At 64.5% G+C, this 55,123-nt stretch carries 55 protein-coding genes and 1 riboswitch (2 of these 56 only partly in view); of the genes, 19 read left to right on the top strand and 36 right to left on the bottom strand.

Annotated elements, in window-relative coordinates:
* Positions 1-530 carry the 5' portion of a protein-disulfide reductase DsbD domain-containing protein gene (locus ILT44_RS01850; RefSeq protein ID WP_204237850.1) on the bottom strand. It extends 298 nt beyond the left edge of the window, so the window shows 530 of its 828 coding nt (coding positions 1-530); it begins with the start codon at positions 528-530; its stop codon lies off the left edge, out of view.
* A 106-nt stretch (positions 531-636) separates the two neighbouring features.
* Between ILT44_RS01850 and ILT44_RS01845 the strand changes: the two genes are divergently transcribed.
* Positions 637-1,248, top strand: coding sequence for a YqgE/AlgH family protein (locus tag ILT44_RS01845; protein ID WP_204237849.1), 612 nt, complete (start codon positions 637-639; stop codon positions 1,246-1,248).
* Here ILT44_RS01845 and ILT44_RS01840 read toward each other — a convergent pair whose 3' ends face one another.
* The 4 genes from ILT44_RS01840 to ILT44_RS01825 form a co-directional block, all read right to left on the bottom strand.
* Entirely contained in the window at positions 1,249-4,128 is a 2,880-nt protein-coding gene (locus ILT44_RS01840) for an EAL domain-containing protein (protein WP_204237848.1), read from the bottom strand. It lies immediately after the preceding gene.
* Positions 4,129-4,438: 310 nt separating this feature from the next.
* The gene (locus ILT44_RS01835) at positions 4,439-5,722 is read right to left on the bottom strand and encodes a M16 family metallopeptidase (protein ID WP_204237847.1); all 1,284 of its coding nucleotides are present in this window, start codon (positions 5,720-5,722) and stop codon (positions 4,439-4,441) included.
* A complete protein-coding gene (gene thrC / locus ILT44_RS01830; protein WP_204237846.1) occupies positions 5,719-7,134 on the bottom strand; it encodes a threonine synthase in 1,416 nt (471 codons plus the stop codon). Before thrC ends, ILT44_RS01835 begins: the two co-directional genes overlap by 4 nt.
* A 76-nt stretch (positions 7,135-7,210) precedes the next feature.
* Complete coding sequence (locus tag ILT44_RS01825) at positions 7,211-7,747, bottom strand: GNAT family N-acetyltransferase (RefSeq protein WP_204237845.1); 537 nt, start codon at positions 7,745-7,747, stop codon at positions 7,211-7,213.
* A gap of 372 nt (positions 7,748-8,119) precedes the next feature.
* Between ILT44_RS01825 and ILT44_RS01820 the strand changes: the two genes are divergently transcribed.
* Entirely contained in the window at positions 8,120-8,476 is a 357-nt protein-coding gene (locus ILT44_RS01820; protein ID WP_204237844.1) for a hypothetical protein, read from the top strand.
* Here ILT44_RS01820 and ILT44_RS01815 read toward each other — a convergent pair.
* The 8 genes from ILT44_RS01815 to coxB form a co-directional block, all read right to left on the bottom strand.
* The gene (locus ILT44_RS01815) at positions 8,464-9,225 is read right to left on the bottom strand and encodes an SURF1 family protein (RefSeq protein WP_204237843.1); all 762 of its coding nucleotides are present in this window, start codon (positions 9,223-9,225) and stop codon (positions 8,464-8,466) included. The genes ILT44_RS01820 and ILT44_RS01815 overlap by 13 nt on opposite strands.
* Positions 9,222-9,593 (bottom strand): DUF983 domain-containing protein, encoded by a 372-nt coding sequence (locus ILT44_RS01810; protein WP_204237842.1) that lies wholly within the window; start codon positions 9,591-9,593, stop codon positions 9,222-9,224. Before ILT44_RS01810 ends, ILT44_RS01815 begins: the two co-directional genes overlap by 4 nt.
* Before the next feature lie 112 nt (positions 9,594-9,705).
* Positions 9,706-10,569 carry a cytochrome c oxidase subunit 3 gene (locus ILT44_RS01805; RefSeq protein WP_204237841.1) on the bottom strand — a complete coding sequence of 288 codons (864 nt, stop codon included), beginning with the start codon at positions 10,567-10,569 and terminating at the stop codon, positions 9,706-9,708.
* Positions 10,570-10,637: 68 nt separating this feature from the next.
* The gene (locus tag ILT44_RS01800) at positions 10,638-11,228 is read right to left on the bottom strand and encodes a cytochrome c oxidase assembly protein (protein WP_204237840.1); all 591 of its coding nucleotides are present in this window, start codon (positions 11,226-11,228) and stop codon (positions 10,638-10,640) included.
* Between the two features lie 9 nt (positions 11,229-11,237).
* Positions 11,238-11,399: a cytochrome c oxidase system small membrane protein gene (locus tag ILT44_RS01795; RefSeq protein ID WP_204237839.1), complete on the bottom strand. Its 162-nt coding sequence runs from the start codon at positions 11,397-11,399 to the stop codon at positions 11,238-11,240.
* 4 nt (positions 11,400-11,403) lie between these two features.
* Complete coding sequence (locus ILT44_RS01790; protein WP_239467851.1) at positions 11,404-12,360, bottom strand: heme o synthase; 957 nt, start codon at positions 12,358-12,360, stop codon at positions 11,404-11,406.
* A 128-nt stretch (positions 12,361-12,488) separates the two neighbouring features.
* Positions 12,489-14,108, bottom strand: a complete 1,620-nt coding sequence (gene ctaD / locus ILT44_RS01785) for a cytochrome c oxidase subunit I (protein ID WP_204237837.1) — start codon at positions 14,106-14,108, stop codon at positions 12,489-12,491.
* Positions 14,109-14,137: 29 nt separating this feature from the next.
* The gene (coxB, locus tag ILT44_RS01780; protein ID WP_239467850.1) at positions 14,138-14,995 is read right to left on the bottom strand and encodes a cytochrome c oxidase subunit II; all 858 of its coding nucleotides are present in this window, start codon (positions 14,993-14,995) and stop codon (positions 14,138-14,140) included.
* A 312-nt stretch (positions 14,996-15,307) separates the two neighbouring features.
* On the opposite strand from coxB, the gene ILT44_RS01775 reads away from it, so the two are divergent.
* Positions 15,308-15,820: an invasion associated locus B family protein gene (locus ILT44_RS01775; RefSeq protein WP_204237835.1), complete on the top strand. Its 513-nt coding sequence runs from the start codon at positions 15,308-15,310 to the stop codon at positions 15,818-15,820.
* A gap of 21 nt (positions 15,821-15,841) precedes the next feature.
* Positions 15,842-16,420: a hypothetical protein gene (locus ILT44_RS01770; RefSeq protein WP_204237834.1), complete on the top strand. Its 579-nt coding sequence runs from the start codon at positions 15,842-15,844 to the stop codon at positions 16,418-16,420.
* Positions 16,421-16,423: 3 nt separating this feature from the next.
* Here the strand turns inward: ILT44_RS01770 and ILT44_RS01765 are convergent, their stop codons facing one another.
* Entirely contained in the window at positions 16,424-17,728 is a 1,305-nt protein-coding gene (locus ILT44_RS01765; protein WP_204237833.1) for a hemolysin family protein, read from the bottom strand.
* Positions 17,729-17,873: 145 nt separating this feature from the next.
* A complete protein-coding gene (locus tag ILT44_RS01760; protein WP_204237832.1) occupies positions 17,874-18,176 on the bottom strand; it encodes a hypothetical protein in 303 nt (100 codons plus the stop codon).
* A gap of 186 nt (positions 18,177-18,362) precedes the next feature.
* Positions 18,363-18,454, top strand: a riboswitch (glycine riboswitch).
* A 159-nt stretch (positions 18,455-18,613) separates the two neighbouring features.
* Between ILT44_RS01760 and gcvT the strand changes: the two genes are divergently transcribed.
* From gcvT to gcvPB, 5 genes are read left to right on the top strand one after another with little or no spacing between them, the layout of a single operon-like run.
* A complete protein-coding gene (gene gcvT / locus ILT44_RS01755; RefSeq protein WP_204237831.1) occupies positions 18,614-19,762 on the top strand; it encodes a glycine cleavage system aminomethyltransferase GcvT in 1,149 nt (382 codons plus the stop codon).
* 25 nt (positions 19,763-19,787) lie between these two features.
* Positions 19,788-20,162, top strand: a complete 375-nt coding sequence (gene gcvH / locus ILT44_RS01750; RefSeq protein WP_204237830.1) for a glycine cleavage system protein GcvH — start codon at positions 19,788-19,790, stop codon at positions 20,160-20,162.
* Between the two features lie 15 nt (positions 20,163-20,177).
* The gene (locus ILT44_RS01745) at positions 20,178-20,654 is read left to right on the top strand and encodes an OsmC family protein (RefSeq protein WP_204237829.1); all 477 of its coding nucleotides are present in this window, start codon (positions 20,178-20,180) and stop codon (positions 20,652-20,654) included.
* Between the two features lie 22 nt (positions 20,655-20,676).
* Positions 20,677-22,017 carry an aminomethyl-transferring glycine dehydrogenase subunit GcvPA gene (gene gcvPA, locus ILT44_RS01740; protein WP_204237828.1) on the top strand — a complete coding sequence of 447 codons (1,341 nt, stop codon included), beginning with the start codon at positions 20,677-20,679 and terminating at the stop codon, positions 22,015-22,017.
* Positions 22,017-23,585: an aminomethyl-transferring glycine dehydrogenase subunit GcvPB gene (gene gcvPB, locus ILT44_RS01735; RefSeq protein ID WP_204237827.1), complete on the top strand. Its 1,569-nt coding sequence runs from the start codon at positions 22,017-22,019 to the stop codon at positions 23,583-23,585. The genes gcvPA and gcvPB overlap by 1 nt, the downstream gene beginning before the upstream one ends.
* A gap of 144 nt (positions 23,586-23,729) precedes the next feature.
* Here gcvPB and ILT44_RS01730 read toward each other — a convergent pair whose 3' ends face one another.
* The 9 genes from ILT44_RS01730 to ILT44_RS01690 all read right to left on the bottom strand — a co-directional run bounded on the left by ILT44_RS01730 (position 23,730) and on the right by ILT44_RS01690 (position 32,143).
* A complete protein-coding gene (locus tag ILT44_RS01730) occupies positions 23,730-24,386 on the bottom strand; it encodes an HAD family hydrolase (protein WP_204237826.1) in 657 nt (218 codons plus the stop codon).
* A 66-nt stretch (positions 24,387-24,452) separates the two neighbouring features.
* Positions 24,453-24,938, bottom strand: coding sequence for a F0F1 ATP synthase subunit B family protein (locus tag ILT44_RS01725; RefSeq protein WP_204237825.1), 486 nt, complete (start codon positions 24,936-24,938; stop codon positions 24,453-24,455).
* A gap of 13 nt (positions 24,939-24,951) precedes the next feature.
* Positions 24,952-25,500 (bottom strand): F0F1 ATP synthase subunit B family protein, encoded by a 549-nt coding sequence (locus ILT44_RS01720; RefSeq protein WP_204237824.1) that lies wholly within the window; start codon positions 25,498-25,500, stop codon positions 24,952-24,954.
* A 115-nt stretch (positions 25,501-25,615) separates the two neighbouring features.
* Positions 25,616-25,840 carry a F0F1 ATP synthase subunit C gene (locus tag ILT44_RS01715; protein WP_009764739.1) on the bottom strand — a complete coding sequence of 75 codons (225 nt, stop codon included), beginning with the start codon at positions 25,838-25,840 and terminating at the stop codon, positions 25,616-25,618.
* 55 nt (positions 25,841-25,895) lie between these two features.
* Positions 25,896-26,624 (bottom strand): F0F1 ATP synthase subunit A, encoded by a 729-nt coding sequence (locus ILT44_RS01710; protein WP_239467838.1) that lies wholly within the window; start codon positions 26,622-26,624, stop codon positions 25,896-25,898.
* Between the two features lie 59 nt (positions 26,625-26,683).
* Positions 26,684-27,055 carry an AtpZ/AtpI family protein gene (locus ILT44_RS01705; RefSeq protein WP_204237823.1) on the bottom strand — a complete coding sequence of 124 codons (372 nt, stop codon included), beginning with the start codon at positions 27,053-27,055 and terminating at the stop codon, positions 26,684-26,686.
* A 364-nt stretch (positions 27,056-27,419) separates the two neighbouring features.
* Complete coding sequence (gene smc / locus ILT44_RS01700; protein ID WP_204237822.1) at positions 27,420-30,878, bottom strand: chromosome segregation protein SMC; 3,459 nt, start codon at positions 30,876-30,878, stop codon at positions 27,420-27,422.
* A gap of 45 nt (positions 30,879-30,923) precedes the next feature.
* Positions 30,924-31,562 (bottom strand): DsbA family protein, encoded by a 639-nt coding sequence (locus tag ILT44_RS01695; RefSeq protein WP_204237821.1) that lies wholly within the window; start codon positions 31,560-31,562, stop codon positions 30,924-30,926.
* A gap of 71 nt (positions 31,563-31,633) precedes the next feature.
* Positions 31,634-32,143, bottom strand: a complete 510-nt coding sequence (locus ILT44_RS01690) for a DUF721 domain-containing protein (RefSeq protein WP_204237820.1) — start codon at positions 32,141-32,143, stop codon at positions 31,634-31,636.
* Positions 32,144-32,200: 57 nt separating this feature from the next.
* On the opposite strand from ILT44_RS01690, the gene mutY reads away from it, so the two are divergent.
* On the top strand, positions 32,201-33,319 hold the full coding sequence (gene mutY, locus ILT44_RS01685; protein ID WP_204237819.1) for an A/G-specific adenine glycosylase: 1,119 nt from the start codon (positions 32,201-32,203) through the stop codon (positions 33,317-33,319).
* A gap of 62 nt (positions 33,320-33,381) precedes the next feature.
* Here mutY and ILT44_RS01680 read toward each other — a convergent pair whose 3' ends face one another.
* Positions 33,382-34,278, bottom strand: coding sequence for a LysR family transcriptional regulator (locus ILT44_RS01680; RefSeq protein WP_204237818.1), 897 nt, complete (start codon positions 34,276-34,278; stop codon positions 33,382-33,384).
* A gap of 272 nt (positions 34,279-34,550) precedes the next feature.
* On the opposite strand from ILT44_RS01680, the gene ILT44_RS01675 reads away from it, so the two are divergent.
* Positions 34,551-35,282, top strand: a complete 732-nt coding sequence (locus ILT44_RS01675; protein ID WP_204237817.1) for an aspartate/glutamate racemase family protein — start codon at positions 34,551-34,553, stop codon at positions 35,280-35,282.
* Positions 35,283-35,477: 195 nt separating this feature from the next.
* On the opposite strand, the gene ILT44_RS01670 is transcribed toward ILT44_RS01675, so the two are convergent.
* The 5 genes from ILT44_RS01670 to ILT44_RS01650 form a co-directional block, all read right to left on the bottom strand.
* Complete coding sequence (locus ILT44_RS01670; protein ID WP_204237816.1) at positions 35,478-37,289, bottom strand: ABC transporter permease; 1,812 nt, start codon at positions 37,287-37,289, stop codon at positions 35,478-35,480.
* Complete coding sequence (locus tag ILT44_RS01665) at positions 37,286-38,263, bottom strand: ABC transporter substrate-binding protein (RefSeq protein WP_204237815.1); 978 nt, start codon at positions 38,261-38,263, stop codon at positions 37,286-37,288. The genes ILT44_RS01670 and ILT44_RS01665 overlap by 4 nt, the downstream gene beginning before the upstream one ends.
* Positions 38,264-38,413: 150 nt before the next feature.
* Positions 38,414-39,610, bottom strand: a complete 1,197-nt coding sequence (locus tag ILT44_RS01660; protein ID WP_204237814.1) for a site-specific DNA-methyltransferase — start codon at positions 39,608-39,610, stop codon at positions 38,414-38,416.
* 159 nt (positions 39,611-39,769) lie between these two features.
* On the bottom strand, positions 39,770-40,411 hold the full coding sequence (gene rnhB / locus ILT44_RS01655) for a ribonuclease HII (RefSeq protein WP_204237813.1): 642 nt from the start codon (positions 40,409-40,411) through the stop codon (positions 39,770-39,772).
* 123 nt (positions 40,412-40,534) lie between these two features.
* A complete protein-coding gene (locus tag ILT44_RS01650) occupies positions 40,535-41,620 on the bottom strand; it encodes a PA0069 family radical SAM protein (protein WP_239467848.1) in 1,086 nt (361 codons plus the stop codon).
* Positions 41,621-41,883: 263 nt separating this feature from the next.
* On the opposite strand from ILT44_RS01650, the gene ILT44_RS01645 reads away from it, so the two are divergent.
* Positions 41,884-42,375 (top strand): glycosyltransferase family 2 protein, encoded by a 492-nt coding sequence (locus tag ILT44_RS01645; protein ID WP_204237811.1) that lies wholly within the window; start codon positions 41,884-41,886, stop codon positions 42,373-42,375.
* A gap of 7 nt (positions 42,376-42,382) precedes the next feature.
* The gene (locus ILT44_RS01640) at positions 42,383-43,144 is read left to right on the top strand and encodes a hypothetical protein (RefSeq protein ID WP_204237810.1); all 762 of its coding nucleotides are present in this window, start codon (positions 42,383-42,385) and stop codon (positions 43,142-43,144) included.
* Positions 43,145-43,162: 18 nt separating this feature from the next.
* On the opposite strand, the gene moaB is transcribed toward ILT44_RS01640, so the two are convergent.
* A complete protein-coding gene (gene moaB, locus ILT44_RS01635) occupies positions 43,163-43,717 on the bottom strand; it encodes a molybdenum cofactor biosynthesis protein B (protein ID WP_204237809.1) in 555 nt (184 codons plus the stop codon).
* 291 nt (positions 43,718-44,008) lie between these two features.
* Here moaB and ILT44_RS01630 point away from each other — a divergent pair, with 291 nt between their 5' ends.
* Positions 44,009-44,602 carry a cupin domain-containing protein gene (locus tag ILT44_RS01630; protein ID WP_204237808.1) on the top strand — a complete coding sequence of 198 codons (594 nt, stop codon included), beginning with the start codon at positions 44,009-44,011 and terminating at the stop codon, positions 44,600-44,602.
* 93 nt (positions 44,603-44,695) lie between these two features.
* Here ILT44_RS01630 and ypfJ read toward each other — a convergent pair whose 3' ends face one another.
* From ypfJ to ILT44_RS01615, 3 genes are all read right to left on the bottom strand, one after another.
* A complete protein-coding gene (ypfJ, locus tag ILT44_RS01625) occupies positions 44,696-45,562 on the bottom strand; it encodes a KPN_02809 family neutral zinc metallopeptidase (RefSeq protein ID WP_204237807.1) in 867 nt (288 codons plus the stop codon).
* Between the two features lie 88 nt (positions 45,563-45,650).
* On the bottom strand, positions 45,651-46,475 hold the full coding sequence (locus tag ILT44_RS01620) for a uracil-DNA glycosylase (RefSeq protein WP_204237806.1): 825 nt from the start codon (positions 46,473-46,475) through the stop codon (positions 45,651-45,653).
* A gap of 69 nt (positions 46,476-46,544) precedes the next feature.
* Positions 46,545-47,111, bottom strand: a complete 567-nt coding sequence (locus tag ILT44_RS01615; RefSeq protein ID WP_204237805.1) for a methylated-DNA--[protein]-cysteine S-methyltransferase — start codon at positions 47,109-47,111, stop codon at positions 46,545-46,547.
* 376 nt (positions 47,112-47,487) lie between these two features.
* Here ILT44_RS01615 and ILT44_RS01610 point away from each other — a divergent pair, with 376 nt between their 5' ends.
* The 3 genes from ILT44_RS01610 to ILT44_RS01600 all read left to right on the top strand — a co-directional run bounded on the left by ILT44_RS01610 (position 47,488) and on the right by ILT44_RS01600 (position 52,435).
* Positions 47,488-49,152 carry an electron transfer flavoprotein-ubiquinone oxidoreductase gene (locus tag ILT44_RS01610; protein WP_204237804.1) on the top strand — a complete coding sequence of 555 codons (1,665 nt, stop codon included), beginning with the start codon at positions 47,488-47,490 and terminating at the stop codon, positions 49,150-49,152.
* A gap of 362 nt (positions 49,153-49,514) precedes the next feature.
* Complete coding sequence (locus ILT44_RS01605) at positions 49,515-51,302, top strand: tetratricopeptide repeat protein (RefSeq protein WP_204237803.1); 1,788 nt, start codon at positions 49,515-49,517, stop codon at positions 51,300-51,302.
* Positions 51,303-51,562: 260 nt separating this feature from the next.
* Positions 51,563-52,435, top strand: coding sequence for a 4-(cytidine 5'-diphospho)-2-C-methyl-D-erythritol kinase (locus ILT44_RS01600; protein ID WP_204237802.1), 873 nt, complete (start codon positions 51,563-51,565; stop codon positions 52,433-52,435).
* A 125-nt stretch (positions 52,436-52,560) separates the two neighbouring features.
* Here the strand turns inward: ILT44_RS01600 and ILT44_RS01595 are convergent, their stop codons facing one another.
* Positions 52,561-53,367, bottom strand: coding sequence for a MetQ/NlpA family ABC transporter substrate-binding protein (locus tag ILT44_RS01595; protein ID WP_204237801.1), 807 nt, complete (start codon positions 53,365-53,367; stop codon positions 52,561-52,563).
* Between the two features lie 358 nt (positions 53,368-53,725).
* Positions 53,726-54,745 carry a polyprenyl synthetase family protein gene (locus ILT44_RS01590; RefSeq protein ID WP_204237800.1) on the bottom strand — a complete coding sequence of 340 codons (1,020 nt, stop codon included), beginning with the start codon at positions 54,743-54,745 and terminating at the stop codon, positions 53,726-53,728.
* Between the two features lie 109 nt (positions 54,746-54,854).
* Here ILT44_RS01590 and ILT44_RS01585 point away from each other — a divergent pair, with 109 nt between their 5' ends.
* Positions 54,855-55,079: a putative signal transducing protein gene (locus tag ILT44_RS01585; RefSeq protein ID WP_204237799.1), complete on the top strand. Its 225-nt coding sequence runs from the start codon at positions 54,855-54,857 to the stop codon at positions 55,077-55,079.
* Positions 55,072-55,123, top strand: the beginning of a protein-coding gene (locus ILT44_RS01580; protein WP_204237798.1) for a tRNA1(Val) (adenine(37)-N6)-methyltransferase. The gene runs 689 nt beyond the window's last position; the window shows 52 of its 741 coding nt (coding positions 1-52); it begins with the start codon at positions 55,072-55,074; the stop codon falls past the right edge of the window. The genes ILT44_RS01585 and ILT44_RS01580 overlap by 8 nt, the downstream gene beginning before the upstream one ends.

Here is a 55,123-nt window from a genome sequence, read left to right as displayed (position 1 = left end):
GCCTGAGGAGCGGGAACCTTGGCCAGGGCTGCCTCGATGGCCTTGCGCTCGGAGGCAGCACCGGTCAGGTCCAGGGTAAGATCCGCATGGGCCGGGATGCAGATATCCTTGCAGACCCCGTATTCCAGCACCAGGACCAGCCTGATAGGCTTCGCCGGATCCTTGGCCTTCACGATAACCGGAAGCACGGCCTTTTTGCCGTAGACATAGGCAACCCCTGCCGCATCCTCATGCCGCTTGGGCGCCGGCCAGCGGATCTCGGCGCCGGCCACGTTCTCCGACCCGGACCAGTCGAACCGGGGCGGCAAACCGGAATCGCCCGGGGTGCGCCAGTAGGTTTTGAAGCCCTGGTCGAGGGTGATCTCGATCCCGGCGAGCCAATGCTCCCCCTGCTCGCCGCCGGCGATCAGGCGGGCTCGGGAATAGAATCCTTGATTCGAGGCGGATGGCTTGATGGGTTGCGCGACGGCGGCGGCAAAGGACAAAATCAAAAAAAATGCGACCGAAGCGGCGCGGAACATGGATGCCATGGAACTGACGCCTCCCTGAGGCACTTCCCTTATGCGTTTATTCTCGGGTCTGCCATCCACGATCCTGTGATCGGGCGGGTAAGCCCGGCAAGGCAGAATGTAGAATATGGGCTCTCAGCTTTCACCGTACGGCACCGAATCTCCTTACCTGGATGGTCAGATCCTTGTGGCCATGCCGGGGATGATGGACGAACGTTTCGCACGCTCGGTCATCTATATCTGCGCCCATTCGGCGGAAGGGGCGATGGGAATCGTCCTCAACCGGCCAGCCGCCAACGTGAACATGCTCGATCTGCTCGTGCAGCTCGAAATCGTTCCGGAACTTGAGCGCATCCGCCTGCCGCAGAAGGTGGGGAACATGCAGGTTTTGATAGGCGGGCCCGTGGAGACGAGTCGCGGCTTCGTTCTCCACTCGCCGGATTTCCACCTCGCTCAATCGACGCTGCCCATCGACGACAGCATCTGCCTGACGGCGACCATCGACATCCTGCGCGCCATCGCGGCCGGCCATGGGCCGGAGAATGCGGTGCTGGCGCTCGGCTATGCCGGCTGGGGCGCCGGCCAGCTGGAGCTGGAGATGCAGGCCAATGGCTGGCTCAACACGCCGGCCGATGCGGAGCTCGTCTTCAACACCGCCGCCGACCTGCGCTACGAGATGGCCCTGCGCAGCATCGGCATCGAGCCGGCCATGCTGTCCATGGAAGCCGGCCACGCCTGATCAGGCGGCAGCGGGGGCAGCACCGACCAGCTGACGCGCCTGCAGCGTCGACATCGGCTCGCCGAAGACGGGGCCCTGGGCGTATTCGCAGCCAAGCTGGTAGAGCTCGATAGCCTCCGATTCGCTTTCCGCTCCCTCCGCGACGATCTCCATGCCGAGTTCGTGCGCCATCTTGACGATGGAGCGCAGGATCACCGGCTTGCCGGCCGCCATCTGGCGCACGAAGGACTCGTCGACCTTGATCGTGTCGAAGGGGAAGCGCTGGAGATAGGAGAGGGCGGAATAGCCCGTTCCGAAATCGTCGAGTGACAGCCCGGCGCCTAGATCGCGCAGCCGGGAGAGCATCTGGGCCGAGTATTCCGGATTCTCCATCACGAGACTTTCCGTCATCTCGATCTTGAGCGAGCCGGGAATGACGCCGCTGCGGGCGATGACCGTCTTCACGTCCTGCAGCAGGTCATGCCGCAGCAGGTGCTGGCTCGACATGTTGACGCTGGCGAAGATCGGCGGCTCGACTTCGAGCGCGTTCTGCCAAGCGGCGAGTTCGCGGCCCGTCTGCTCAAGGAGAAACACGCTCAGCTTGACGATCAGGCCCGTATCCTCGGCGATCGACATGAAGTCCTCGGGGCCGATGCGGCCGAGCCTCGGATGATCCCAGCGCAGCATGGACTCGAAGCCCGCGATGGTCCGGTCCTCAAGCCGCACGATGGGCTTGAACAGCACCTTCATCTCGCCGCGGTCGAGGGCATGGCGGAGATCGGTTTCCATCGTGAAGTGGTCGCTCCGGTCCGAGCGCATAGTCGGGCGGAAGACCTCGATCCGGTCGCCGCCATGGCGGCGCGCATGGGCCATGGCGATCTCGGCGTTCCGGAGCACCTCGCCGCGGCGGGCTGCGATCTGCGGATCATAGAGCGCGATGCCGATGGAGGCGGTGAGGAAGAACTCCCGCTCGGCGTAAGTGAACGGCGTCGTGACCACGCGCCGGATCATGTCGGCGAAGGAGATGATGCGATCCGTCTCCCGCTCGGAGAGAAGGATGATCGCGAACTCGTCGCCTGAAATGCGCGCCAGCGTATCCTGGGGCTTGAGCAGGCGGCTGAGGCGGCGGGACAGGGTGAGCAGGATCGAGTCGCCGGCAGCGTAGCCGGATGCGGCATTGACGTCCTTCAGCTTGTCGAGGTCGATGACGACGACGGTGGGGCGTAAGGCGTCGCCCTGGCCTGCGAAAGTGAGGGCCGCCTCCAGCCTGTCGTAGAAGAGCTGCCGGTTCGGCAGGCTCGTGAGGTTGTCATGCACGGCATCGTGCAGCAGGCGCTCTTCCGCCGTCTTGCTTTCCATGACGTCGGAGAGCGTTCCGACAATGCGCAGAACCTCGCCGTCGGAGCCGATCACCGGACGCGCCTTCAGGCGGAACCAATGATGGGCGCCGGAGGACGAGCGCAGGCGGAAATCCTGGGTCAGGCGGCCGCGACGGTGCTCGATGACCGCATCGAGAGCCAGCTTGTAGCGGTCCTTGTCGAAGGGGTGGATGAGATCGAGCCAGGCCGAGGCCGGACCCTCGAGCGAGCCGCGCTTGAGACCGAGCTGGTGCTCGACCTCCGGGCTGACGAAGATGTTGTCGGAGACCACATCCCAGTCGAACACGATGTCGCCGGCGCCCGTAAGCGCCAGAGCCCTGCGCTCCATGTCGTTCACGAAGCCGCGCGCGAAGGCGCCGCCGGCGAAGGCATGCTGCATGACCGTAAAGCCGATGAGCATGACCACCAGAACGAGGCCACCGACGAGGGCAGGGGGAACGAGATCCGACGTGAGCTGGCCCACGATCGTGAAGCTCGCCGCCGTGACCCAGGCGACCAGGAGAAGCCAGGTGGGAACGAGCATCACGGCGCGGTCGTAGCCGTGCGTCGCCAGATGGATCACAAGGACGAAGCCGATGCCGGCGACCGCCGCAATCGACATGCGCGCCACGCCCGATGCCACCGGCGGGTCGACGATGGCGAGCGCTATCAAGGCCCCGAGGAACAGGAGCCAGAACGCCGTGACGTGGCTGTAGCGCACGTGCCAGCGGTTGAGGTTGAGATAGGCGAAGAGGAAGACGAGCAAGGTTGCCGCGAGCACCGCTTCCGCACCGGCACGATAGATCTGCTCCGTTCCTTCGGTAATCGGAAAGACGCGCTGGAAGAAGCCGAAATCGATGCAGGCATAGGCCAGCACCGCCCAGGCGAGTGCCGCCGCTGCTGGGAAGATCAGGGCACCCTTCACCACGAAGACGATGGTGAGGAACAGGGCAAGCAGGCCCGCGATGCCAATGATGATGCCCTTGTAGAGCGTCAGCCCGTTGATCCGGTCCTTGTAGGCATCTCCATCCCACAGGTGGAGCTGGGGAATGTTCTCGGAGCGCAGCTCCGCCACGAAGGTGACGGTCGTGCCGGGATCGAGGGTGATGAGGAAGATGTCGGCATCGGCACTGTCGTCGCGCTCGGGCCTGATGCCCTGGCTCGCGGTAATCGCCGCGATGCGCGTGGCACCGAGGTCCGGCCAGAGAACGCCCGATCCGGTGAGATGGAAATGGGGGGCAACCAGAAGGCGCTCGATCTGCTCGTCGGTGTCGTTGGTGAGCGCGAAGACCATCCAGTCGGGCCGGGTGCCGGCCTCGCGGGCCTTCACGGCGATACGGCGGACGATCCCGTCGCGCCCGGGCGCGGTCGAGATCCGGATCTCGTCCCCATCCGAGTTGTAGCGCTCGATGGCCGGGGTGAGGTCAATCGCCTTCATCTTGGGGTCGACGCGCACGGATTCCACGGCCCAGCCGGAGGTCGGCCAGGCGAGCCCCAGGAAAGTCGCCAAGAGAAGGGTTATGGCGAAAGATACGATCCGCAATGCTTCGGTCTTTCGTCCGGTACTAAAACAATGGAACAGGATTGGTACCGGTCAGGAGGCTTGAGAGCAAGGTGGAGCCGCAAGAGGCTCCCACTTGTCCGCAGGACTCGGTTGTTATCGTTATCACGCGCCATGCGGCCCGTTTGCGGCGGGATTGAGGAGAATTCGCCATGCCCATGGGGCAGACGCGGCGGAAAAACAGGGCATCGGACCCAAAAGTGGACTTGCACTTTTGGGATCCATCCGATGCTCTTCTTTGAAGAGCGCATCGTTGGAGCGGAAAACCGGGGCCACTTTTCCGCACAATGCGCTACCCGCGCAGTCCCGAAGCGATGCTCTCCAGCGACGGCAGGTCCTTGATGGGTCCGATGGCCGCGAGCGTCGGCGTGCCCTGGAGAAGACGCTGTCCGGCCTCGCGCACATGCTCCACCTCGAGCGCATCGACCTTTCGGACGATCTCCTCGCTGGCGACGATCCGTCCCCAGGACAGGAGCTGGCGGGCCACGCGCTCGATGCGGCCGCCCGGGGTTTCCAGGGCCGTGAGCAGGGCCACCTTCATCTGCGCCTTGGCGCGGATCAGCTCGATCTCGCTGATGTCCTGCGTCGCCTGGCCCATGCAGGCGAGCGTCACGTCCATCAGCTCCCGCACGTCAGAGCCTGCCGTTCCGGCACCGATTCCGAAAAGACCGCAATCGGAGAAAGGCCAGTGGAAGGAATCAATGGAATAGGCGAGGCCGCGGGTCTCGCGCACCTCGTGCCAGAGCCGCGAGGTCAGGCCGCCGCCGAGCATGTGGGCGAAGAGGTGCGCGGCATAGTAGTTCGGGTCCTTGAACGAGAGCCCCGGCAGACCGAGCACGAGATTCGCCTGTTCGAGCTTGCGGGAAATCCGTCGTTCGCCGCCGGTATAGCGCCCGGATTCAGGCTGCCGCGCTTCGACGGAAGGCATGGCGCCGAACAGGCGATCGGCCAGATCGACGATCCGGGCGTGCTCCACGTCGCCGGCCGCGGCCAGCACCATCTTGCCGGGCGTGTATTCCCGAGCCAGGAAAGCCCGGATCGTTGCCTCGTCGAAGCTCTTGATGGTGTCGGGCGTGCCGAGGATCGGGCGGCCGACGGCCTGGCCGGCGAAGGCCGTTTCCATGAAGGCGTCGTAGATGAGATCGTCCGGCGTGTCCTCGACAGCGGCGTATTCCTGCAGGATCACGCCCTTCTCGCGGGCGAGCTCGCCCGCATCGAAGGCCGAGTGGATGAGGATGTCGCCGAGCACGTCGAGGGCGACGTCCACGTTCTCGCCGAGCACGCGCGCCGTGTAGCTTGTATACTCGACGCTAGTCGCGGCATTGATGTCGCCGCCCACATTCTCGATGTCCTCGGCGATCTGGCGGGCCGAGCGCCGCGCCGTGCCCTTGAACGCCATGTGCTCGATCAGATGCGACAGCCCATGCTCATGCGGCTGCTCGTGGCGTGAGCCGGTGCCGACCCAGACGCCGAGCGTTGCGGTCGCGATCTCGGGCATGCGTTCGGTGGCGACCATCAGCCCGTTCGGCAGGGTGGTGATGTCGATCCGCTTCTCGCGGACGAAATGCTGGTTCATGCGGCAGCGCCTTTGACCGCCCGCGCGCGCTCGCGGATGAAGCGCTCGACCGCAGCTTGGTCGTTGGGAAGAACCGTGAAGCTCTCCCTGCGCTCCATCAGATCACCCATGTGCGGCGGAAGTGCGGGGCGAACGCCCGTCGCACGCTCGACCGCATCCGGGAATTTCGCAGGATGCGCGGTGGAGAGAGCCACCACGGGCACTTCCGGGTTTTGCTTCAGGAGGGCGCGTCCGGCGCGGGTGCCGACGGCGCTGTGCGGATCGAGCACGTATCCGGTCTTGCGATAGGTCTCGGCCATCTCCTCCACGACATTGTCCTCATTCACGGCCTGGGCCGAGAATTCCTCGCGGATGCGGGCCAGCGGCTCGGCCTCGATCAGGAAGGCGCGGGACTGGTGGAGGCTTGCCATGAGGCGGCGGATCGCCTCGCCATTGCGGCCGTAGGCTTCGAACAGCAGGCGCTCGAAATTGGACGAGATCTGGATGTCCATGGAGGGCGAAGTCGTGGGGTGCACGCCCTTGATCTCGTAGGCGCCGGAGCCCAGCGTGCGGGCGAGAATGTCGTTGGCATTGGTGCCGATCATCAGCCGGTCGATGGGAAGGCCCATGCGCTTGGCGGCCCAGCCGGCGAGGATGTCGCCGAAATTGCCCGTGGGCACCGAGAACGAGACGGGGCGGTGAGGGGAGCCAAGCGCTACGGCGGCGGTGAAGTAATAGACGGCCTGTGCGGCGACGCGCGCCCAGTTGATGGAGTTGACCCCTGAGAGCTGCAGCTCGTCGCGGAAGCGGGCATGGTTGAACATGCCCTTCACCATGGTCTGGCAATCGTCGAAGGTGCCTTCCACGGCGAGCGCATGGACATTGGGCGAGGCGACCGTCGTCATCTGCCGGCGCTGCACGTCGGAGACGCGGCCATGCGGGTAGAGGATGAAGATGTCGACCTGATCGAGCCCCTTGAAGGCCTCGACCGCAGCGCTCCCCGTGTCGCCCGAGGTCGCGCCGACGATGGTGGCCCGCGTCCCGCGGGCCTTGAGCACATGGTCCATCAGGCGGCCGAGCAGCTGCATGGCCACGTCCTTGAAGGCAAGGGTGGGGCCATGGAAGAGCTCGAGCACGAAGAGGTTGTCGCCAAGCTGGGTCAGGGGGCAGACGGCCTCATGGCGGAACGATGCATAAGAGGCATCGATCATGCGCCCAAGCTCGGCCGCGGGGATGTCGCCGTCGACCAGCGGTCCGAGCACGGCTTTCGCCACCTCCGCATAGGGCTGCCCGGCAAAGCCCCGGATCGTGTCCGCAGCCAAGGTCGGCCAGCTTGCCGGCAGGTAGAGGCCGCCATCCCGGGCAAGACCGGTCAGCAAGGCATCGGCGAAACCGAGCGCGGGGGCTTCCCCCCGGGTCGAGACATGGAGCACAGTCGATCTCCTGGAAAATTCGGCCGGACATTATGGTTATGGACCGGACACGGCAAGCCGCATCCGGTCGCAGAGTTCATGGTTTTATCCGCGCCATGGCATAGGCATCGGCGAAGGCGCCGCCCCGAAAGGCGAAATCCCGGTGGGTACCCTCGATCTCGAAGCCGTTGCGCTTGTAGAGGGCGATCGCCGGCTTGTTGTCCACATAGACGGTCAGTTCGATCCGCCTCAGGTTCAGCCAGTCGTCGGCGATCATGATGAGCTCGCGCATCAGCCGCGAGCCGATGCCCCGGCCGTGAAAATCGTCGTGCAGGCCCATGCCGAGATAGGCGACGTGAGCGCGTCGGCCTTGCTGGCGCTCGAAGCCGCCGTTGCCGATGATCCGGCCGGAATGCTCGACCACGAGGCTGATGTTGTTGGCTGGATCGATGCTCTCAAGCCATTTCCGGATCGCTTCGGGTGTCCGATAGGGCAGGCGCAAGGTGCCCCATCGGTAACCCGGGTTGTCACCGAGCGCTGCGATGCCTTCGCAGTCGCATGGCCGCGCCGCGCGGATGACGATCTCGTCGGCCGCCGCGGAATTGGGTGGATCGGATGCTGATTGCAGGTTCATGTCGCTCTCCTCTGGATGAGGCGGAGGCGAACGGAACTGCGAAGAAGCCCTGCTCGTCTCCGCAGGGCTTGCCGGGAATGCTCGACGCTTGTTCTAGACGCGCAAAGCCTCTCCCGTGCGCCCTGCAAGGCGCATCGTGAGATGGGTTACGGTCATGAGAAGCGTGAACATGGAAGGCATGGTACAATAGATAGGATTACAAGCCAAGCTCGCCTTCCACTAGAGCATCGGACCTAAAAGTGGACTTGCACTTTTAGGATCCATCTGATGCTCCCTTTTTGGATGAGCGCATCGTTCGGGCGGAAAACCGGGTCCACTTTTCACTGACGTGGCCCTCTGGGTCCGCAGGACGCGCTAAAGAGGACCGGGTTCATGCGCATGAGACGGATCGACTGGATCCTGCTCCCCGTCCTGGTGGGCGTGCTGGCAGGGGTTGCGGTGGGATCGTTCCTGCTCGCGGGCTTCATCGGCCTGGGTGTTCTCGGTCTCATCATCGGCGTCATGGCCCAGCGCATCGAGCTGGAGAAGGACGGCGCCGTGGGCCACACCATGACGACCTCGCTCTACGCTGAGCAGTTCAAGGCACAGGCGAACATGACTCGCGCCGAGAGGGCGGAGCGAAAGGCGGAGAATGAGTCGCTCCTGAAATATCTGTTCGTCGCCAAGGTCGTCAGCGCGGGCCTGATCATCCTCGGCTTCGGTCTATTCTTCCAGTTTCAGCTCGGCTGAGCCGGCTCCTTCAGCCGACGCCAGGCAAAGGTCGCGAAGACCCCGATAAGCGTCAGCGCGATGCCGTACCAGGTGATCGCGTATTGCAGGTGATTGTTCGGCAGGGTCAGCGGCGTCTGCCCGCCGCGGGGCCAGCCGCCGGGATTGGGGCTCGCATCGGCATCGATCAGGAAGGGCGCGACGCGCTCCAGGTTATGGGCTGCCGCGATTGCTTGAGGATCGCGGGCGAACCATTGATTGCGGGCCGGATCGTCATTGGGAGTGAAGGAGTTGCGGACTTCGGGCGCCCGCACGAGGCCGGTGACCGTGACACCGCCTGCGGGCTGGCTTTCGGAGCGGCGGGCCGGATCGCGCAGGTCGGTCGGCACGAAACCGCGGTTGACCATCACGATGGCGCCGCTCGCCAGTTTCAGCGGCGTGATCAGATAATAGCCCTGGATCGGCGCGCCCTGCCGCTCGCCGCGGGCAAGGCCGTAGACCGGGGCTTCGAACTCATGAAGGAAGGCGCCCGACACCCGCACCTTCCTGAACTCGTCCTGGTCGGCGCGCCAGGTGGGCCAATCCGCTTCCGGCAGGATGGCGCCGGGCTCGGCATAGGCGCGGGTCTCGATCTGTGAGATCAGGTCTTCCTTCCAGGCCTTGCGCTGGAGCTGCCAGGTGCCGAGGCCGATCAGGATGGCAAGGGCGATCAGGGTCGCGAGTCCCGGGAGGACGAGGGAGCGCCCCTTGTGCAGGCCGGAGGCGGTCACTTCTCGAAGCGCCCTTCCTCGGCCTTGTGGTGGTATTGCAGGTTCATCAGAACGCCCTTGAGCGGCCGCACCAGGAGGAGGCTCAGGGCAATGCTCAGAACCGTCCACATGACGAGATGGAGCCAGATCGGCGGCTCGTAGGTGAACTCGGTCCAGAGGGCGAGAGCCACCACCACGATACCGACGAACGACATGACGAAGAAGGCAGGGCCATCGCCCGTGTCGGTAAAGGCGAGATCGAGGCCGCAGACCTCGCATTTCGGCCGAACCTTGAGGAAGCCGTCGAACACATGTCCCTTGCCGCAGCGGGGGCATAGGCCCTTGAGGCCGGTGGTGATGGGCGAGGGCGCGGAAGGATCGTGAGCCACGGCTTTTCTCCAGAATGGGGCGGCGGGGCTGACCGACACATGGTGACGGTCTCCCGAAAAGCGAAGGGCGGCCTTGAAGCCGCCCTTGCCGGATTTTTCGCGATGGGCGCGGTCAGTGACCGCCGCCGGCCACCGGTCCGCCGTAGCCCCACACGTAGATGGCGGCGAAGAGGAAGAGCCACACCACGTCGACGAAGTGCCAGTACCAGGCGGCGAACTCGAAGCCGAGATGCTGCTTGGGCGTGAAGTCGCCGCGATAGGCGCGCAGCAGGCAGATGGCCAGGAAGATCGTGCCGATGATCACGTGCGCGCCGTGGAAGCCCGTCGCCATGAAGAAGGTGGCGCCGTAGATGTTGCCGCTGAACCCGAAGGCCGCATGGCTGTACTCGTAGGCCTGAACGCAGGTGAAGATGAACCCTAGGAGCACCGTGAGCCACAGGCCCATCTTGAGGCCCTGGCGGTCGTTCTCCAGGAGCGCGTGGTGCGCCCAGGTGACCGTGGTGCCCGAGGTGAGCAGGATCAGGGTGTTGAGAAGCGGCAGGTGCCAGGGGTTGAAGGTCTCGATCCCCTTCGGAGGCCACACGCCGCCGAGCGTCTCGACACGCGAGTAGAGCTGCGGGTCGCCGGCATAGAGAGCCGCATCGAAATAGGCCCAGAACCAGGCAGCGAAGAACATCACCTCGGAGGCGATGAACATGATCATGCCGTAGCGGTGATGAAGCTGGACCACGCGGGTGTGAGAGCCGGTATTTGCCTCCTTCACCACGTCGGTCCACCAGGACAGCATGGTATAGAGAACGCCGATGATGCCCGCGCCGAAGATGAAGGGACCGAGATCCATCCCGGCGATGTGGATATCCTTCCACCACGTCACGAACCCTGATGTCAGCAGGAAGGCGCTGACTGCGCCGATCAGCGGCCACGGGCTCGGTTCAAGGATGTGGTAGTCGTGGTTCTTGGCGTGGGCCTCGGCCATTTCGTGTCGTCTCCGTGCCTCGAATGTGAACTCGCTTTAAGACGTTTCCGCTTAAGTTGTCACGTCCCTTATTGAGCGATGGGTTTGGTGGATGATGTCACTTCCGCCACCGGCTTGCCCCCTTTGGAGGGGAAGTAGGTGTAGGAGAGGGTGATGGATGTGAGGTCCTTCACGTCGCGATCCTGCACGAGACGGGGATCGACGTAGAACACGACCGCGGATTCCAGGGTTTCGCCCGGCTGCAGGGTCTGCTCGGTGAAGCAGAAGCATTCGAGCTTCGAAAAATAGGTGCCCGCGAGGTCGGGCTGCACGTTGTAGGTGGCAATGCCCGTGCTCGGCCTGTCGCCCTTGTTGGTGACCTTGTAGAGGACCGTCGTGGTCTCGCCGAGCTTGACCTTGACCTCGGGCGTCTCCGGAGCGAAGCGCCAGTTCAGGCCGGGCGCGACATTGGAGTCGAAGCGGACGGAGATGGTCCTGTCCATCACCTGCGAACCGTTGCTGTCGACAGCGACCGGCATGCCGCCAAACCCGGTGACCTTGCAGAAAAGGTCGTAGAGGGGCACGGAGGCGTAAGCCAAGCCGACCATACCCACGACGATGCCGACGCAGGCGAAAGCCGTGCGGTGCATCTTGCGTTGGATGTGCGGGTTCTCAGCCATGTCAAAACCTCACATGGGGCGCTGCAGGACGCCCGGTCCGAGCTTTGCGATCGTGACCACATAGAACAGCAGCACGAGGGCGCCGAGGGTGAGCGCCAGGGCCAGCGAACGCTTGCGGCGGCGCTTCTGTTCCTCGGGCGTCAGGCTCTGGGGCGGTTTGCGGTCCAGCATCAGATCACCTGAATACCGGCCGGAAGAAGCCGAAGCCGTGCTCCACAAGCAGGGTCGCGAAGAGCAGGAAGAGATAGAGAATCGAGAAGCCGAACAATTGCTGAGCCACCCGCATGGCAGGCTCGCCCTGTCGCAAGCGGTAGACCTGAACGGCGAGCGCCAGCATGCCGAAGCCGCCGATCAGCGCCATGATGGCGTAGGCCAGGCCGCCGAAGCCGAGGGCCACCGGGGCCAGCCCCAAGGGAGCCAGGAGAATCGTGTAGGCGAGGATCTGGAAGCGGGTGGAGTCGGGGCCGGCCACGTTCGGCATCATGGGGATGCCGGCGCGCTCGTAATCGCTCGACTTCACGAGGGCCAGAGCCCAGAAATGGGGCGGCGTCCACATGAAGATGATAGCGAAGAGAACGACGCTGTCCCAGGCCACATGCCCGGTCACGGCCGCCTGCGCCACGATCGGGGGGAGGGCGCCTGCCGCACCGCCGATGACGATGTTCTGCGGCGTCGAGCGCTTCAGCCACATGGAATAGATGACCACGTAGAAGAAGATCGTGAAGGCGAGCAGGCCGGCGGCGAGCCAGTTGCTGGCGAGTCCCAGGATGATGACGGAGCCGAAGGCGAGCGTCACGCCGAAAGCTAGGGCCTCGCCGGGCTGGATCTTGCCGGCCGGGATCGGGCGCTTGCGGGTGCGGGTCATGACCGCGTCGATATCCGCGTCCCACCACATGTTCAGGGCGCCGGAGGCGCCTCCGCCGACGGCGATCATCAGGAGCGAGACAAAGGCCACGACCGGGTGAACGTCCGGATGGCTCACGACCATGCCGACGAGCGCTGTGAAGACCACGAGAAACATCACGCGGGGCTTCAGCAGCGCGAAGAAGTCGGACACGTCTCCCTGCGACAGTCCCGCCGTGGCAAGGCTCTCGACCTGGGGTTCGACCAAACTGTTCGACATGGGGCTCATCACAAACTTCCGAAATGCCGGGACGAGGCCAGAAGGCCTCAGGAGTGTCGGCTCCTCGCCGGAAGGCTTGGGCATCCCAAGCCTTCCGGGGAGGAGCGGGCGGCGAAAGCCGCCCGGCTCGCTAATTTTTAGTGGCCCGTGTCGATGACGCGGGGCAGGGTCTCGAACTGGTGGTACGGAGGCGGAGAGGACAGGGTCCACTCTAGGGTCGTTGCACCTTCACCCCACGGATTGTCGGCAGCCCGTTCCTTGCGGATGAAGGCATAGACCACGCCGAACATGAAGATGAAGAGACCGGCGAAGAAGATGTAGGCGCCGATCGACGACACCATGTTCCAGCCTGCGAAGGCATCCGGATAATCGGCGTAGCGGCGCGGCATGCCGGAGAGGCCGAGGAAGTGCATCGGGAAGAACAGGATGTTGGAGCCGATGAAGGCGACCCAGAAGTGCAGCTTGCCGATCCACTCGGGCATCACGTAGCCGGTGATCTTCGGGAACCAGTAGTACATGCCGGCGAAGATCACGAACACCGCGCCGAGCGACAGCACGTAGTGGAAGTGGGCTACCACGTAGTAGGTGTCGTGCATGTAGCGGTCGACGGGAGCGTTCGCCAGCACGACGCCGGTCACGCCGCCGACCGTGAACAGGAACACGAAGCCCACCGCCCATTGCATGGCCGCCGTGAAGCGGATGGAGCCGCCCCACATGGTGGCGATCCAGGAGAAGATCTTCACGCCGGTCGGAACCGCGATCACCATGGTGGCGAACACGAAGTAGGCCTGGGTCTGGAGCGAGAGGCCGACAGTGTACATGTGGTGCGCCCACACGACGAAGCCGACCACGCCGATCGCCACCATGGCGTAGGCCATGCCGAGATAGCCGAAGATGGGCTTCTTGGAGAAGGTGGAGATGATGTGGCTGACGATGCCGAAGGCCGGCAGGATCATGATGTACACTTCGGGATGGCCGAAGAACCAGAACAGGTGCTGGTAGAGCACCGGATCGCCACCGCCCGACGGATCGAAGAAGGTCGTGCCGAAGTTGCGGTCGGTGAGCAGCATCGTGATCGCGCCTGCGAGTACCGGCAGCGACAGGAGCAGCAGGAATGCGGTCACCAGCATCGACCAGGCAAACAGCGGCATCTTGTGCAGCGTCATGCCCGGAGCGCGCATGTTGAGGATCGTGGTGATGAAGTTGATCGCGCCCAGGATCGAGGCCGCACCGGCCAGGTGCAGGGCGAAGATGCCGAAGTCGAGCGCAGGGCCGGGATGGCCCACGGTCGAGAGCGGCGGATAGACGGTCCAGCCGCCGCCGAAGCCGAGCGAGCCCGGAGCGCCCTCGACGAAGAGCGAGCAGAGCATCAGGGCGAAGGCCGCGACGGTGAGCCAATACGAGATGTTGTTCATCCGCGGGAAGGCCATGTCGGGCGCGCCGATCATGAGCGGGATGAACCAGTTGCCGAAGCCGCCGATGAGGGTGGGCATCACCATGAAGAACACCATGATGAGGCCGTGGCCGGTCACGAAGACGTTGAAGGCTTGCGGATTCGAGAAGAACTGCAGGCCGGGCTCCTGGAGCTCGAGACGCATCCCGATGGAGAGCAGGCCACCGACGATGCCCGCCGTGAAGCCGAAAATCATGTAGAGCGTGCCGATGTCCTTGTGGTTCGTGGAATAGAACCACCGACGCCAGAAGCTCGGAAGGTGATCGTGGTGATCCGCGTGAGCGGCATCAGCTGCATGTGCCATGATGAGACCTCTATGGTCCTTCTTTCAGATTACTGAGCGGTCGCGAACTTGGTCGGAGCCGGGCTGTCCGTTGAAGCATAACGCTGCTTCGCCTCGGTCAGCCAAGCGGCATATTGCTGCTCGCTGACGACGCGGATTTCGATCGGCATGTAGGGATGGCCGTTGCCGCAGAGCTCCGAGCACTGGCCGAAATACACGCCCTCTTTCTCGGCCTTGAACCAGGTCTCGTTCAGGCGGCCGGGGGTGGCGTCGATCTTGATGTAGAAGGACGGCATAGCGAAGGCATGCAGCACGTCGGCGGAGGTGACCTGAACGCGAACCACCTTGCCCACCGGTACCACCATCGCGTTGTCGGCGCCGAGCAGGCGAGGCTGATCCGGCTTGCGGGCGCTGTCCTCGGTGATCATGTTCGAGTCGAACTTGAAGCCGCCGCCCTGATCGGCCGGGTATTCGTAGCCCCAGTACCAGGAATAGCCGGTCACCTTCACCACCAGGTCAGCCTGCGGCGGCACGAGCTGCTCGCGCAGGAGGCGGAAGGACGGGATGGCGATCGCCACGAGGATCAGGACCGGGACGATGGTCCAGGCCACTTCGAGCAGGGTGTTGTGAGTGGTCTTCGAGGGGGTCGGGTTCTTGGTCTCGTTGAACCGGGCGATGATCACCAGGATCAAAGCCAGCACGAAGAGGCAGATCGCCGTGATCAGCCAGACCAGGTAGGTGTGGAAGCTGGACACGCTCTGTCCCAGCTCGGTCACCATTTCCTGCATGCCGGTTTCCCAGGGGGAGGGCTGCCCGGCGGCGGCCGACGCCACATTGATGCCCAACACAAGTGCGACCGCTGCCGTGGAGAGGGCGGTCACCGATCGACGTGCATTCTCGATCCGCATCGGTGTTCCAAAGCTCCTAAAGATGTGATGGCCCAGGGCCATGAAAGCATCGGGGAAGGCGCGGGCGTGCGAATAGCGGCGCCCAGCTTGCGCCATCACCTTTGATCTGCGTCAAAGACCACAGGATTGCCCCAAGCGCAACGGTGCAGTCGTCGCAATTTATGCGTCATAACCGCCAAAAACCGTTTCAGGTCCCCAAATCGCCGCTCTCGCTTGACATTGCGCCCCCTGCCATGGTCCCAACGGGCCAAAGATGGATCGCAGCGGCGGTACGCCGCGACCCTTCATGAGGGTTAACGAATGGAGACACCGATGGGCGCATCGCAGTGGGTTCGCCATGGCGCGGCCGCATTCCTGGGGCTGTCGGCCCTGTTCGGGGCCATCGGCGCCGATGCTCAGGGAATGGTCAGAAACACCTTCGGCGACTGGCAGATGCGCTGTGAGACGCCGGCGGGGGCAACGGCCGAGCAATGCGCCCTGGTGCAGAACGTCGTTGCAGAGGACCGCCCCAACGTCACCCTCGTGATTATCATGTTGAAAACCGCCGACGGCAAAAGCCGCCTCCTTCGCGTCGTGGCGCCCCTGGGTATTCTGCTGCCCTCGGGTCTCGGTCTCAAGATCGACCAGACGGATATCGGCCGGGCGGGATTCGTCCGCTGCCTGGCTTCCGGCTGCGTCGCGGAGGTCGTGATGGAGGACAGTCTGATCAGCCAGATGAAGACAGGCCAGCAGGCCACCTTCATCGTGTTCCAGACGCCGGAGGAAGGCATCGGAATTCCCGTATCCCTGAATGGGTTCGCGACCGGGTTCGATGCTCTTCCATAAACGATGAAGAAGGTGGGGGACATGATGACCAAGGGATTGAACGGCAGAGCCGCGCGGGCGCTCGCGGTGCTCGGCGTGACGGCGCTGGCCGGCTGCGGCGCGCCGGGCGAGGGCGGCTTCGGCGTGGGCGACATGCTGCTCACGGCGGGAACCACGCAGCCCCCGGCCCAATCCACTGCCATCGAGGACGTCTACTGCCCGACCGTCGACGTCACCGATGGCGGCGCGGCGCTTCAGGTTCGCGGCGGCGGCGAGGCCGGCTCCGTCCGCAGTCAGATTACGCTAGGTGAGGTCGCCCGCGAATGCATCGGCCAGCCGGACGGCTCGACCCTGGTCAAGATCGGGGTCGAAGCCCGGGCGCTCCTGGGCGTCGGCGGATCGTCCGGCCGCTATGACATCCCGGTCCAGATCGTGGTGAAGGACGGCTCGACCGTGTTCGCCAACCGCTCCCGCCGCGTGGCGGCCGCGATCCCGGCGGGTCAGACCCAGACGAACGTGTCCATCATCGAGGACGGCATCGTGGTTCCGGCGGCCTATGCCAACAGCTTCGAGATCGAAGTCGGGCTGGGCAGCCGCGCGCCCGCGGGGCGTCGCGGCTAAAATTCAATAGAGAGCGGCAGCGCCCGCTCTCTGGTTGAGGGGGGCGGCCAGGACCTTGTCGATCCGGCGCTCGTCGAGATCGATGACCTCGAAGCGCCAGCCGAAGGTCTCCACATGCTCGCCCGTGGTCGGCAGATGCTGCAGCTCGCTGATCACGAGGCCGCCGACCGTATGATAGCTGCGGCTCTCCGGCAGGGTGACGCCCAGGATCTCGGCCATCTCGTCCACGGGCATGGAGCCCGCGAGCAGCCAGGAGCCGTCCTCGCGCCGGACGGCGTCGGGTTCCGGCGCCTCGCCGTCGGAGCGGAAGGCGCCGACGATGGCCTCCAGGGCATCGGCCGGGGTCACGACTCCTTCGAAATGGCCGTACTCGTCGTGAACGAGGGCCATCGGCACCTCCGAGTCGCGCAGGATCGCCAGCGCGTCCAGGGCATAGAGCGTGTCCGGAATGACCGGCGCGGGCTGCATGTGCTTGCGGATGTCGAGGGGCTGGCCGGACAGCATGGCCGCCAGGATCTCGCGCGACTGAACGACGCCGATCACGTTGTCGGGTGTTTTCTCGCTGACCGGCAGGCGCGAATGCGGCGTCGCGATCAGCAGCTGGCGGATCGCCTCCTCGTCATCGTCGAGGTCGATCCAGTCCACGTCCGTGCGCGGCGTCATGAGACCGCGAACCGTCCGGTCCCCGAGGCGCAGCACGCCCGAGATCATGCGGCGCTCCTCCTCCTCGATCACGCCGGCGCTCTCGGCCTCGCCGACGAGCATCTTGATCTCCTCTTCGGTGACGGTCGCGCTGTCGTCGGATTTGGTCCCGAGCAGGCTGAAGATCAGGGTGGTGGAGGCGTTCAGAAGCCAGACCGCGGGGGCCGCGACCTTCGAGACGATCAGCATCATCGGCGCCATGGCGCAGGCGATGCCTTCGGGATGGCGCAGGGCGAGCTGCTTGGGCACGAGCTCGCCGATGACGATGGACAGGTAGGTGATGAGGCCGATGACGATGCCGTAGCCGAGAGGCTCGGCCGCGCCCGCGGGCATGCCCTGGGCCAGGAAGATGTCCCTCAGCTTGCCGCCCAGCGCCGCGCCCGAGAAGGCGCCGGCCAGGATACCGACCAGGGTGATGCCGATCTGGACCGTGGACAGGAAGCGGCCCGAATCCTCCATGAGGGTCAGGGCCGTGTTGGCCCCCGAGCGGCCCTGCTCGGCCATGGCCTTGAGACGGGGCCGCCGGGCGGAGACGATGGCAAGTTCGGAGAGGGCAAAGATGCCGTTGAGGGCGACGAGAGCGAGAGCGATGATCAGTTCGAGCAACGATGCATGGAGCTGCTGACCGGATCAGGCCGCGCTTCTCCCCTTCTGTGACAGATGCGCCTAAAATGGAGCGTGGCGGGGCCGCCGTCAATTAAAGGGTGAGATTGTGCGTGGGAGTTCTTCAACCTCCACGCACAATAAATCCTCAGAGCTTTTTTACGAACGGGAGCAGTTTGAACAAGTCGTTATCAACTACTGGTCCTCTTACGCGACCCGATTTCACATCGGCGTCGAGGACCAAATATCGGTCCTTAGTAGCGTTAAACAGGCTTTTTGTATAGATCCTGCTACAAAACGCATCGATGTCCTCTGTTGTTTCTACTACAACGTATGAGGTGTTTTCTGCCCACCAAGGCGTGGTTTTCTTTATTTGCTCCATAAAGCTATCATACCGCTTGCGGTATTCGTCATCATACTTGAGTTCAAAGCTTACCGTATAGACAGCCATACTTACCCTCATTGAAGTAGCAGTACGTTATATCTATACTACTATAAGGTGTGGAATTGCAATATGATCGCGCACAGGTGGTGGAAGGTCCATGAATTGTGCGAGTTGCGTAAACAAGCAGCTGTGCTCCATGGACCTGCTTTGTTGACAGGATCGCAATTCCTCTTCAGAGCTAAATCCCAGCCGATGATCCCCGCGGAAGAGACCGGACCTCAGCGTCCGGCGCCGAAGGCGCAACCGCCCCGGAAACGCTCAGGCCAAAGGACCGCGCGGGAGCTGGCACTCTGGAAAGCGGCGACGTTTTTGCAAACGTCGTCCACCGACGGGCGTAACCTGGGGCTTCGGCGCCAAGGGAAATCTCTCAGGTCTCGGGACAGAGGGGGCGCAGAGCAACGGGCCGCAAGGCTCGATGGAACGCGCACCTTTGAGGGACACCGATGGCCGAGCCAGCGCATAGCGACGAGCCGCTCCTGAAAACCCCGCTTCATGCCGAGCATGTGGCCGTCGGTGCCCGCATGGTGCCCTTCGCCGGCTACGACATGCCGGTGCAGTATCCCACGGGCATCCTGACCGAGCACAACTGGACCCGCGAGCATGCGGGCCTGTTCGACGTCTCCCACATGGGCCAGGCCTTCCTCGTCGCCGAGGACAAGAGCCACGAGACCGTGGCGAGAGCCCTCGAGGCCCTGATCCCCGCCGACGTGCTGAACCTGAAGCCGAACCAGCAGCGCTATTCGCAGCTTCTGGCGGATGACGGCGGCATCCTCGACGACCTCATGGTCACGCGCGTCGGAGCCCCCGGCCATGAAGGCTGGCTTTATCTGGTGGTGAACGCCTCCATGAAAGATGCCGACTACGCCCATATCGAGGCTCGCCTGCCCAAGGGCGTTTCCCTCAACCGCAAGGACGGCCTGGCGCTCATGGCCCTGCAGGGGCCTTCGGCTGCCGCGGTTCTCGCCAAGCTCGCGCCAGAGACGGCCGATCTGCCGTTCATGATGTCCGCGGACGTGCAGATCGACGGCATCTGGAGCCATGTGTCGCGCTCCGGCTATACCGGCGAGGACGGCTTCGAGATCTCCTGCCACGCCGGGGATGCGGCCAAGCTCTGGACCACGCTGCTCGCCGATCCGGAGGTGAAGCCCATCGGCCTCGGCGCGCGCGATTCGCTGCGGCTCGAGGCGGGCCTGTGCCTCTATGGCCACGACATCGATACCACGACGTCACCCATCGAGGCGGGCCTGATCTGGTCGATCCAGAAGCGCCGCCGCGAAGAGGGGGGCTTTCCGGGCGCCGAGCGCGTTCAGCGCGAGATCAAGGACGGTGCTGCGCGCGTTCGCGTCGGCATCAAGCCGGAGGGCCGCGCTCCCGCCCGCGAGGGCAGCGTCATCACCACACCCGACGGACGCGAGATCGGTATCGTGACCTCCGGCGGCTTCGGCCCCACCGTCAACGGCCCGGTCGCCATGGGCTACGTTTCGAAGGACGCGTCCGCTGTCGGAACCGACCTTCATCTCATCGTTCGCGGCAAGCCGCTGCCGGCCAAGGTCGCGGCCATGCCGTTCGCTCCCCATCGCTACAAGCGCTGACATCACTATCAAGAGGGAATTCATCATGACCACGCGCTACACCAAGGATCACGAATACATCCGCGTCGAGGGCGATGCCGGCATCGTCGGCATTTCCGACTACGCCCAAGGCCAGCTCGGCGATGTCGTGTTCGTGGAGCTGCCCAGCGTCGGCAAGACCCTGTCGAAGGGTGACGAGGCGGCTGTCGTCGAGAGCGTGAAGGCGGCAAGCGAAGTCTATGCGCCGGTCTCCGGCGAGGTGGTCGAGGTCAACAGCGAGCTCGAGTCTTCCCCGGGCACGGTGAACGAGGATGCCGCTGGTCGCGGATGGTTCATGAAGATCCGCCTCACGGACCAGAGCGAGCTCGACGGCCTCATGACCGAAGAGCAATACCAGGAATTCGTGAAGTCGATCTCGTAAGCGAGAGAACACGGCATGGCGCACGAATACAGAGCGACGATCCGCTGGACGCGGGGAGAGGGCGAAAGCTTCTCCGACAACCGTTACAGCCGCGGCCATATCTGGGCTTTCGACGGCGGCGTCGAAGTGCCGGGCTCCGCGTCACCTTCCGTCGTGCCATTGCCTCAATCGCGGGAGGACGCGGTCGATCCGGAAGAGGCGTTCGTGGCGGCTTTGTCGAGCTGCCATATGCTCACCTTCCTGTCGATCGCCGCCAAGAAGCGTTTCGTCGTCGATGCTTACGAGGACAAGGCGCTTGGGATCATGACGAAAAACGGGAACGGCAAGCTCTTCGTCTCCAAGGTCACCCTGGATCCTGCCATCGAATTCTCAGGCGACAAGCTCCCGACGCCTGAGCAGATCGCCGACATGCATCACCTCGCCCACAAGGAATGCTTCATCGCCAACTCTGTCCTGACGGAGATCGTGGTGGCAGGCATCCCCTCGCACTAACTGAACCAAGGTCTTTTCGCCGATGCGCTATTTGCCTTTGTCCGACACCGACCGGAGCGAGATGCTCGCGCGGATCGGCGTCAATCACGTCGATGAGCTGTTCGCCGATGTGCCGAAAAACCTGCTCCTGAAGGAGCCGGTCGACCTGCCGCGCCGCAAGGGCGAATGGGAAGTGGAGCGCATCCTCTCCCGCATGTCCGCGAAGAACATCTCGGCTTCGTCCGTGCCGTTCTTCGTCGGCGCGGGCGCCTACAAGCACCATGTGCCGGCGACCGTCGATCACCTGATCCAGCGCTCCGAGTTCCTGACGAGCTACACGCCGTACCAGCCGGAGATCGCGCAAGGGACGCTGCAATATCTCTTCGAGTTCCAGACCCAGGTGGCGGCGCTCACCGGCATGGAGGTGGCGAACGCCTCCATGTATGACGGCTCCACGGGCACGGGCGAGGCGGTGCTGATGGCGCACCGCGTCACCAAGCGCCGCAAGGCCGTGCTCTCGGGCGGTCTGCATCCGCATTACGCCGATGTGGTGAGGACCCTGTCCGAGATGTCGAGCGACGACGTCGTCACCATGGCGCCCGACGTGGGCGGCACGGAAGACATCCTGTCCCAGATCGACGACAGCGTGTCCTGTGTCGTGGTGCAGTCGCCGGATGTGTTCGGCAACCTGCGCGATCTGAAGCCTATCGCCGAGAAAGCTCACAAGCACGGTGCGCTACTGATTGCCGTGTTCACCGAAGCGGTGTCGCTCGGCCTCGTGGCTTCGCCAGGGAGCCAGGGCGCCGACATCGTGGTGGGTGAGGGGCAGTCGATCGGCAACGCGTTGAACTTCGGCGGGCCCTATGTGGGCCTCTTCGCCACGCAGTCGAAATACATCCGTCAGATGCCGGGCCGCCTTTGCGGCGAGACGGTGGATGCGGACGGCAACCGTGGCTTCGTGCTGACGCTCTCCACCCGCGAGCAGCATATCCGCCGCGACAAGGCGACCTCGAACATCTGCACCAATTCAGGGCTTTGCTCGCTCGCCTTCACCATTCACATGACGCTGCTCGGCGAGGCGGGCCTCTCGCGGCTTGCGCGCATCAACCATGCCAATGCTGTGAAGCTGGCGGATCGGCTCAGCGCCGTGAAGGGCGTCGAGGTGCTCAACAAGACGTTCTTCAATGAATTCACCCTGAAGCTCGCAAAGCCTGCGGCCGAAGTGGTGGAGCGTCTTGCCGAAAACGGCGTGCTCGCCGGCGTGCCCGTGTCGCGCCTCCTGCCCGGCGCCGGCCTCGACAACCTGCTGCTCGTCGCCTCCACCGAAGTGAACACCGATGATGACCGCGCGGCCTTTGTCGCCGCCTTGAAGGAGGTTCTGTGATGTTGAACCGCCAGGGACGCCCCTCTTCCGCCGGCGAGGCCGGCACCACCGCGCATCCGACCTTCACCGGCAACAAGGCGCTGGCGCAGGTCGAGCCGCTGCTGTTCGAGATCGGGCGCTATGACACCACCGGCGTGGATCTCGACGAGCCGGAGGATTTCAAGCCGCGCCTCGGCGGGCTTGGGCGCAAGGAGCCTATCGGCCTGCCGGGCCTCTCCGAGCCCGAGACCATGCGCCATTACGTGCGCCTCAGCCAGCAGAACTACGGCATCGACACGGGCCTCTTCCCGCTCGGCTCCTGCACCATGAAGCACAATGCGCGGCTCAACGAGCGCATGGCGCGCTTAGCCGGCTTCTCCGACGTGCACCCGCTGCAGCCGGTCTCCACCGTGCAGGGCGCGCTGGAGCTGATGAACGAGCTCGGCCGCTATCTCATCACGCTTACCAACATGACGGCTGTGGCACTCTCGCCGAAGGCCGGTGCCCATGGCGAGCTCTGCGGCATGATGGCGATCAAGGCCGCCATCGAGGCAAAGGGCGAGGACGCGACCCGCAACGTGGTTCTGGTGCCCGATTCCGCCCATGGAACGAATCCGGCGACCGCCGCTCTCATCGGCTTCAAGGTGAAGCCGGTGCCGGCGCGCGATGACGGCTGGGTGCACGTCGAGGACGTGAAGGAGCGCCTCGGCCCCGATGTGGCGGCGATCATGCTCACGAACCCGAACACCTGCGGCCTGTTCGAGCCGCAGGTGGCGGAGATCGCCAAGGCGATCCACGATGCAGGCGCCTACTTCTACTGCGACGGCGCCAACTTCAACGCCATCGTCGGCAAGGCGAAGCCGGGCGACCTCGGCGTCGATGCCATGCACATCAACCTGCACAAGACCTTCTCGACGCCGCATGGCGGCGGCGGTCCGGGCTCCGGCCCGGTGGTGCTCTCCGCACGCCTCGCGCCCTTCGCGCCGGTGCCGTTCGTGCGGGCTGGCCAGGACGGCTTCGAGCTGGTGGAGCAGGAAAGCGATGCGGCGGAAAAGCCCTTCGGCCGCATGACCGCGTTCCATGGCCAGATGGGCATGTATGTGCGCGCCCTGTCCTACATGCTCTCGCATGGTTCGGACGGCATGAAGCAGGCCTCCGAGGATGCGGTGCTCAATGCCAACTACATCCGTGCGGGTCTCGCCGACCTGATGTCGCTGCCCTTCGGCAACAAGCCCTGCATGCACGAGGTGCTGTTCGACGATGCGTGGCTCAAGGACACGGGCGTGACCACGCTGGACGTGGCCAAGGCCATGATCGACGAGGGCTACCACCCGATGACCATGTACTTCCCGCTGGTGGTGCATGGCGCCATGCTGATCGAGCCGACGGAATCCGAATCGAAGGCGTCGCTCGATCTCTTCATCGCGATGCTGCGCGACCTCGCCATGGCTGCGAAGAACGGCGACAAGGAGCGCTTTATCGGCGCGCCTTATCACGCTCCGCGCCGCCGCCTCGACGAGACCCGTGCCGCTCGCAACCCGGTCCTCAAGTGGACGCCGCCGGCGCCGGTGGCGGAAGCGGCGGAGTAGAGCGCCTAACCCTCTCCCCTTCGCGGGAGAGGGTGGCTTGCGACAGCAAGCCGGGAGAGGGGAAGCCTTGGAGAGTCATGAATGGTCTGGCAGCGCTGCTTTTTTGTGCCGTACACAGCCCCTCTCCCGCTAAAGTGGAAAGGGTTAGGCGCACATCATGCTTCGAACGGCGCCGGTCAGTTCTTCCATCCGCAGAAGAATCAGCGGCGCTCCTGCCTGCCTCAGCTTCTCCGCATGCTCCGGTCCGCAATGACCGCCGCCGACGAAGCCGATGACGCGCATGCCGGCAGCAAGCGCCGCCTGAACGCCAGCCGCGGAATCCTCGATCACCAGGCAATCCTCAGGGCTTGCTTTCATGTGCGCGGCCGCATGGAGGAACAAATCCGGTGCCGGCTTGCCGCGTGCGACCTGCGTCGCGCTGAAGACATGGTCGAACAGGTCCGACAATCCCGTGATGCGCAATGACAGGGCGATGCGATCGAGCGTGGATGAGGATGCGACGCAGCGCGGATGGGGGAGGGAGAGAATCGCCTCGCGGACACCCGCGATCGGCTTCAGATCCGTCTCGAAGCTGGCGAAGAGATCGCTGTCGATCTGCGAGCCGAAATCGGCGGGAAGGGTGCAGGCATGCTCCGCCTCGAGGCGCGCCACCATGTCCTTGAAGCTGACCCCGACGAACTTTCGCGCAATGTCCTGGGCCGAGTAGGGCAGGCCTATGCGTGTGAGAATCCGGGCATCGATCTCGCAGGCGAGCACCTCGGAATCGACCAGTACACCGTCACAATCGAAGATCAGCAGCATATCTCTCTCCAGCAAAAAGGCCGCCTCGGAGGGCGGCCTTTGCTATCTTTCAGCTTGTGAAGGCTCTTACTGCATCTTGGTGCGCACGTCGTTGAGGCTCGACGTCACGAGGGACGCGGCGGCGGGGCCTGTGATCTCGTCGCGCAGCACGCGCTCGGACGCCTTGATCGCGGCGTCGATGGCGGCGGCGCGGACTTCAGCCGAAGCCTGGACCTCCGCCTGGGCGATCTTCGCCTCGGCCGTCGCGGTGCGGCGCTTCACGAAGTCGGCCATCTTCTCCTGGGCCTCGCGAGCCAGGCGCTCGGCCTCCTCGCGGGCGTTGGAGACGATCTCGGCGGCCTCGCGTTCGGCGGCGGAGCGCTTGGCCTCGAATTCCTTGAGGAGCCTTTCGGCATCCTGGCGCAGGCGCTTGGCCTCGGCCAGTTCATCGGCGATGCGCTTGCCGCGGGAGTCGAGCTGGTTGAGGATCTTCCCGGGGACGCCGTTATAGAACAGGATGCCCCAGAAGATGACGAAGGCGACCGCAACCCAGAATTCAGCGCTTTGGAACATGCGGATCTCCTGATCAGGCCTTGATCTGGTTGAGAGCGGCTTCGACCTTCTGCGGGGCCGGAGCCTTGCCGGTGAGGCGCTCGATGATGGCGGATGCCGTGTCGCGGGCGATGGCGTCCACGTGGCTCATGGCCTCGGTCTTCTTGGCCGTGATCGTCGCCTCCGCATCGGCGAGACGCTGGTTGAGGTCGGCCTCGAGCGCCTTGCGCTTCACGTCGCTCTCAGACGAGAGCTTGGCGCGCGTTTCCTGCGCGAGAGCCTGTGCGCGGCCCTTGGCCTCGGCGAGAGCGGTCTCGTAAGCGGTGCCGGCTTCTTCCGCGCGGGATTTCATGGCCGCCGCATCGTCGAGATCGCTGGCGATCATCGCGCGGCGGTTCTCGATGATTCCGCTCAGGCGCGGGAGGACCAGCCGTGAGAGCAGGATGTAGAGCGCCACGAAGGTGATTGCCAGCCAGAGGAGCTGACCGGCATAGGTTTCCGTCTCGAAGGGCGGAAAGCCGATATCCTCGTGAGCGCCGCCGGGGGCCTCTGTTGTGGCATGGGTCGTCTGAGCCTGAGCCATGGAGCAGATCCTGAAGAACGATCCTGAAAACAATGAATGACGGCGGTGGATCCGCCGTCACTCGTGTCGAGGCGAAGCGGTTGGACGCCCCGACCTCCCGATCACCGTCTTGAGATTAGGTGAAGAGCAGAACGAGAGCGACGACGAGGCAGAAGATGCCGAGACCTTCCGCGAGCGCCGCACCGATGAAGGCGCGGGCGAACTGGCCGTCGGCCGCCGACGGGTTGCGCAGGGCGCCCGAGAGGAAGTTGCCGAAGATGTTGCCGACGCCCATGGCGGCGAGACCCATGCCGATGCAGGCGAGGCCCGCGCCGAGGAACTTGAAAGCAACCGGATCCATTGTGATCTCCTTGGGAATAACGTGATCGGGAGGGAAGGTGTAACTCAGCGCAGACCTAGTGGCCCGGGTGCAGCGCGTCGTTGAGGTAGATGCAGGTCAACACCGTGAAGACGTAGGCCTGCAGAGCGGCGACGAGGAACTCGAGCGCCATGAGAGCAACCGCCATGAGAAGCGGCAGCGGAGCGAGGATCGTCAGGGCACCGCCGGCCGCCAGGAGGCTGACGACGAAGCCTGCGAAAACCTTCAGCGCGATGTGTCCCGCGAGCATGTTCGCAAAAAGACGCAGGGACAGCGAGATCGGGCGGGAGAGGAAGGAGATGAGCTCGATCACGACGATGAAGGGCAAGAGCCAAGCCGGCACGCCTGACGGCACGAAAAGGCCGAGGAAATGGGTGCCGTGCTTGATGAAACCGTAGACCACCACGGTACCGATCACCAGCATCGCGAGGGCGAAGGTGACGATGATGTGGCTGGTGACCGTGAAGAAACCCGGGATCATGCCGAGCAGGTTCGCCGTCAGCACGAACATGAAGAGGGAGAACACGAGGGGGAAGAACTTCATCCCCTCCTTGCCTGTGGCATCGACCAGCGTGTTCGCCACGAAGTCATGCAGCACCTCGGCCATCGACTGGGCGCGTCCGGGAACGACGGCACGCCTGCGCGTCGCCAACAGGAGGCCGCCCACGATCACGGCGGCAGCGCCGATCATGAACAGGGACGAGTTGGTGAAGTTGATGACCGGAATGATGGGCTTGATCTGGAATTGTTCGATCGGGCTCGCCATGATCCGCTCTCAAAAGTTCGCTGTTGCCAATGCCGTTCGGCGTTCGAAAGTCCGGTCCGTCACCGCTTGCCGTCATGCCGGGCGGGTTTGACCACCCCAGCTGCTCGCATCAGATTGAGCATCCCGGCGCAGAAGCCGAGTATCAGACAAACGATCAGACCCCAAGGGGAAGATCCGAACAGGTGGTCGACGAGCAGACCCAGGATCACGCCGGCGGCAACCCCTGCAACGAATTCGGCCGAGAGCCTGAAGGCTTGGCCAAGGGCAGTGGAATTGGACGTCGGGCGGGCGCGAGGTTCCGACTCGGCTCGGTGAACGGATGCTTGAGAGATCCGCGCATCGAGTGACTTCAGTCTCGCTGACAGGTCGGCATCATCGGCGCTGCCCGGTTCCCGCTCATTTCCACCGTTCCGCTCTTGAGGGTCCGCCATTGCGATCTCCTGTAAAGCGTTGCGGGAAAATGACCGGAAAACCAGCCCCGAAAGCCGGGCGCACCATATGAGCGGGGGTCCCCCCTGTCAAGGACCGTCTGAAAAGAACTAAGTAATTGATATCGTTATCTTATGATTGGTTTTGCGCAGCCTGAGGCGGAAAGCGCACACGTTTTTGAGGCTGAAGCATGGCAGGGTCTGAAACCCTTACAGCATCGGACCTAAAAGCGGATTCCCCTTTGAAGATCCATCCGATGCTTCATTTCCTAAGCTGGCGCATTGCTCGGAGCGGAAAACCGAAACCACTTTTCACTCACGTGGCCCTTCGGGTCGCTGACGCGGCCCGCCGGGTCCGCACGACGCGCTAGGCCACTTCAAGAATGCGCTCTGCGCTCTGCAGGTCGACGGAGACCAGTTGCGAGACGCCGCGCTCGGCCATGGTGACGCCGAACAGCCGGTCCATCCGTGCCATGGTGATCGGGTTGTGGGTGATGACCACGAACCGGGTCTCGGTCTGGCGGGCCATGTCTTCGAGAAGGGCGCAATAGCGCTCCACGTTGGCGTCGTCGAGCGGCGCATCCACCTCGTCGAGCACGCAGATCGGCGAGGGATTGGTGAGGAACACGGCAAAGATCAGCGCGGTGGCGGTGAGTGCCTGCTCGCCGCCTGAGAGCAGGGTCATGCTCTGAGGCTTCTTGCCCGGCGGGCGGGCAAGGATCTCGAGGCCTGCCTCCAGCGGATCGTCCGAATCGACCAGGGTCAGCTCGGCCGTGCCGCCGCCGAAGAGGGTGGCGAAGAGGCGCTTGAAATGGTCGTTCACGACGTCGAAGGCGGCGAGCAGGCGCTCGCGGCCCTCGCGATTGAGGCTGCCGATGGCCTGGCGCAGGCGCTTGATGGCTTCGACGAGGTCGTCCCGCTCACCGGCGATGCTGTTGTGCTTGGCTTCGAGTTCAGAGAGTTCCTCGTCGGCGCGCAGGTTCACGGCGCCGAGGCGCTCCCGGTCGTTCTTGAGCGAATGGAGCTTCGATTCGATTTCCGCATGCGGGGGAAGCTCGGTCGCTTCCTTCAAGCCGGCAAGCTCGATGAGCCCGGCTGGGGTCGTCTCGAGATTCTCCGCGATGGTGCGGGTGATTTCGGCCAGGCGCGCGACGGCAGCCTCGTGGCGGGCCTGGGACCCGGCACGGGATTCGCGGGCAGCGGACATGGCCTCCAGGGCGGCGCGGGCGGCGCGGTCCGTCTCGGACAGGTTCGTCTCCGCATCGGCGAGCCGGTCGGCGGCTTCCTTGCGCTTTGCCTCGGCTTCCTCGACCTCACTGATGAGGGCGCGGCGGCGCTGGAGATAGGTGTCGGGAGCCTCCAGCAGGCGCTGGTGCTCGTCCTGGGCCCGCTCGAGACGCTCGCCGAGATCCTCGAAGGCCTTGGCGGCACGGGCGGCACGCTCGGTCCAGAGCCGGATATCGGCCGCAAGAGCCTCCTGCCGGCGACGGCGCAGCTCGGCCTCGTGCATGAGGGATTGCAGGGCGGCCCGCGCCTCGGAGGCGGCAGCCCGGCGCTCGGCCACGCGGGTGCGCTCTTCGAGCAGGCGGCTTTCGAGGTCTGGCGCAGGGGCAAGATCCTGCAGGGCTTCTTGCGCATCCTGCACACGCTCCAGCGCCTCCGCCTCGCTCTCCGAGAGACGGGTCAGGCCTTCCTGCAGGGCTGAGCGGCGCTGGCCGAGCTCGGCTTCCTTGCGTTCGGCAGCCGTCAGACGGGTTCGGGCAGCATCGAGCGCCTGCCGGGTCTGCCGGGCCGCCTCGTTGGCCTGCATCTCGTGCGCGGCCGCCTTGCGGACGGATTCAAGCGCGGCTTCCGCCTCGTGGCGCAGGTGCTCGGCCTGCTCGCGAGCCTCGGCGGCTTCGCGCTCCAGGTCGCCGAGGCGATTCTTTTCGACGAGGCGGCGGGCGGCGGGCGAGGGCGCTTCGGCCGCGGCGGTAAAGCCGTCCCAGCGCCACAGGTCGCCTTCCATGGAAACCAGCCGCTGGCCGGGCTTCAGCATGCTGCGCAGTCGCAGTCCGTCGCCCTTGCCGACCACGCCGATCTGGCGCAGGCGGCGCTGAAGGGCAGCGGGGGCCTGGGCAAGATCCGCCAGCGAGCGGACACCCTCCGGCAGGGCCGGATCGCCCTCTCCCAAGGTGGTTTCGGCCCAGTGGTGGGGAGCCGAAGAATTGATCGAGGCTTCAAGATCGTCGCCGAGAGCTGCGCCCAGCGCGGTCTCGTAGCCCTTCTGCACCGTGATCTGATCGACTGCCGGCGGCCAGAGATCGCCGGTGGCGGAGGTGACGAGCTTGGCGAGGGTGCGGGCCTCGGTCTCGAGGCGCTGCGCCTTGCGCTCGGCCTCGTTGAGGGGCTGGCGCAGGCGGCTCTCGGCCTCGCGGGCCGCCGCCAGGGTCTCGCGCGCCTCGATCACAGCCTCTTCGGCGGATTGGGCGGTTTCCTCGGCGATCGCCATGCTCTCGCGCAGGTCCTCGAGGGACGGGCCGTCCTCGGGTGAAGCGGAGAGGGCGGCGATCTCGCGCTCAAGCCGCTCCTTCTCGGATCGGAAACGGGTGGCGCGCTCCATCTCCTCGCGCACGGCCCGCTCGAGGGCGGCGCGGCGGGCATTGAGATCGGAAGTCTGGGCCTGGAGCGCGCTCAAGGCTGCCTCGGCCTCGTGCAACGCCGCCTCGGCGCTGTGGAGCCTCTCCTCAGCCTCGGCGCGGGCCTCGTCCGCCCCATCGGTGGTGAGCGTGATCTCGGCGGCTTCGGCCTGGAGGCGCTCGATGGTGGCCTCCGCGTCCATGCGCTGGGCGGCCTCCCGGGCGATGTCGCGGTTGAGGTCCCCGATATGCCGCTCCAGTTCGGTCACGCGCTCCTTGGAGCGGCGTTCCTCCGATTCGAGCTCGTTGCGGGCATGGGTCAGGCGCTGCAGGGCGGCTGCGGCTGCGGCCTCCGCCTGACGCAGTCCCGGAAGAGCGTGGGCGGCAACGGCCTGGGCGGTGGCCGCCCGGGTCTGCTCCTCGGTGGCATCGGCAACCGCCTTGAGGTCTTCGGCGACCTGGCGTTCTGCGGTCGCGGCCTGCTCCCGCGCCTCGGCGAAGCTGATGGCGTACATCAGCGCCTCGAGCCGGCGGATCTCGGAGGAGAGGTTTTTGTAGCGGGAGGCCTGACGTCCCTGGCGCTTGAGGCTCTCGATCTGGCTCTCAAGCTCACGGATCACGTCCTCGACGCGAACCAAATTGTCCTCGGCAGCTTTGAGCCGCAGCTCCGCCTCGTGCCGGCGGGCATGAAGGCCCGCGATGCCGGCGGCATCTTCCAGGATGCGGCGGCGGGCCTGGGGCTTGGCGGAGATGATTTCGCTGATCTGGCCCTGGCGGACAAGGGCCGGCGAGCGGGACCCGGTCGCAGCATCCGCGAACAGGATCTGCACGTCGCGGGCGCGCACTTCCTTGCCGTTGACCCGGTAGGTCGAGCCTTCCTCGCGCTCGATCTTGCGGGAGATTTCAAGGAGATCTGTGTCGTTGAAGGCGGCTGGAGCCGTGCGCTCCGCATTGTCGATGGTGAGCATCACCTCGGCCCAGTTGCGGGCGGGCCGCCCGCCGGAGCCGGAGAAGATGACGTCGTCCATCCCCGTGGCGCGCATGTTCTTGAAGGAGTTTTCCCCCATGACCCAGCGCAGGGCCTCGACAAGGTTGGATTTGCCGCAGCCGTTGGGCCCGACGACGCCGGTCAGCCCTGGCTCGATCAGGAAGTCGGTGGGCTCGACGAAGGTCTTGAAGCCTGCGATGCGAAGGCGCGTCAGCTTCATGGACGCGCCTTCCCGTCCCGCCCGGGGAGGGCAGGTTGAGAGAACTTACTCTCCCAGCAGAGGCTTGATGACCTTTTCAATCTCATCGATCGACAGGCTTCCAGGATGACGCTCACCATTGATGAAGAAAGTCGGCGTGGAGTCTACACGGAACTGCTCCATACCCCGGTTCTTCACCGCGTTGACTGCGTCATATAGTTTCTGGTCCTTGAGGCAAGCATCAAATTTTTCCTGTGAAAAACCAGCCTGGCGCATGAGCCCGCGCAGGGCATCGAGCGGCTTGTCCACAAAGGCCCAGTTCCGCTGCTGCTCGAAGAGCAGGTCCGTGATCGGGTAGTACTTGTCGTTGCCGTCGCAGCGGGCGAGCATGAAGCCGGCCGTGGCGAGGGGGTCGAGCGGGAATTCACGCAGGACGAAGCGCACCTTGCCGGTGTCGATGTAGCGCTTCTTCAGCTCCGGCCAGGTGGTCTTGTGGAAGTTGGCGCAGTGGGAGCAGGTCATCGAGGCATATTCGATGATGGTCACCTTGGCGTTTTCGGGACCTAAGGCCACATCGCCGAGGGGACCCTGAACCGCGAGATCCTGGACGGCCACGTTCTGGGCGAAGGCTGGCAGGCTCGCGGCAAGGTAAGCGGTGACGGCTGCGGTTCCGAGAAGCTGAAGCGTCTGACGCCGGGTGATCATCGTGAGGGAACTCCTGAAGAGATTTCGTTCTGCGGTAGAATGCCTTGGCCTGCGAGGCAAGCGCCACCATCTCACGCTTTCGTGCGTGAACCGGAGCTGACGATCGCTTGGCCCAGCCGGTCGAGGGCTGCCTTGAGGGCTTCCTCTTCGATGGGCTGGACGGCCTTGTCGACCTTTTCCCGATCCGCCGGGGTGAGAACGGGAGAAGTCGGACGCTTCTTCTCAACCCGCCGCACGGGCCCTTGTTTCAGCACGATCTTCCCGATGCAGCGCCAGCCGTAATAGGTGTTCACCCGGTCGATGACGGTGGGCGCGAGGTGCTGGAGTTCCAGGGCGAAGGCGCCTTCGACCCGAATGACGAGGGTGGCCGGATCGGGTCTCGCCTCCGGGTCGGAATGGGGAGCTTTTCGCTTCCATTCGATCTTGAGCGGCTGGGTGAAGGCGGCGAGCCGCTCGCCGACGATCTCCGGCCAGGCCATGATGATATCGGCGGTGGCAAAACCCTGCGCCGCCAGGCTGGGGGACAGGCAGACGTCGAGAAATTCGGCGAGGGGGCGGGCCAAGGGCCTCGGGCGTCTCATGTTGAATGTCCAAAAGCCACGTTGGAATATGCGATCAGGACCGTTATTCCACGTCATATGTTAACGCCCGCTTCGAGCGCGACCAAGCCCGACCCGCAGGATCTTCTTGCCTGGTACGACCGTCACCGGCGCGACCTGCCGTGGCGCGCCAGGCCGGGCGAGACCGCAAACCCTTACCGCGTCTGGCTTTCCGAGATCATGCTCCAGCAGACGACGGTGACGGCGGTCAAACCCTATTACCTGAAATTCCTGGAGCGTTTCCCGAGCGTCGAGGCTCTGGCCGAGGCGCCTACGGATGCCGTGATGCATGCCTGGGCCGGTCTCGGCTATTATTCCCGCGCCCGCAACCTCCACGCCTGCGCCAAGGCCGTTGTGGATAAGCATGGCGGCCGCTTTCCCGCGACGGAGGCTGAACTGCTGAAGCTTCCGGGCGTCGGGGCCTATACGGCTGCGGCCGTGGCGGCCATCGCCTTCAACGAGCAGGCGGCGGCTGTGGACGGCAATGTGGAAAGGGTCATGTCCCGCGTGTTCATGGTCGAGGAGCCGCTGCCGAAGGCAAAGCCCCTCATCCGCTCCCTCACGGAGGAGCTGGTGCCCGGCGATCGGCCAGGCGACTTCGCCCAGGCGGTGATGGACCTCGGCGCCACCATCTGCACGCCCAAACGCCCGGCCTGTGCCCTCTGCCCGTGGATGATGCCCTGCCGCGCCCGCGCCGAGGGCCTGCAGGAGACCTTTCCGAAAAAGCAGAAGAAGGAAACCGGTCAGCTGCGCAAGGGCGCGGCCTTCGTCGTTCTTCGCGCCGACGACACGATCCTGCTGCGCACCCGCCCGCCGCAAGGGCTTCTCGGCGGCATGGCCGAGCCGCCGACGAGCGAGTGGCTGCCCGATTACGCATCCTCCCGCGCCGTCCTCGACGCGCCGATCGAAGCCCGCTGGCAGCGCCTGCCCGGCACGGTCCGCCACGTCTTCACCCATTTCCCGCTGGAGCTGACGGTGCTCTTCGCCAAGGTCGCCAAGGGCACGCCCGCCCCCGAGGACATGCGCTGGACGCCGCGCCTGCAACTCCACGAGGAAGCGCTGCCTGGCGCCATGAAGAAGGTGCTGGCGCATGCGCTCGGCGAGCTGCCGGGTGCAAAGGGGAAAGCTTCGGGGTGGAAGCCGGCGGAGAGTGCGTGAAATCCATTCCGCTGAGCGGCTGAGATTCCCTCCCCGCAAGGGGGAGGGAAGAGATGTCCGTCTCACCCGCCCACAAGGGCCTTCTGATTTCGCTTGAACAGTGCCGCCAGTGCATTCGCCACCCGCGTCACGTTAGGGCGGTTTCGGCTGCGGCGGTGCATGACGAGGAAGACATCCTCGATCAGGTCGCCCTCCGGCTTCATCACCTGGACGAGATCGGGATCCGAGTCGCCGAGCCAGCACGGTAGGAAGGCTGCTCCGAGACCCGCCTTCGCGGCTTGATAGCGGATCGGCATGTCGCCGATGCGGGCCGCGATGGTGCGGCCTTGCGCGAACTCGGCCACGTAGGCGGCCTGCCGCGACAGGGTCGGGTCTTCCGGCGGGGCGATGACAGCGGTGGGGTTCCCGGTACGGGCATAGATGGCGAAGGCGATCTGGCCGATCTTGCGCGCCACGAGATCGTCCGTGCCCTCCGGCAAGGTGCGCATCCTCAGGCCGATATCGGCCTCTCCGGAGGCGAGATCGAGCCTGTGGCGGGTCGGGATATAGGCGATCTCCACGGGAGCCGCCGCCTCGTGCAGCTCCGCCGAATGAAGCGAGAGGAACAGGGTGACCGAGGCGGTCGCCGTGATCCGCACCGGTGCGTCGGGATCGGGCCGGTAGGCCGCGGTCGTGCGCGACACGATGGCGGCTGCTTTGCCCATGGGAGCCGCCGCTTCGAGAACGGCGTGCCCTGCTTCTGTCAGCTCAAGGTTGTTGGGCCCGCGCTGGAAGAGCGATAGGCCGAAGGTTTCCTCCAGCGCCTTGATGCGCCGCGCGATGGTCGGCTGGCTCTGGCCCAGGGCCTTGGCGGCGCTGTTCATCGATCCATGAGCCACCACGGCGAGAAAGATCCGCAGATCGTCCCAGGATGGTTCGGTGAGGGCGAGGCGGAAGGGATCGAGAGACGAAGGAGCCATGAGAGGATGCTAAATCGCTGAACCGGGTTCGGCATAGGGGAATGTTCCGGCCTGGGGGACAAGCCGCACCATCGCGCAGATATCATCATCAGGCAGCCCGGCAGACGCGTAGGGGACCTCTTCAGTTCTGATGAGAGCAGGGCCGCCGAGACTAGCCTTCAGCTAAATTATGATACACTATATCTATGATGGGGCGGGCTCATGCGCATGCTTGACCGCTCTGGGCCGACTCTTCGCCGTCTCCATGAGCCCTTCTCAGCGATAGGTTAGCGATGCCGCAGACATATCCTCGGCCCCTCCCTCAGAAGACCATTGGCGTGCTCGGTGGCATGAGCAATCAGGCCACCGGCGAGTACTACCGCCTCCTCAACGAACGTCTGAACGCTTCTCTCGGCGGTTGGGACAATGGAGAAATTGTGATGGTCTCGGTCAATTTCGGAAATATCGAGCATTTCGTCCGAAACGATCTCTGGGACGAAGCAAAGGCTTATCTGACCGAAAAGATCGAGCGCCTGGAACGGGCGGGATCGGATGTGATCGCATGCGTGTCGAACACCATGCACCGTGTTGTCGAACCGATCATGGCCGACCGAGCAACACCTTTCATACACATTGCCGATCCAACAGGTGAGGCCATTAAGCGAGCGGGGCTCACGCGTGCCGGGCTGCTTGGGACTCTGTCGGTCATGCGCTCGGCCGAACTCAAGCAGCGCTACAAGGAGCGCTTCGGAGTGGAGATCGTGGCCCCCTCCGCCGCGGACATGACGATTGTCGACCGGATCATCTTCGACGAGTTGGTGCGGCGGGATCTGCGGCCTGAATCGAAGAGGGAATACCTGCGAGCCGTTGACGAAATGCGCCGCGCCGGCGCCCAAGGCGTGATCTTGGGCTGCACGGAGATCTTCCTGCTGATTGACCAGAGTGATCTGCCCGAATTGCCTGTTTTCGATACCACGGCTTTGCATGTGGACGCGATCGCCACCTTTGCACTCGGAGCGAAGTAAAAGAAGTCTCTGCAGAGAGTTGGCATCGTCGATTTGTATTCTGCAGCCATCAAGCACGCTTCGGTCGTCAGGAGACGGATAAGATGTGATCCGCCCCGATCTTCCGCTGCTGTTGGTGCACCGATGAAGACGCACACGTCGTGTCGGAGCGAGCCGGCGACGATAAGATGCTGTGACAGGTCTCTAAGTCAAAATTCATGTGCTCAAAACCGGCCTCGGTTCAATTTGTCCGGTAGGCTCAGACTGAATTCCGGTTCGGCCCAGCCTGTGGCCCGGGACCAACGCGCCTTCCGTCTCGCAATGCCAGGGCAGGGTTCCCGAGGGCAAGTACCGGCCCAATGCATTCAGTGTGAACATGGCAAGCGTGACGACGGTGACGGTGACGATAGCAACGGCGGAGGCCTGGCTCCCAAGGCCCGCCTCTTCGAGGTTGTAGAGCACGACGCCGATGGTTTCCGTTCCTGCCGACCAGAGCAGGGCCGAGACGGTCAGTTCGCTGAAGGCGAGCAGGAACGCCATCAACCCGCCAGCAATGGCCGCCGGAAGCAGCGACGGCAGGACGATGTCGACGAGTCGCTGCGTCAGGCGGGCGCCGTCGATGGCGGCCGCTTCCTCCTGCGCCATGTCGATCTGCTCCATTCCCGCAAGCACGGGCTTGAGCGTCACGGACAGGAAGCGGGCCAGATAGGCGAAGACGATGATCCAGGGGGTCGCATAAAGCGAAACGCCGACGAGCGGCAGCGGCTTCAGGAACAGCAGGATGCAGGCGATGGCGAGCACGATGCCCGGCAGCACATAGGAAATCTCGAGGAGCGCTGTCGCCAGAATCCGCGCCGGCCCCATCAGCCTCACGAGACCGTAGGCCACCGGGATCGAGAAGGTCGCCAGCAGGCAGGCCGCGCCGCCTGCGTAAAGCAGTGAGTTCAGGAAGGCTCGGACAGTCACGTCCTGCCGTGCCAGCACCTCGACGAAATTGTCAAGGGTGATCGTCGAAAGGGTCAGAGGCATGCCGTAGGACGGCACGAGGGCGGCCGTGAAGAGCGACAGCATCGGCAGGATCAGGGTGACGGCAATCACCATGCCGGCGAAAGCTTCGGCTGCCGCGCCCGCGCGTCCGAGCTTCCAGAAGGGCTGAAGAGGCACGTCCTGTTCCAGATGAACTTCCCCGCGGCGCGTCAGAAATTGACTCGCTGCGACGCAGACGATGGCGATGATGGCCACGAGGAGGCCGAGCGCCGCCACGTCGCTTAAAACGCCGGTGCCGAAACTCGACAGGCGGCGGTAGATCAGAACAGGCAGCGTCAGGTAGTTCACCGGTGCGCCGAGCAGCGCGGGAATGCCGAAATTGCCGATGCCGGCGACGAAGGCGAGCAGCGCTGCGCCGACGAGATGCGGGCGCAGCAGCGGCAGTAGATGATCGGTGACGATCCGCATCGGATGCGCGCCGTCGATGCAGGCGGCCTCGACGACGGCGGAAGGGATGCGCTTCAGGCCGGCGCTCATGACCACATAGACGAGGGGCGCGTGGTGAAGACCCATGACCAGGACGATGCCGCCGCGCCCGAGCATCGGATTGGCGCTGCCGGCCTCAGGCGCGAGGCCCAGCGTATTGAGGATCGGCGAGGCGGGACCGGCGAGATGCAGAAAGGCCAGCGCCATCACCTGCGGCGAGATCATCACGGACAGGACGAACAGGAACGAGACGATGCGCCGCCCGCGCAAGTCGGTGACGCTGAGCGCCAGCGCCACGGCGCCGCCGAGGGGCAGCGCGATCAGACTCGACAGGAAGGCGGTCTCGAGGCTCGCCCGCGCGGCATTGAGGGCGGAGCGGCTCGACAAGGCGGAGAGCGCCGCGTCGGGATTGAAGCTGCCGCCCGGAGCCAGTGCTTGCAGCAGCAGTCGCGCCGCGGGCAGAACGTCGAAGGCGAGGACGGTCAGAGCGACAAAAGCGAGGAGGCCGAAACCTCCCCGCTCCAGGAACGACTTGGTCGATATGTGCTGTCTCACTGTCCGAAGATATCGGCGAAGGCCGCCTTGTTCTTGGTCTCGTCAGAAAGCGCCTTTGCCGCGTCGAAGCCCATGACCTTGATCTGCTCGCGCGGCGGGTAGCCCGCCGGCAACGCGACGGCCGGGTGAGCGGCGATGTAGCCTTGCTTGAGCGCGAGCTCCTGCCCCTCCTTCGAGAGCATGAAATCGACGAAGGCGCGGGCAGCGTCGGGGTTCTTCGTGGTCTTGAGGATGGCGACGGGCTCGGACACGGCGGAAACGCCTTCCTTCGGGAACACGAACTCGATCGGCGCGCCCTTGGCCTTCTCGCGGATCGGCATGTAGTCGACGATGACGCCGTAGAGCTTCTGGCCTCCAGCCACCTGCTTCAGCACATCGCCGTTGCCGCCGCCGGCGACCGCCTCGTTCTCCTTGAGATCCTCGTAATATTTCCAGCCGCCTTCGATATTGCCGGTCAGAGTCGCGGCGTGGATGAGGGCTGCGCCCGAGGTGAGGGGGCTCGGCATCACAAGCTGGCCCTTGACCTCGGGCTTCGTGAGATCGAGCCAGGAGGAGGGCTTGAAGCCTGCCTTCGTGTTGTAGGCGATGCCGGTGGTGATCAGCTTGGTGGCGAACCAGAACTTTTTGGAATCATGCATGCCGGCGGGGTAGGCGGACGTGTCGGCCTTTTCATGCGCCAGCAGGCGGTCGTCCTTCTTGAGGCCCTCCATGGTCACGCTGTCGGCGATCAGGAGCACATCGGCCTGGGGTTGGCCGGCCTCGAACTCGGCGCTGAGCTTGGCGAGGATCTTCGGCGTGCCGTCGCGGACGAAGGTGACGTTGACCCCCGGATGATTCGCCTTGAAGGCGTCGATGGTCTGCTGCGCGTCGGTGTTGGGCTGGCTCGTATAGAGCACCAGGTTGCCGGAAACCCCTTGAGCCTGCGCGAAGGCAGGCACGAGGGCGGCGAACAGGGTGAGAAGAATCCGCTTCATGGGCACGGGTCAGTTCCTCGCTTCTGATAAGGCTGTCCCTGCGCTAGCGGCCTTGAGTGACGCCTCCGTGACGAAAAGACTAGTGCAGATAGCGAAAAGGGCCAGCGCATGGCCAGCCCTTTCACAGCTTTGCGATGTCGCAGTGAAGCCTTAAGCCGCCATCGCGGCCCGCACCTTGGCCCGGAACTCGTCGATGGAGACCAACTTGCCGCCCCGCTCCACATGCCAGAAGGTCCAGCCGTTGCAGGAGGGGAACCCTTGCGTCAGCGCACCGATCTTGTGGATCGAGCCGACAATCGGGCCGAGGGCGAGCGTCCCGTCGGCGCGCACCACTGCCTTGTGGCGGCGGCGCTCGTCCACCAGGGTCTCGCCCGCCTTCACATGGCCCGCCTCGATGAGTGAGAGGAAGGGCACGCGCACTTCCGTACGCTTCTCGGGAGCTGCTGCAATCGAGACGTCGGAGAGCGGCTCGACCGCATCGATGCGCTTGCGCGCCGCCTTGGCATAGGTCGAATCGCGCTCGAGGCCGATGAAGTTGCGCCCGAGCATCTTGGCGACCGCGCCGGTGGTGCCGGAGCCGAAGAACGGATCGAGCACCACGTCGCCTGGGTTGGACGATGAGAGCAGGATGCGGGCAAGGAGCGCCTCCGGCTTCTGGGTGGGGTGCACCTTGCGGCCATCCCCGTCCTTCAGGCGCTCGTCGCCCGTGCAGATCGGGATGAACCAGTCCGAGCGCATCTGCACGTCTTCGTTGCCGGCTTTCAGCGCATCGTAATGGAAGGTGTAGCCCTTCGAATCAGCGCTCTTCGAGGCCCAGATCATGGTCTCGTGCGCGTTGGTGAAGCGGCGGCCCTTGAAGTTCGGCATCGGATTGGCCTTGCGCCACACGATGTCGTTCAGGATCCAGAAGTTCAGATCCTGCAGGGCCGAGCCCACGCGGAAAATGTTGTGATAGGAGCCGATGACCCAGAGCGTCGCGTTCTTCTTCATCACGCGGCGCACGGCGAGAAGCCAGGCGCGGGTGAACGCGTCGTAATCGGCAAAGCTCGCGAACTTGTCCCAGTCGTCGTCGACCGCGTCGACAAGGCTCTGGTCAGGACGCGTGAGTGCCTGTTCGAGCTGGAGATTGTAAGGCGGATCCGCGAAGACCACGTCCACGCTCTCAGGGGGGAGCTTCTCCAGATTGGCGATGCAATCGCCGAGAAGGATCTCATTGAGAGGTAGAGACGGAGGCAGAACGGAGAGGGGCGTTTTACGCCCCGTCCGAGGAGCCGGCGCAGACCGCCCGGTACGCGAGACATGGATCCGGGAGGCGGCGCCGGCAACCCCGGTACGCAAGGTACCCATAGGTGATCACCGGTTACGCAACTGACACTCAGGATCATGATGGGATAGGGTAAAGAGGAGGTTTCCAAACCCGATGAAATCCAAATATTTTGGATCGGCAAAACTTGCCTACCCATTGATAAGATTGGATTTTTTTGAGTTAACGGGCGTTAAGTTCGGTTACAGGTCCGGTAACCCTTGGCGCAAGGGTGAAAAACTCATGCGGTGGAAGGGGCAAGGACCCTCGTTCGCGACTGCCGAGAGATGCGCCTTGGTGCTGTAGCCCGCGTTGCTGGCAAAACCATAAGCAGGATAAGCGTTCCCAAGCCTCGCCATCATGCGGTCGCGGACCACTTTTGCGACGATCGAGGCCGCTGCGATGGATGCGATGCTCGAATCACCCTTGATCACGGCTTCAGTCGCGCAGGGAAGGCACGGCGGGTCGTTGCCGTCGACGAGGGCCATATCCGGCTTGCAGGGGAGCGCCGCCAGCGCCCGGCACATGGCAAGCAGCGAGGCCTGCCGGATATTGATGGTATCGATTTCCTGATGCGACACCGAGGCGATGCCCACTCGCGACGTCGCCAGAATCTCGGCGAACAGCGCCTCGCGCCTGGCTGCCGTGAGCACCTTCGAATCGGCGAGGCCCTGAGGGACATTGTCGAGATCGAGCACCACCGCCGCCGACACCACCGGCCCCGCCAGCGGCCCGCGCCCGACCTCGTCGAGCCCGGCGATGCATGTGTAGCCCTCAGCGCGGGCACAAAGCTCGCGGCTGAGGCCGAGGTCAGGAAGTCGAGGAGCGCGAATCGGTGCGGTCATAGGCAGATCAAAGCGGTAAGGCGGACGCCCTGTCACCCCTTAGGAGCGTTCAGAAGAGTCGCAGCCTCCCGCGTCATCCCGGGCTCTGCTCCGCAGCCCTGGGATGACAGCAAGGGCGAAGCCTCAAAACAAACTCAGCTGACCCGTCTCTTTCGGCGGCACATTGAACAGGTCCGTGCGCAGCCTCAAGGACCGCTTGTTGAGCCCGAGCCGCTCGGCCGCGGTCTCGAAGCGGCGGCCGAGCATCCAGGCATAGGGGCCGACGCCTGACTGGCGGGTGCTCCACTCGGCATCGTAATCCTTGCCGCCGCGCGCCTCCTGCAGCAGCGTAAAGACGTGCTTGAGCTTGTCCGGGTAATGCTCGACGAGCCAGTCGCGCATCAGGTCCTTGAGGTCGTGCGGCAGGCGCAGGAGCACATAGCCGGCCTCCTGCGCGCCGGCCTCCGTGCAGGCCTTCAGGATGGCCTCGATCTCGTGATCGTTGATCGCCGGAATGATGGGGGCGACCAGCACCGTCACAGGAATTCCCGCCCCGGTGAGGCTGCGGATCGTCTCGAGCCGCTTGGCGGGCGTGGCGGCGCGGGGCTCCATGCGGCGGGCGAGCCTCGGGTCGAGGGTCGTGACCGAAATCGCGACCTTGGCGAGCTGCCTTGCCGCCATCTGGCTCAGGATATCGATGTCGCGGGTGACGAGGGCCGATTTCGTCACGATGCCGACCGGGTGATTCATCCGGTTCAGCACTTCGAGGATGGAGCGGGTGATGCGGAAGCGCCGCTCCACCGGCTGGTAGGGGTCGGTGTTCGAGCCGAGCGCAATGGTGGTCGGCTGGTACTTCGCGGCCCGCAGCTCCTTCTCCAGAAGCTCCGCCGCGTTGGGTTTGGCAAAGATCTTGGTCTCGAAATCGAGACCCGAGGACAGGCCCTGGAAGGCGTGGGTGGGCCTGGCGAAGCAATAGGAGCAGCCGTGCTCGCAGCCGCGATACGGATTGATCGACTTCTCGAAGAGGATGTCGGGCGAATCGTTCCTGGTGATGATCGTGCGCGGCTTTTCGACGATCACTTCGGTGGGGAGGGAGGGCAGCTCCTCCTCGATGGTCCAGCCATCGTCGAAGGTCTCGCGCTGCGCCGGCTCGTAGCGCCCCGTCGGGTTGGCCGAAGCGCCACGGCCGCGGCGGCGATCCACCTCGACGCGGTAAGCCGGATCGTCCATGCGCCGCCGGGCAGCCTCCGCCGCCTCCAGGGGCGTTCGCTTCGCAGGCCTGGAACGGGCGGGATCATAGCCTTGATCCTTGGGGCGGGCAGTCATGGCAGCCTCGAGCGAATCTGTCGACGGAGGCTGCAAGCTTAAGAACAAAACAGGAACAAAATCAAGAGAGCCTGAATGAATGTGTGAGAGCCTCGCGCAGAAACCGGATCCACTTTTCAGCACGATGCCCTGGCGACGGACCGGAAAACTGGAGCTATACTGTTCGTATGATTACCGTTCTCATCCGCGTGACCCATGGGCCCGAGGCCCTCGCCGCTACCTTGAGCGCCCTTGTGCCCGCCGTTGCCGCCGGTCTCGTCGGCGACGCCGTCATTCTGGCCGACAGGCCGGATGACACCTTGGCGAAGGTGGCCGACGCCGTCGGCGCGACCCTGGTCGTGGCCGAGCGCGGCTCCTGGACGGAGGGTGCGCGGGTCGCGCGGCGCGACTGGCTCCTGTGCCTCGACGACGGCGACATTCCGCAGGAGGGCTGGATCCGGGTGCTCGACCGGTTCGTGGCCCTGTCCAGCCCCGAGCAGGGGCTCGCGCGGATGCGGCGTCGGCAGGCGGGCTTGTTGAGCGCATTCAACGCTCTGGTTGCCGGATCACGGGTGCGCGGCGGCGATCTCGTGCATCGTCAGGTGTTGACGAACGAGGTGAGGGCGCGCATGCCCGTGCGGCTCTCCGCCACCATCGAACGCGATCCCGTCTTCGGCTGAGCCCTCCATGAATCATTCCCCTCCTGCACGCCTGTTCTGCCAGGATCCCGAGCTTGGCTACGAGCGCAGCCGGACGCGTTTCACCTCCGGCGAGGGGCTCGTTCTCGACGAAACCTATCGGCTCGCGCACCTGCCGCTCGTCGCTCCCGATCATCCGCGCGTTATCAGGACGCGCGAGGGCTCATCCTACGTCATGGGCCGGCACGAGCGGGTGTTCTCCCTCGTGCTGCCGATCCCAGGCGATCTTCTCCTGCGATCTCCCTCCTACCGCGAATTGGACGAGGCCATGAGAGCATCGCCGTTTGCCCGCAAGATCGCCTGGGATCTGCTGGGCAGACGCCAGGACAAGCTGCATGCGACGATCTGCGGTTCGCTCTCAACCGGAGAGCCGCCCGTGCTTGCTCCATCGCAACGGCAGGACTTGGCCGCGCTCGGCCCCGTTCATGTCGAGCTGCGAGGGCTGTTTTCCGGCAGCGTCAATCGCGGCCGGCTGTACCTTCGAGCCTATCCCGAAAGCCGAAGGGGAGAGAACGTCTTCCGCCGGATTCAGGGCATCCTGGGCTGCCGCGAAACCGATCTCTATGTCGTCGGTTTCTACAACATGACGGACGATCTCGATGCCGACGAGACTGCGGCGCTCGCCTCGCTGATCGAAAGCTGGTGGGATCGCACGATCCTACAGTTCGACATCGATCATCTCTGGCTCATGGGAGCCTGTGACGACCTTGTTCTCGACTCCATGATTGCGGAGACCGTCTCGCTGACATGAGGCAGCGGGCTTGTCTGCTCAACGCTTCAGCTTGCCACGCTTCAGGTGCTCGTCGAGGCGCGGCATGATCTCGACGAAGTTGCAGGGCCGGTAGCGGTAGTCGAGCTGCGTGGACAGGATGCCGTCCCAGGCATCCTTGCAGGCGCCGGGCGAGCCCGGCAGCACGAAGATGAAGGTCGTTCCTGCAACGCCGGCGGTGGCCCGCGACTGGATCGTCGAGGTGCCGATCTTGTCATACGAAATGCGATGGAAGACGGCCGAGAAGCCTTCCATGCGCTTGTCGAACAGGGGCTCGATGGCCTCGGGCGTGACGTCGCGGCCGGTAAAGCCCGTGCCGCCCGTGGTGATGATCACATCCACGGTTGCGTCTGCGATCCAAGCCCGCACCTTGCCGCGGATCGCCTCCACGTCATCCGTCACGATGGCGCGGTCGGCGAGCCTGTGTCCTGCCTTCGCCAGCCGCTCCGCCAACGTCGCGCCGGACTTGTCCTCATCGAGCGAGCGCGTGTCGGAAACGGTCAGCACGGCGATGCCGAGCGGAACGAAGGGGAGTGTGTCGTCGATGCCGGGCATGGAGAGGGCCTATTCTTAAGGGAGGCATTAGCGTCCCTGTCATACCCGGCTTGCTGCCGGGTCGCCAATATCCGCCTGGCGCCGCCTCGTCATTTTGGCGTGAGCGAAGCAAGAAGCCAGAGCCTCTGGCAGCCTATTTCATCTGGATTTTGAGGTTTAAAAGGCGCATCGTGAAAACCATCCGGTCGTTGACCCAACGCGACCAGAAGATTGCGTACAACTTAGTCGAACGGAGCCCTGACGGGCATCCGTAAACTCGTGCCGCAGCACGTCCAGCATTGGAGAGGTTGTATGATGAAACGCAAGCTCATCGCAGCATTGGTCCCAGGGTTGTTCATTCTGTCCTCACCGGCAACCGCGCAGCAAGCCTTCTCCGTCAAGCCGCTGGTCGAGAAGAAGGTGGCGGAGTTGCCGGCAGGCGACCTGTTCTGGCGCATCGACACCTTCGAGAGCAAGGATCAGGCGCAAGCGGCCGCAGGTCCATTCGGACTCGTCGCCGAGTCAGAAGGCAAGGTTTGGCTCTTCGAACTTGGCCGCGCAGGAGAAGACCCCAAAGGCGGCAAGCGGGTCGCCGAAATCGGGCCGCTCCCTCGGATCAATGCCGCGCAGTATCTTCTCCGCATCAACGAGGCAGGCGGTCCTCCCGGCAGTGTCACGTCCGTACACACCCATCCGGGTTCGGAGGCGTTTTACGTGCTCTCCGGGGAATTGACCCAGAAGACCCCACACGGCGTGGCACGGGTCTCCAGCGGTCAGACGCTGGTGGGTCATGGAGGCGACGTACCTATGGAAGTGTCGAGCAGCGGCTCAGCCGAACTGAAGGAGTTCGCGCTGTTCGTGGTGGATTCGACCAAGCCGTTCTCATCACCGGCTCACCTCCACTGAGGTACGTTGTCCAAGAGTCTATCCTGGAAGGGCGATCCGCAGATCTGCCCGCACGGCTCCGGCTCTATCCGGAGATAGGTTCGTTCAGCGCTCTTAAAGCCGGCTTGCCCGGAACGTGTCGCAGGATTGGATCGTCCCGCTCTTCAAGCCGGTCGTCAGCCAGCGCACGCGCTGCTCGGACGAGCCGTGGGTGAAGGAATCGGGCATCACGCGGCCTTGGCTTTGCTTCTGCAGCCTGTCGTCGCCGATGGCTTCCGCCGCCCGAATGGCTTCCTCGATGTCGCCCTGCTCAAGCGATTTCCAGCGCTGGTCGGAATGGTGCGCCCAGACACCGGCGAGGCAATCGGCCATCAGCTCGACGCGCACGGAGAGCTGGTTGCCCTCCGTCCGGCTGACCTGCTGCTGGCGCTCCTGTACCCGCGGAAGGATGCCGAGCTGGTTTTCCACATGGTGGCCGACCTCGTGGGCGAGCACATAGGCATAGGCGAAGTCGCCGCCGGCGCGGAAGCGGCGCTGCATCTCCTGGAAGAAGGAAAGGTCGATGTAGACGGTCTGATCGAGCGGGCAGTAGAACGGCCCCATGGCCGATTGCGCGCCGCCGCAGCCTGAGCGGGTGGCATCCGAGAAGAGCACGAGCTTCGGTGCCTGGTACTGCCGATTGACCTGCTGGGGAAAGACCGTGTTCCACACGTCTTCCGTGTTGCCGAGAATGGCAGAGGCGAAGCGCCCGGCCTCGTCCTGCGGTGCGCCCTGCCGGCCCTGCTGTTGCTGCTGGTAGCCGGAGCCGCCGCCCGTCATCATCTCGGCGCCGCCGATCAGGATGCGGGGGTCGATCCCGAGGGCCCAGCCGACGAGGCCGAGGATCACCATCGCTCCTATTCCGAGGCCCCCGCCGCCCGCCATGCCCATGCCGCGACGGTCTTCCACATTGGACGAGGTTCGAAAGTCTTCCCAGCGCATGATTCACCTTCCAGCCGCAGCACAGGATGCCGCAGGATCTTAAGGCGTGAGCATATCAACCGGTTCCGAAGACGGTTGATGGGGTAGCCTACTCCTTGCCGTCCAATGCCCGCCGCAGGGCCTGGAAATCCCGCCAGCCAAGGCGCTTCTGCAGGGGCTGGCGCAGGAGATAGGCCGGGTGCAGGGTCGGAAGCGCCCGGATCTCGCGTCCGTCCTCGGTCTTGTAGGTGAACCAGCGTCCGCGCGTGCGCAGGATTCCCTCCTTGATGCCGAGCAGGTTCTGAGCCGCAGGCCCGCCGAGGCAGAGCAGGAGTTCCGGGCTCGCCAATTCGATCTGCCGCGTGATGAAGGGCTTGCAGATGGCGATTTCCTGGGGTGTCGGCGTGCGGTTGCCAGGCGGACGCCAGGGCACGATGTTGGCCACATAAACCTGGGAGCGGTCGAGCCCGATCGTGGCGAGCATGCGGTCGAGCAGCTGCCCCGACCGGCCCATGAACGGCTTGCCGATCCGGTCCTCGTCCGCACCGGGAGCCTCGCCCACCAGCATCACTCGGCCTTCCGGGTTGCCGTCGGCAAAAGCGAGGTTCTTGGCGGAGAACTTCAGCGTGCAGCCGTCGAAGCCCGCCAGGATCGCCTCAAGCTCCTCCAGCGATTGTGCATGGCGCGCCTGCTCGCGAGCGAGGCTCGCCACCTCCTCGGGAGCGCTCGCAGCCGCCTTCGGAAGGGCGCGGGGAGGAGAGGTGGGTTTGGCCGGTTCGGCCTTGGGCGGGGAAACCTTTGGCTGAGCAGGCTTGGATTTCGGCTCGGCGAAGCGGTTGTGCGGAGTTTCGTCGAGCGCAAGGTCCACCCCCGCCTCGACATGGAAGTCGAGGAGCGCCTGGAGAGCGTCACGGTCGGAGGGGAGATCCTGCATGATCCGTATGTAAGCATTCAAGGGGCTGTGGACAACTCAGGTCTGCGAAGAACCCAATGGGTCCTATTCTCACGAAATCAGATCGAAGAGTGTCGGGTTCTCGTCACGTCTGGCACCTTCAATGGCAAGGAGCCGACGCTTGGTCGCGGCGCCGCCATTGGCCGAGAAACCTCCGAGCTTGCCGTCCGCTGCAACGACCCGGTGACAGGGCACAATGATGGCAAACGGATTGCGCCCGAGAGCCTGGCCTATGGCGCGAGCGTTGTTGATGCCCAGTCGGGAGGCAACCTCACCATAGGTCAGCACGCGGCCCGGTGGGATCCCGCGGGCAATCTCGTAGACACGGCGGTCGAAATCCGGCACGCCGTCCATGTCCAGCGGCACGGCAGACAAATCCCGCGCATCGCCCTGGAGCAGGGCCGTCACATCGGCGGTGATGCCCTGGATGTCCGATGGCGGCGGGGCTTCGACGATCCCGGGAAAGCGCCTGGCAAGGCGGGCACGGGTCTTGGATGGGCTGTCCTCGGGGAGCTGAAAGCCGACCACGCCACGCTCGTTCCAGGCCAGCCCACAAAGGCCGATGGAAGTCTCGAAAAGCGTATAGAACGCTGCGTGGTGGGACGGCTGATCCTGCATGCCCTTTTGTAAACCTCCCGTCGCTGTCGAACAACTCGAGATGGTCTTTTCCCACTGATACAACTGCCCTGCTTGAGCCTCGGACCCAAAAGTGGACTTGCACTTTTGGGATCCATCCGATGCTCATTCTTAAGCGGCGCATCGTTGAGCGCGGCCCTTCGGGTCCGCACGGTGCGCCAGAGCGAGCTGACGATTCTCCCTCAAATCAGACGATGATCGGGTTTGAGCATAACCTTATGCGGAAAGGGAACTTTCAGCATCGCGGCAATGCAGCTAGGAGAGTGAGTTGATAAGAACGGCTTGAGAAATCGGACAGATAGTTCATATGTAAACCATCCATCCGCTCAAGCGTTGAACTGCGTATCAGGAGGAAGCCATGGCCGATCTGCCCGCCCGTGAATCGATGGAATTCGACGTCGTCGTCGTGGGCGCAGGTCCTGCGGGCCTGGCGACTGCCATCCGGCTCAAGCAGCAGGCGGCCGAGGCAGGAGCGGACCTCTCCGTGGTCGTGGTCGAGAAGGGCTCCGAGGTCGGCGCGCACATCCTGTCCGGCGCGGTGATCGACCCGATCGGCCTCGACGGTCTTCTGCCCGAGTGGCGCTCCGATCCCGACCGTCCCCTCAAGACGGAAGTCACCGCCGACGAGTTCATGTATCTGGGCCATGCCGGCGGGGTGAAGCTGCCCAACGTGTTCATGCCCAAGCTCATGAACAACCACGGCAACTTCGTCGGCTCGCTCGGCAACGTTGCCCGCTATCTCGGCCGCAAGGCGGAGGAGCTCGGCGTCGAGATTTATCCGGGCTTCCCGGCCGCCGAGGTCCTGATCGACGACGGCAAGGTGGTGGGAGTGGCCACCGGCGACATGGGCATCAGCCGCAATGGCGAGCCCAACGCCAACTTCACCCGCGGCATGGAGCTGCGCGCCAAGTACACGATCTTCGGCGAAGGGGCGCGGGGCTCGCTCACCAAGCAGATGGTCGAGCGCTTCGGCCTCAACCAGGACCGCGACCACCAGAAATACGGCATCGGCATCAAGGAGCTGTGGCAGGTCAAGCCCGAGCACTTCCGGCCAGGGCTGGTGCGCCACTCCATGGGCTGGCCGCTGCCGAACAATGCCGGCGGCGGCTCCTGGCTCTACCATTTCGACGACAACCTCGTGTCCGTCGGCTTCGTGGTGCACCTCAACTACAAGAACCCGACCCTGTCGCCCTTCGACGAGTTCCAGCGCTTCAAGACCCACCCGATGGTGCGCGACGTGTTCGAGGGCGGAAAGCGCATCGGCTACGGCGCGCGCGCCATCATGGAAGGCGGCTGGCAGTCGGTGCCGCGCCTCTCGTTCCCGGGCGGCTGCCTCGTGGGCGACTCCGCCGGCTTCGTGAACGTGCCGCGCATCAAGGGCAGCCACAACGCCATCCTGTCGGGCATGCTCTGCGCCGATCACGTGTTTGCGGCCCTGCAGGCGGGGCGGGCCCATGACGAGGTCTCAGCTTACGAGGAATCCTGGCGTGCCTCGCCCATCGGCTACGACCTCAAGCGGGTGCGCAACGTCAAGCCGCTCTGGTCGAAATACGGCACGACGGCCGGCGTGGCGCTCGGCGGGCTCGACATGTGGCTGACTGAGATCTTCGGCTGGTCGCCCTTCGGCACCATGAGCCACGGCAAGCCCGACCACGAGTGCCTGCTGCCGCTCTCGTCTGTCAAGCCGATCAAGTACGATAAGCCGGACGGGGTGCTGACCTTCGACAAGCTCTCCTCGGTGTTCCTGTCCAACACCAACCACGAGGAGGACCAGCCGGTCCATCTCAAGGTCAAGGACATGAGCCTGCAGAAGGGCTCGGAGCACGATGTGTTCGGTGGCCCCTCGCAGCGCTACTGCCCGGCGGGCGTCTATGAATGGGTCGAGGGCGAGGGGGGCGTGCGCTACCAGATCAACGCTCAGAACTGCGTCCACTGCAAAACCTGCGACATCAAGGACCCGAACCAGAACATCAACTGGGTCACCCCCGAAGGCGGTGGCGGGCCGAATTATGTGAATATGTGAGGGCATCCCTCTCAATTCTCTTCTCCTCGAGGGCAGGGGCTAGGTGAGACCTTTCCGTCATGGCCAGACCTGTCCCGGCCATCTCGGTACGGAGAAGCATGGCGCTCAGCAGCATCGGGATCACCGGCACAAGGCCGGTGATGACGTGGTGGACGAGATTACCGAGCACAGCGCCCTGACGTTCCGACCCCCAGCCTCGATCCCTCTCCGCCTGGGGATGCAAGAAGAGCCCCCTCACGCGCCTTTTACGCCCCAGCGGCAATCTTCCCCTTGCGGCCACAGGAGGGAGGCGCCATTCTCCGGCCTGATTTGGCGCACATCCCCTTTTTGAAGAGATGTCGCGATGATTGGAGCCGCGCTTCGTGCCCACATTGAAAATTCTTAAGTCCCGCAAGGGCTTGCCTGCTCTGTTGATGGCTGCCAGCCTGCTGACGGCCCCCGCTGCCGTGGCGAACGCCGCCGGTGACGAAGTTCTGCAGCCGGCTCTGAGCCTCGAGGGCAATTTCCTGTCGGCCTATGTCGCGGGTTCCGCCCGGGATACGGAGGCTGCGACGGTCTTCTTCCGCCAGGCTATCCAGGAAGATCCCCGCAACCAGGAGCTTCTTGAGCGCGCCTTCGTGGCCTTCCTCGCCAACGGCTCCATGCCGGATGCAATCAGGGCGGCCGAGCGGCTGTCAGGGCAGGACGGCTCGAACAACCTCGCGCAGTTCGCCTTGAGCGTCCGCGCCATCAAGAACCAGAAATATGCCGATGCCCGGACTCGGCTCTCCAAGAGCATCCGCGGCCGCCAGGCTGACCTAACGGCGACGCTCCTGAGCGCATGGACCCATGCCGGATCCAAGGACGGCAAGCAGGCGCTCGCCACCGTCGACAGGCTCAAGAACGAGCGCGCCTTCGACCAGTTCAGGGAATACCACGCCGCCCTGATCGCGGACGTGACCGGCAACCCGGCCGAGGCGGAGAAGCGCTTCAAGGCGGCTTACGAGGGTGAGCGCAACACCCTGCAGGTGGTCGACGCCTATGGCCGCTTCCTCGCCAAGCGGGGCCGCAAGGACGAGGCTCTGAAGGTCTACAAGGCTTTCGACGAGGTGGCGCCGCGTCACCCGATCGTGCGGACCGCCATGAAGACGCTGGAGGAGGGCAAGCCCCTCATGCCGCTCGTCACCAATGCGCAGGAGGGTGCGGCGGAGCTGCTCTACGGTCTCGGCGTCGTCGGCAACACGCAGGGCGACGAGCTGACGGCGATCATCTATCTGCGCCTCGGCCTCGATCTGAAGCCGGATCATGCACTGGCCCTCGTCACCCTCGGCGACGTCTACGAGCGGCTGAAGCAGTACGACAAGGCCAACGCGATCTTCGCGCGGATTCCCAAGGATTCGCCTGTGCGCACGAGCGCCGATATTTCCATCGGTCACAATTTCGAGCTGATGGGACAGAGCGAAGACGCCATCGCCCACCTTGAGAAGCTCATGAAGGAGAACCCTGACGACGTGGATGTCGTCATGGCGCTGGGCAACGTGCAGCGCTCGCGCAAGAAGTTCGCCGAGGCTGCCGAAACCTACGACAAGGCCATCAAGCTGATCGGCCAGCCGGAGCGCGGCCACTGGATCCTGTTCTTCTACCGCGGCACCTCCTATGAGCGCGCGAAGCAGTGGGACAAGGCCGAGGCCGACCTGAAGAAGGCCATGGAGCTCGCTCCCGAAGGCCTGACGGCCGCCCGGGCCCAGGTGATGAACTATCTCGCCTATTCCTGGGTCGATCAGAACATGAACATCGACGAAGCCTTCAAGATGCTCACGAAGGCCGTGGAACTCGCGCCCCGCGACGGCATGATCATCGATTCCCTCGGCTGGGCCTATTATCGCATGGGCCGCTACGAGGATGCCGTGCGCGAGCTCGAGAAGGCGGTCGAGCTGAAGCCGGGCGATGCCACCATCAACGACCACCTGGGCGATGCCTATTGGAGAATCGGCCGCAAGCTCGAGGCAAAGTTCCAGTGGGACCACGCCAAGAACTCGGATCCGGAGCACGAGGAGCTGGTGAAGATCCTCAAGAAGATCGACAACGGCCTCGAAGAGGAGCCGAAGCCGACAGCCGCGGAGAACGTTCCTGCCCCTCAGCCGGAAGCGCCGAAGCAGAACGGCGGGTAAGGTCTTTGTCTATCTATGATGGTTTCAACGACATGGCCGGGTTCATCCCGGCCATATGCTTTTCAGATTGGCTACACACTAAGCCCTCATCCTGAGGAGGTCGCGTCAGCGACCGTCTCGAAGGACGAGGGCGTCTCCAGTGCTAACTGGAGCCTCCTTCGAGACGCAGACTGTGTCTGCTCCTCAGGATGAGGGGCTAGGGAATTGGACGTGCCGCAGTCACTCTTCCCATCCGCTCCGCACTCGGGCATGGAAGCGCCATGCCTCAGCCGCTTGCTACCCGCGCGCCCGCCAAGATCAATCTGACCCTGCACGTGCTCGGGCGCCGGGCCGACGGCTATCACGACCTGGAAAGTCTCGTGATGTTCGCCGGGACAGGCGACGATCTGCGGCTCGAGCCTGCTAGAGCCCTGGCCCTCGAGGTCGGCGGCCCGACGGCCCTGCTCGCCGGGAGCGATGCCGACAACCTCGTCCTGAAGGCCGCCCGTCTGCTTGTCGAGCGCGTGGAGGGCCTGAAGGTCGGCACCTTTCATCTGACGAAGCGCCTGCCGGTGGCGGCCGGGATCGGCGGCGGGTCCTCGGACGCCGCCGCGGCACTGCGGCTCCTGGCCCGCCGCAACGGCATGACCCTGTCGCATCCGGCGCTACGGGAAGCGGCCCGCCTGACGGGAGCCGACGTGCCGGTCTGCCTGGAGCCGAGGGCCCGCATGATGCGCGGGGCAGGGGAGGAGCTGGGGCCGGCGCTGAGCCTGCCGCGCCTGTTCGCCGTGCTGGTGAACCCGCGCGTGCCGGTGGAGACGCCTGTCGTGTTCAAAGCCCTCGGGCTGCAGCCGGGGCAAGGGCTGTCAGCCGCTGCTCACCCAGCCCTTCAGGCGCCCTCATCTGACGCGCTCCTCGCCCTGCTTCGGGAAACCCGCAACGACCTCGAACCACCTGCCATCAAGGTCGAGCCGGTGATCGGCGAGGCGCTCGGCCTGATGCGGGAGACGCCAGGCTGCCGTCTGGCCCGCATGTCCGGCTCGGGCGCGACGGTGTTCGGGCTCTATGACGATTGCGATGCGGCCGCCAAGGCAGGACGGCAGATCCGCCGCCTGCGCCCGGACTGGTGGGTGAAGGCGACGATTCTGCGGTAAATCCGACTCTCTTCCGTCATCACCGGCCTTGTGCCGGTGATCGTTCTTCAGTAAGGCGCAGCGCCCTTCCTATCGAGATGGCCGGGACAAGCCCGGCCATGACTTCAGAGTTTGTTAGAGGCCGCTTACCACGCCGGGATGATGGCGCCCTTGAAGCGCTCTTCAAGAAACTTCGCGACTTCCGGCGACTGGTAGGCCTCTACGAAGGTCTTGATTTCCGGACGCGTGTCACCCTGGCGGGCGGCGACGAAGTTGGCGTAAGGATTGCCCTCGCGCTTTTCAGTCGCAATGGTGTCCTTGCGGATGTCGAGACCGGCATTGAGCGCATGATCGGTGTTGATCACGGCTGCATCGAGATCCGGCAGCGCGCGCGGCAGCTGCGCGGCGTCGAGCTCGGAGAACTTCACACCCTTCGGGTTCTCGGCGATGTCGAGGAGGCTCGGCGACAGGCCTTGCCCCTCCTTGATCTTGATCACGCCCTGAGCCGCAAGGAGATTGAGCGCACGGCCGCCGTTGCTCGGATCGTTCGGGATGCCGATCCTGGCGCCCTTGGGCAGGTCGGCGACGGACTTCACCTTGGTCGAATACAGACCGATCGGCTGCACGAAGGTGAAGCCGACGGGCACGATCCTGTAGCCGCGGCCGGCGATCTGCGCGTCGAGATAGGGCTTGTGCTGAAAGGCGTTGGCGTCGAGATCCTTGCGCTCCAGCGCCTCGTTGACGAGGGCGTAGTCGGAGAAGGGCACGAGTTCGACGTTCAGGCCTTTGCCGGCCGCGACTTTCTTGACGATTTGCGCCACCTCTTCCTCAGCGCCGGACATGACGCCGACCTTGATGCTCTTCTGCTGGGCTGCCACGGGCAGGGCGGTGGTCAGAGCCGCGCCAAGTGCGACGGTGGCGGCCAGAAGAGTGCGACGGGTGAAAACGGACATGGCAGGTCTCTTTCAGACAAGGGTCATTGCGGCCTCAGCACGAAGCCGGACGGGTTGCTTGATCGGTTGATCTGGATTTCAGGCAGCGATGCGATGGTCTCTGCAGAGCGGCGCGAGCCGTTGCGGACATCGAAGTTCGGAGATGGGGCACATGCGCATCATGACGCGTCGATCCTCGTGAACCACGAGGCGGGAATCGCCCGTGGCGCTTTAGCCTTTGGTCACGCGGGGCAAGCTGCTCGTCTCAAATCGCCGCGGCCTTGAGGTGGAGGGGACCGCCTCAGGACAGGTGTGTTTCTATAGAAGATGATTTTTCTGTCAATCATTCTGTTCTGTAAAAAGAACAGATCTGTTATGCTCAATGAGCGCGGGCGATGCAGAAGTCGACCGCATCGAGGAGCGCCTGCTTCATGGGCCCCGACGGGAACAGCGCCAGCGCGTCGCGGGCCATGGCGCCGTAGTGGCGGGCGCGCTCGACGGTGTCCTCCAGCGCCCGGTGGCGGCGCATGATGGCGATGGCCTGTTCGAGGTCCGCATTCTCGATCTCACCTTGCTCCAGCACCCGCTTCCAGAACGCGCGCTCCTCATCCGTTCCGCGGCGGAAGGAGAGGACGACGGGAAGCGTGATCTTGCCCTCGCGGAAATCGTCGCCGACGTTCTTGCCCAGGGTCGCGGCCTCGCCGCCGTAATCGAGGGCGTCGTCCACGAGTTGGAAGGCGATGCCGAGATTCATGCCGTAGGAGCGGCAGGCGGCCTGCTCGGCCTTGGGCCGGCCGGCGATCACGGGGCCGACCTCGCAGGCGGCGGCGAAGAGTTCCGCCGTCTTGCCGCGGATCACGGCGAGGTATTCGTCTTCCGTTGTTTCTGTGTTCTTGGCGGCGGCGAGCTGCATCACTTCGCCCTCGGCGATCACGGTCGCGGCGGCGGAGAGGATGTCGAGGGCGCGCAAGGAACCGACCTCCACCATCATGCGGAAGGCCTGCCCGAGGAGGAAGTCGCCGACGAGCACGCTCGCCTCGTTGCCCCACTTGATTCGGGCGGCGATCTTGCCGCGGCGCATGTCGCTCTCGTCCACCACGTCGTCATGGAGCAGGGTGGCGGTGTGCATGAACTCGACGGCGGCCGCGAGCTTCACATGGCCGTCGCCCCGGTAGCCGGAGAGCCCGGCGGTCGCGAGCGTCAGCATGGGGCGCAGGCGCTTGCCGCCCGATGAGATGAGGTGGTTCGCCACCTCCGGGATCATCGTGACCTCGGAGCCCGTGCGCGACAGAATCATCGCATTGACCCGTTCCATGTCGGAGGCCACAAGGGACACGAGCGTCTCGATGCTCGCATTCTTCTCGGGATGCTTGTCTTCGAACGGAACGACGACGCCCACGTATCACGACCCGGGTTGCCGGCCGGGATGGCCGGTAGGAATATGAACTGGCATGGCACTTTCCATGCTGCAATGCAAACGCTTACCGCACGGGAAGGATCTCAAGCCGATGGTCGAAATCGTCCGTACCAACGATCTCGTTCTGGTCGGCTTCCTACAATCCCTGCTCGAAAACGCCAATATCCCCGTTCTGGTGGCGGATACGCATATGAGCGCCCTGGAAGGTATGATCGGGGTCTTCCCACGCCGCATTCTTGTGCCTGACGATCATCTGGCGCAGGCCCGCCGCCTGATCGCCGACGCGGGTCTCGCTGCAGAGCTGCGCCATGGCTGAGGTCACGCAGGATTTACTGCTCGGCGGGCGCGTGCGCCTGATCC

Source organism: Microvirga arvi (assembly GCF_016892765.1).
In the GTDB taxonomy this organism is placed as follows: Bacteria; Pseudomonadota; Alphaproteobacteria; order Rhizobiales; family Beijerinckiaceae; genus Microvirga; species Microvirga arvi.
This window is presented reverse-complemented; position numbering and strand designations above follow the sequence as displayed.

Excerpts from the sequence above, each read along its gene's own strand:
- ILT44_RS01845 (WP_204237849.1), top strand. The coding sequence starts at position 637 with ATGGGCTCTCAGCTTTCACCGTACGGCACCGAATCTCCTTACCTGGAT.
- ILT44_RS01835 (WP_204237847.1), bottom strand. The coding sequence starts at position 5,722 with ATGAACCAGCATTTCGTCCGCGAGAAGCGGATCGACATCACCACCCTG.
- ILT44_RS01825 (WP_204237845.1), bottom strand. The coding sequence starts at position 7,747 with ATGAACCTGCAATCAGCATCCGATCCACCCAATTCCGCGGCGGCCGAC.
- ILT44_RS01820 (WP_204237844.1), top strand. The coding sequence starts at position 8,120 with ATGCGCATGAGACGGATCGACTGGATCCTGCTCCCCGTCCTGGTGGGC.
- ILT44_RS01805 (WP_204237841.1), bottom strand. The coding sequence starts at position 10,569 with ATGGCCGAGGCCCACGCCAAGAACCACGACTACCACATCCTTGAACCG.
- ILT44_RS01800 (WP_204237840.1), bottom strand. The coding sequence starts at position 11,228 with ATGGCTGAGAACCCGCACATCCAACGCAAGATGCACCGCACGGCTTTC.
- ILT44_RS01795 (WP_204237839.1), bottom strand. The coding sequence starts at position 11,399 with ATGCTGGACCGCAAACCGCCCCAGAGCCTGACGCCCGAGGAACAGAAG.
- ILT44_RS01790 (WP_239467851.1), bottom strand. The coding sequence starts at position 12,360 with ATGAGCCCCATGTCGAACAGTTTGGTCGAACCCCAGGTCGAGAGCCTT.
- ctaD (WP_204237837.1), bottom strand. The coding sequence starts at position 14,108 with ATGGCACATGCAGCTGATGCCGCTCACGCGGATCACCACGATCACCTT.
- coxB (WP_239467850.1), bottom strand. The coding sequence starts at position 14,995 with ATGCGGATCGAGAATGCACGTCGATCGGTGACCGCCCTCTCCACGGCA.
- ILT44_RS01775 (WP_204237835.1), top strand. The coding sequence starts at position 15,308 with ATGGGCGCATCGCAGTGGGTTCGCCATGGCGCGGCCGCATTCCTGGGG.
- ILT44_RS01770 (WP_204237834.1), top strand. The coding sequence starts at position 15,842 with ATGATGACCAAGGGATTGAACGGCAGAGCCGCGCGGGCGCTCGCGGTG.
- ILT44_RS01760 (WP_204237832.1), bottom strand. The coding sequence starts at position 18,176 with ATGGCTGTCTATACGGTAAGCTTTGAACTCAAGTATGATGACGAATAC.
- gcvT (WP_204237831.1), top strand. The coding sequence starts at position 18,614 with ATGGCCGAGCCAGCGCATAGCGACGAGCCGCTCCTGAAAACCCCGCTT.
- gcvH (WP_204237830.1), top strand. The coding sequence starts at position 19,788 with ATGACCACGCGCTACACCAAGGATCACGAATACATCCGCGTCGAGGGC.
- ILT44_RS01745 (WP_204237829.1), top strand. The coding sequence starts at position 20,178 with ATGGCGCACGAATACAGAGCGACGATCCGCTGGACGCGGGGAGAGGGC.
- gcvPA (WP_204237828.1), top strand. The coding sequence starts at position 20,677 with ATGCGCTATTTGCCTTTGTCCGACACCGACCGGAGCGAGATGCTCGCG.
- gcvPB (WP_204237827.1), top strand. The coding sequence starts at position 22,017 with ATGTTGAACCGCCAGGGACGCCCCTCTTCCGCCGGCGAGGCCGGCACC.
- ILT44_RS01730 (WP_204237826.1), bottom strand. The coding sequence starts at position 24,386 with ATGCTGCTGATCTTCGATTGTGACGGTGTACTGGTCGATTCCGAGGTG.
- ILT44_RS01725 (WP_204237825.1), bottom strand. The coding sequence starts at position 24,938 with ATGTTCCAAAGCGCTGAATTCTGGGTTGCGGTCGCCTTCGTCATCTTC.
- ILT44_RS01720 (WP_204237824.1), bottom strand. The coding sequence starts at position 25,500 with ATGGCTCAGGCTCAGACGACCCATGCCACAACAGAGGCCCCCGGCGGC.
- ILT44_RS01715 (WP_009764739.1), bottom strand. The coding sequence starts at position 25,840 with ATGGATCCGGTTGCTTTCAAGTTCCTCGGCGCGGGCCTCGCCTGCATC.
- ILT44_RS01710 (WP_239467838.1), bottom strand. The coding sequence starts at position 26,624 with ATGGCGAGCCCGATCGAACAATTCCAGATCAAGCCCATCATTCCGGTC.
- ILT44_RS01705 (WP_204237823.1), bottom strand. The coding sequence starts at position 27,055 with ATGGCGGACCCTCAAGAGCGGAACGGTGGAAATGAGCGGGAACCGGGC.
- smc (WP_204237822.1), bottom strand. The coding sequence starts at position 30,878 with ATGAAGCTGACGCGCCTTCGCATCGCAGGCTTCAAGACCTTCGTCGAG.
- ILT44_RS01695 (WP_204237821.1), bottom strand. The coding sequence starts at position 31,562 with ATGATCACCCGGCGTCAGACGCTTCAGCTTCTCGGAACCGCAGCCGTC.
- ILT44_RS01690 (WP_204237820.1), bottom strand. The coding sequence starts at position 32,143 with ATGAGACGCCCGAGGCCCTTGGCCCGCCCCCTCGCCGAATTTCTCGAC.
- mutY (WP_204237819.1), top strand. The coding sequence starts at position 32,201 with ATGTTAACGCCCGCTTCGAGCGCGACCAAGCCCGACCCGCAGGATCTT.
- ILT44_RS01680 (WP_204237818.1), bottom strand. The coding sequence starts at position 34,278 with ATGGCTCCTTCGTCTCTCGATCCCTTCCGCCTCGCCCTCACCGAACCA.
- ILT44_RS01675 (WP_204237817.1), top strand. The coding sequence starts at position 34,551 with ATGCCGCAGACATATCCTCGGCCCCTCCCTCAGAAGACCATTGGCGTG.
- ILT44_RS01665 (WP_204237815.1), bottom strand. The coding sequence starts at position 38,263 with ATGAAGCGGATTCTTCTCACCCTGTTCGCCGCCCTCGTGCCTGCCTTC.
- ILT44_RS01660 (WP_204237814.1), bottom strand. The coding sequence starts at position 39,610 with ATGGGTACCTTGCGTACCGGGGTTGCCGGCGCCGCCTCCCGGATCCAT.
- rnhB (WP_204237813.1), bottom strand. The coding sequence starts at position 40,411 with ATGACCGCACCGATTCGCGCTCCTCGACTTCCTGACCTCGGCCTCAGC.
- ILT44_RS01650 (WP_239467848.1), bottom strand. The coding sequence starts at position 41,620 with ATGGACGATCCGGCTTACCGCGTCGAGGTGGATCGCCGCCGCGGCCGT.
- ILT44_RS01645 (WP_204237811.1), top strand. The coding sequence starts at position 41,884 with ATGATTACCGTTCTCATCCGCGTGACCCATGGGCCCGAGGCCCTCGCC.
- ILT44_RS01640 (WP_204237810.1), top strand. The coding sequence starts at position 42,383 with ATGAATCATTCCCCTCCTGCACGCCTGTTCTGCCAGGATCCCGAGCTT.
- moaB (WP_204237809.1), bottom strand. The coding sequence starts at position 43,717 with ATGCCCGGCATCGACGACACACTCCCCTTCGTTCCGCTCGGCATCGCC.
- ILT44_RS01630 (WP_204237808.1), top strand. The coding sequence starts at position 44,009 with ATGATGAAACGCAAGCTCATCGCAGCATTGGTCCCAGGGTTGTTCATT.
- ypfJ (WP_204237807.1), bottom strand. The coding sequence starts at position 45,562 with ATGCGCTGGGAAGACTTTCGAACCTCGTCCAATGTGGAAGACCGTCGC.
- ILT44_RS01620 (WP_204237806.1), bottom strand. The coding sequence starts at position 46,475 with ATGCAGGATCTCCCCTCCGACCGTGACGCTCTCCAGGCGCTCCTCGAC.
- ILT44_RS01615 (WP_204237805.1), bottom strand. The coding sequence starts at position 47,111 with ATGCAGGATCAGCCGTCCCACCACGCAGCGTTCTATACGCTTTTCGAG.
- ILT44_RS01610 (WP_204237804.1), top strand. The coding sequence starts at position 47,488 with ATGGCCGATCTGCCCGCCCGTGAATCGATGGAATTCGACGTCGTCGTC.
- ILT44_RS01600 (WP_204237802.1), top strand. The coding sequence starts at position 51,563 with ATGCCTCAGCCGCTTGCTACCCGCGCGCCCGCCAAGATCAATCTGACC.
- ILT44_RS01595 (WP_204237801.1), bottom strand. The coding sequence starts at position 53,367 with ATGTCCGTTTTCACCCGTCGCACTCTTCTGGCCGCCACCGTCGCACTT.
- ILT44_RS01585 (WP_204237799.1), top strand. The coding sequence starts at position 54,855 with ATGGTCGAAATCGTCCGTACCAACGATCTCGTTCTGGTCGGCTTCCTA.